Here is a 57,219-nt window from a genome sequence, read left to right as displayed (position 1 = left end):
GGCGACGGAGCCATGGGCACCATGTTGCAGGCCGCGGATCTCACCCTCGACGACTTCCTCGGGCTCGAAGGCTGCAACGAGATCCTCAACGACACCCGCCCTGACGTGCTGAAAGACATCCATCGCGCGTACTTCGAGGCCGGGGCCGACGCCGTCGAGACCAACACGTTCGGCTGCAACCTCCCCAACCTCGCCGATTACGACATTTCGGACCGTATCCGGGAACTGGCCGAGAAGGGAACGCGGCTGGCGCGTGAGGTGGCCGACGAGATGGGTCCGGGGCGCGACGGCATGGGCCGTTTCGTCCTCGGCTCGATGGGGCCCGGAACCAAGCTCCCGACGCTCGGCCACGCACCGTTCGCGACTCTTCGCGACGCCTACGCCGAGGCCGCGATGGGCATGATCGACGGGGGCGCCGACGCGATCCTCGTCGAGACCTGCCAGGACCTGCTCCAGGTGAAGGCCGCCATCCTGGGCAGCCAACGGGCGATGGAGACGCTGGGGTCGCGGCTGCCGATCATCACCCACGTCACGGTGGAGACCACCGGCACGATGCTCCTCGGCAGCGAGATCGGTGCCGCGCTGACCGCGCTGGAGCCGCTCGGCATCGACATGATCGGCCTCAACTGCGCGACCGGCCCCGCCGAGATGAGCGAGCACCTCCGGCACCTGTCGAAGTACAGCTCGCTCCCGGTGTCGGTGATGCCCAACGCCGGACTGCCGCAGCTCGGACCGAACGGCGCCGAGTACCCGCTCACCGCGGAGGAGCTCGCGGAGGCGCTCAGCGGCTTCGTCACCGAGTTCGGTCTCGGTCTGGTCGGCGGCTGCTGCGGCACCACCCCGGAGCACATCCGGCAGGTGGCCGAGGCGGTCCGCCTCGTGGAGAAGGCCGAGCGCACCCCGGTGCACGAGTCGGGGACGTCCTCGCTCTACACGGCGGTGCCGTTCGAGCAGGACGCCAGCATCCTGATGATCGGTGAACGCACGAACTCGAACGGCTCCAAGGCTTTTCGTGAGGCGATGATCGCCGAGGACTACCAGAAGTGCCTCGACATCGCGAAGGACCAGACCCGCGACGGCGCGCACATGCTCGACCTCAACGTCGACTACGTCGGCCGTGACGGCGCCGCCGACATGGCCGCGCTCGCGAGCCGGTTCGCGACGGCCTCGACGTTGCCGGTCATGCTCGACTCCACCGAGCCCGCGGTCCTGCAGGCCGGCCTCGAACACCTCGGCGGCCGGTGCGCCGTCAACTCGGTGAACTACGAGGACGGCGACGGTCCGGATTCGCGGTTCCAGAAGATCATGCGGCTCGTCAAGGAGCACGGCGCTGCCGTCGTCGCGCTGACCATCGACGAGGAGGGGCAGGCGCGTACGGCGGAGCACAAGGTCCGCATCGCCGAGCGCCTGCTCGAGGACATCACGGTGAACTGGGGCCTCGACGAGTCCGACGTCATCATCGACGCCCTGACGTTCCCGATCTCCACCGGTCAGGAAGAGGTCCGCCGCGACGGCATCGAGACGATCGAGGCGATCCGCGAGCTGAAGAAGCGGCATCCGCGGGTGCACTTCACCCTCGGTGTGTCCAACATCTCGTTCGGCCTGAACCCGGCGGCCCGGCAGGTCCTGAACTCGGTGTTCCTGCACGAGTGCACCGAAGCCGGGCTGGACACGGCCATCGTGCACGCGTCGAAGATCCTGCCGATGGCCCGGATCCCCGACGAACAGCGGGAAACGGCCCTCGACCTGGTCTACGACCGTCGCCGGGAGGGCTACGACCCCCTGCAGAAGCTCATGGAACTGTTCGAGGGCGTCTCCGCGGCGTCGGCGCGCGAATCCCGCGCCCAGGAGCTGGCGGCGCTCCCACTGTTCGAGCGGCTGGAACGTCGCATCGTCGACGGCGAACGCAACGGCCTCGACGAGGACCTCACCGCCGCGATGGAGGAGAAGCCGCCGCTCGCGATCATCAACGAGACCCTGCTGTCCGGCATGAAGACCGTCGGCGAGCTCTTCGGGTCCGGGCAGATGCAGCTGCCGTTCGTGCTGCAGTCGGCCGAGGTGATGAAGGCGGCCGTCGCGTACCTCGAACCGCACATGGAGGTCACCGACGAGGACGGCAAGGGCCGCATCGTCATCGCCACCGTCAAGGGCGACGTCCACGACATCGGGAAGAACCTCGTCGACATCATCCTCAGCAACAACGGCTACGACGTCGTCAACCTGGGCATCAAGCAGCCGATCGCCACGATCCTCGACGCCGCGATCGAGCAGAAGGCCGACGTCATCGGCATGTCCGGGCTGCTCGTGAAGTCGACCGTGGTGATGAAGGACAACCTGCAGGAACTCAACGCCAAGGGTGTCGCGGAGAAGTTCCCCGTCCTCCTCGGTGGTGCCGCCCTGACCCGTTCGTACGTGGAGAACGACCTGGCCGAGGTGTACGAGGGCGACGTCAGCTATGCGCGCGACGCGTTCGAGGGCCTGCACCGGATGGACGAGATCATGGCCGTCAAGCGGGGCGGCGCACCCGACCCGGACAGCCCGGAAGCGATTGCGGCCCGCGAGAAGGCGGCCGAACGCAAGGCCCGCCACGAGCGGTCCAAGCGGATCGCGGAGAAGCGCAAGGCCGCCGAGGTCCCCGTCGAGCTGCCGGAGCGGTCCGACGTGGCCACCGACATCGTGGTCCCGAGCCCGCCGTTCTGGGGCAACCGGATCGTGAAGGGCGTGTCGCTGTCGGACTACTCGGGTCTGCTCGACGAGCGTGCCCTGTTCCTCGGCCAGTGGGGTCTGCGCGGGCAGCGTTCCGGCGACGGTCCCACGTACGAGGAACTGGTGGAGACCGAGGGCCGGCCCAGGCTGCGGTACTGGCTCGACCGGCTCAGCACCGAGGGGATCCTGGCGCACGCCGCGGTGGTGTACGGGTATTTCCCCGCCGTCTCCGAGGGCGACGACGTGGTCGTGCTCGCCGACCCGACGCCCGACGCGGAGGAACGGTTCCGGTTCACGTTCCCACGCCAGCACCGGGACCGTTTCCTGTGCGTCGCCGACTTCGTCCGGTCCCGCACGGAGGCGAAGGAGGCCGGTCAGGTCGACGTGTTCCCGATGCAGCTGGTCACGATGGGGCAGCCGATCGCCGACTTCGCGAACGAGTTGTTCGCCGCCAACGCATACCGCGACTACCTCGAGGTGCACGGCATCGGTGTGCAGCTGACGGAATCGCTGGCCGAGTACTGGCATCAACGGGTCCGTGAGGAACTCGTGCTGCCCGGCGGTCACAACGTGGCCGAGCAGGACCCGTCCGAGGTGTCCGGATTCTTCGACCTCGCGTACCGCGGCGCCCGCTACTCCTTCGGGTACGGCGCCTGCCCCAACCTGGAGGACCGCGCGAAGATGGTAGCGCTGCTCGAACCCGAACGGATCGGCGTGAAACTGTCGGAGGAATTGCAGTTGCATCCCGAGCAGTCCACCGACGCCTTCGTGCTGCACCACCCGGAAGCGAAGTACTTCAATGTCTGACGCGCAGACGGGTCTCGCAGGCGTTCTGTGGGACATGGACGGAACGCTGCTCGATTCCGAGAAGATGTGGGACGTCGCGGTCCGGGAGTTGTCGGTGCACCTCGGCGGTCCCATGACCGAGGAGACACGGCTGAAGACGATCGGCGCGTCCAGCGCGAACGCGCTCGGCGTCATCTTCGACGCTCTCGGGCTCGACCGGGACCCGGCGGCGCTCGCCGAGGCCAAGGAGTGGATGTTCATCCGCGTCGAGGAATTGTTCGGCGACGGGATCCCTTGGCGGCCGGGCGCCCACGACGCCCTGCGGACCGCGCGGGCGCACGGCCTGCGGTCGGCGCTGGTGACCAACACCGAACGCCGGCTCACCGAGCGCGCCCTCGAGACGCTCGGCCGGCATCACTTCGACCACTCGGTGTGCGGCGACGAGGTTCCGGCGGGCAAACCGCACCCGGACCCGTATCTGCGGGGCGCGGAACTGCTCGGGCTCGATCCGTCGCAGTGCCTCGCCATCGAGGATTCGCCCACCGGCGCCGCGTCCGCGCAGGCCGCGGGTTGCGTCGTGCTCGTCGTCCCGTGCGAGATCACGGTGGACGACGGCCCGGGGCGGGTGTTCCGGGACAGCCTCGAGGGGCTCACCGGTTCCGACCTGGTCGACGCGTGGGCGCAGCGGAGCGGTGTGCGTCTCTAGGTATCCTGGTTTCCCGTGGCTGTCCCGAAAATCGTGCTGTTCTACGTGTTCACTCCGCTCGCCGACCCGGAGGCGATACGTTTGTGGCAGTACACGCTCGCCGCGGCACACAACCTCACCGGGCGGATCCTCGTCTCCGAGCACGGCATCAACGCGACCGTCGGCGGCGACATCCACGACGTCAAGCGATACGTGAAGGGGACGCGCAGCTACACGCCGTTCAAGAACGCCGACATCAAGTGGTCCGACGGGCTCGGTGACGACTTCCCGCGCCTGAGCGTGAAGGTCCGGTCGGAGATCGTGACGTTCGGTGCGCCGGGCGAGCTGAAGGTGGACGCCGGCGGCGTCGTCGGCGGTGGCACCCACCTGGCGCCGGACGAGGTGCACCGACTGGTCGAGGGCCGCGGCGACGACGTCGTCTTCTTCGACGGCCGCAACAGTTTCGAAGCGGAGATCGGTCGGTTCCGGGACGCCGTCGTGCCCGACGTGTCGACCACCCGCGAGTTCGTGACCGAACTCGACAGCGGCAAGTACGACCACCTCAAGGACAAGGCGGTGGTCACCTACTGCACCGGCGGAGTCCGCTGCGAGGTCCTGTCGTCGCTGATGCGTGCGCGCGGGTTCGGGGAGGTCTACCAGATGGACGGCGGCATCGTCCGCTACGGGGAGACGTTCGGCGACACCGGTCTGTGGGAGGGCTCGCTCTACGTCTTCGACAAGCGGATGTCCGTCGAGTTCAGCGATCGGGCGAAGACCCTGGGACGCTGCACGGAATGCGGCGGACCGACGTCGCGGTACGAGAATCTGCCCGACGACCGGGGCCGCGAACTCGTCCTCGTCTGCGATGGCTGCGCCGAGAACCGGACCGCCTGAGATGGCCGGGGCGCCCCTGCCGGTCCGCAACGGGCTGGGTCCCGATCGCCTGCGGATGCCGGCCGGACGCGACACGAAGACGGTCGCCGACTTCCTGATCCAGACGTACCCGCACGAGCGCGCGCACTGGCTGTCCCTGATCGACGGCGGCGGAGTCGTCGACGAACACGGACGGGTGGTCGACCGCGGCACCCGGTATTCCCCGACCCGGTTCGTGTACTTCTACCGCGACCCGGCGCCGGAGATCCCCGTTCCGTTCGAGATCGACATTCTCCACCGCGACGACCACCTCGTGGTGATCGACAAGCCCCATTTCCTCGCCACGATTCCGCGCGGCGTGCACATCACCGAGACGGCGGTCGTGCGGCTGCGGAGGGCGCTCGACCTGCCCGACCTCACGCCGGCGCACCGCCTCGACCGGATGACGGCCGGGGTGCTGGTGTTCCTGGTGCGACGAGAGGATCGCAGGCCGTATCAGGAACTGTTCGTGTCCCAGCAGGTCACCAAGGAATACGAGGCCGTCGCCGCACACGACCCGGAGATCGCGTTCCCGCGGACCGTCCGAAGCCGCATCATGAAGGAACACGGGATCATGACGGCGACGGAGGAACCGGGTGAACCGAACAGTGAAACCGTCGTCGACCTGATCGAGACCCGTGACGGACGCGGACGGTACCGGCTGCTGCCGAAGACCGGCCGGACGCACCAACTGCGCCTACACATGTCCTCGCTGGGGCTGCCGATCGAGGGCGACAACTACTACCCGGATTTCCGCCGATCCGAGCCCGGCGACTTCTCGACTCCGCTGCGCCTGCTGGCGCGGGCCATCGAGTTCACCGATCCCCGTTCCGGCGACGTCCGCCGCTTCGAGAGTCGCCGCACACTCGGGTGGTGACCGGTTCGGAGAGGTCCGCGGCGGCGTGAAACAATGGGTCCTCGTGAAGACCTTCGAATCCCTGTTCGCCGAGCTGACCGAGCGTGCCGCTACCCGCCCCGAGGGGTCCGGCACCGTTGCCGCCTTGGACGCCGGCGTCCATTCGCAGGGAAAGAAGATCCTCGAAGAGGCGGGTGAGGTGTGGATCGCCGCCGAGCACGAGAGCGATGAGGCGCTCGCCGAGGAGATCTCCCAACTGCTGTATTGGACGCAGGTGCTGATGGTGGGTAAGGGCCTGAAACTCGAGGACGTCTACCGACATCTGTGATCGGTGATCGAGACTCCTCCACCCGCTCCCGAAAGGAACCCTCCGCCATGCTGCGCGTCGCAGTCCCGAACAAGGGCTCGCTGTCCGAGTCCGCCGCCGAAATCCTCTCCGAGGCCGGTTACCGCCGTCGCACCGATTCCCGCGACCTGACCGTCCTGGATCAGTCCAACCAGGTCGAGTTCTTCTTCCTGCGCCCCAAGGACATCGCGATCTACGTCGGATCCGGTGAACTCGATCTCGGTATCACCGGCCGCGACCTCGCCCGTGATTCGGGCGCCCCGGTCGCCGAGCGGCTGTCGCTCGGCTTCGGCCGCTCCACGTTCCGGTACGCAGCCCCCGCGGGCAAGGACTGGAAGGTCGAGGACCTCGCCGGACTCCGCATCGCCACGTCCTACCCGAACCTGGTGCGCGACGACCTGTCCGCCCGTGGGATCGAGGCCTCGGTCATCCGCCTCGACGGCGCCGTGGAGATCTCGATCCAGCTCGGCGTCGCCGATGCGATCGCCGACGTCGTCGGATCCGGTCGCACGCTGCGTCAGCACAACCTGGTCGCGTTCGGCGACACCCTGTGCGACTCCGAGGGTGTGCTCATCGAGCGGGCCGGTTCGCCCGCCGACGATTCCGCGCGCAACCAGCTCGTCGAGCGCGTGCGCGGCATCGTGTTCGCGCAGCAGAACCTGATGCTGGACTACGACTGCCCCAAGACGATCCTCGACGCCGCGTTGAAGATCACCCCCGGCCTGGAATCGCCGACGTTGTCGCCGCTCGCCGACGAGAACTGGGTCGCGGTCCGCGCGATGGTGCCGATCAAGGGCCACAACGGGGTCATGGACGAACTCGCGGACCTCGGCGCCAAGGCGATCCTCGCGTCGAACATCCGGTCCTGCCGCGCGCTCTGAACCCGTTCCGCCGCACGATGATCCGCGCCCGTTCCGGTCAGGAGCGGGCGCGGACCTGTACGGTCTGGGCGATCCGGCCGACGGCTCCGGTCTCGTCGTAGAGGATCCCCGCGCACATCCCCACTCCGTCGGGGCCGATGGAGGTTTCGGAGCTGACTCCGACCCAGTCGCCCTCGGGTACCCGGAAGATGTGGACGGTGAGGTCGGTGTTGAGGAACGTCCAGTGCGCCGGGTCGAGCTTCGATCCGACTCCGTTGGCGATGTCCGCGATGGCGAACAGCCGCTCGAGTGGAGTCATGGTCTCACCGAGAACCAGTGCGGGCCGCGGCTTCGCCCACAGCTTGCCGGGGCCCTCGCATCCCATCTCGGCGATCCACCGCCAGTCGAGGGTGGTCAGGTAGCCGGCGTTCCAGCTGCCGCCGAACGCACCGTCCCGGCCCGCGGATCGCGGTTCGAGGGGCGGGTCGACGACATGGACGGCGTCGCTCGTGTCGACGGTCTCCATGCGCCAGGCCGAGCCTCGCGCCACGGCACGGGGACGGTCGCCGACGGTCCACAGTTCCGCAACCACCAGCTCCACCCGGCGTCCCGGACGCTGCACCCAGGATCGGACTTCGAGTTCGGCGATCGGGATGGGGCCCAGGATCTCGACCACCACCCGGGTGAGGCGTGCGTCGTCGCGCGCGGCGCACCGTTCGAGCGCCCGCACGAGCAGTGCGGACGGGGGAGCGCCGTGCTGCATCGTGTCTGCCCAGACGCTGATCGTCAGGTCTGTGCTGCCGAACCGCTCCACGGTGACCTTCTGGTCCGAGCCCGGTGTCGGCGCACCCACTGCTTCCGAACCGACTGGTACGTAGTAGGACTCGGAACTCATTCGACAATCTCCTCGAAACCCGGTGCGTCTTCGGCGGGCCCCTCCGGCCACCCGGGGTAGGGAGGCGGCGTTCCACCGAACGAGGGGCACCGGGACTTATGATCACACCAGTCGCAGAGGCGACTCGGCTTGGGTCGGAAATCGCCGGTGACGCCGGCGGCGAGAATGGCCTTCCAGATCGCCGACAGCGTGCGCTCGAACCGCAGCAGTTCGTCCTCGTCGGGTGCGTACGTGAGGACCGTCCCGGACGCGAGGTAGAGCAGACGCAGTTGCGCCGGGACGATGCCCCGGGTGCGCAGCAGGACCAGCGCATAGAACTTCATCTGGAACAGCGCCTTGGACTCGGACATCTCGCGGGGCGCACGACCCGTCTTGTAGTCGACCACCCGGACTTCGCCGGTGGGGGCGACGTCGATGCGGTCGACGAACCCGCGGAGCACCACTCCGTCGTCGAGTTCGGTCTCGACGTGCTGTTCGCACGACTCGGCCTCGAACCGAGTGGGGTCTTCCAGTTCGTAATAGGCGGTGACGAGGGACCGGGCCTCGTCGAGGAACGACTCGCGTTCGTCGCCCGGAACCAGATCGATCAGGTCGGGTGCCTCCGCGAGGAGGCGCTCCCACGACGGGAGGACGAGGTCGACGGCGCGCGCGGGCACCCGTTCGGCCGCGGGGAGCCCGAACAGTGTCTCCAGTGCGGCGTGTACCACCGTGCCCTTCACCTGCGCCCGGGACGGAGCCTCGGGGAGCCGGTCGACGGCGCGAAAGCGGTAGAGGAGCGGGCACTGTTTGAAGTCGCCGGCGCGGGACGGGGACAGGGCGGGCCGCCTGCGGGTCGCCGAGGTGTCGTCGCGCTGTGACGGGGAACCCGTTACGACGGGGGCTGGCGACTCTGAGATGCTCACACCTGGCAGGGTAGGCCCCCGCTCCGACAGTCCTGTCGGGGCTGCGGTGTGGGTGCCGGACGGTGCCCGGACGAACAGGCTGAGGAGTCGGTGACGATGGTGGGACGCGAAACGCGACCGAGCGGACCGTTTCGGGTGGGCGATCGCGTCCAGTTGACGGACGCGAAGGGCCGGCACTACACGGTCAACCTGGAGGCGGGCAAGGAGTTCCACACCCACCGCGGCGGCATCCTGCACGAGGACCTGATCGGCACCGACGAGGGCAGCGTGGTCAAGTCGACCAACGGCACCCCGTACCTGGCGTTGCGACCGCTACTCACCGACTACGTGCTGTCGATGCCGCGCGGCGCGCAGGTCATCTACCCGAAGGATGCGGCGCAGATCGTCCACGAGGGTGACGTCTTTCCCGGGGCCCGGGTGCTCGAGGCCGGCGCCGGGTCCGGAGCGTTGACGTGCTCGCTGCTCCGTGCGGTCGGGCCCGAAGGCCGGGTCATCTCGTACGAGGTGCGCGACGACCACGCCGAGCACGCCGTCCGGAACGTCGAGACGTTCTTCGGGGAACGCCCGGAGAACTGGGACCTGACGATCGCCGACGTCGCCGAATTCGACGCCGAGGCGGCGGGTGGCCGGGTCGACCGGGTGGTCCTCGACATGCTGGCCCCGTGGGACGCGCTGCCCGCGGTGTCCGAGGCGCTGGTGCCCGGCGGGGTCCTTATCGTCTACGTCGCGACCGTGACGCAGCTGTCGAAGGTGGTCGAGGCGATGCGCGAACAGGAATGCTGGACGGAGCCGCGGTCCTGGGAATCGATCGTCCGCGGATGGCACGTCGTCGGGCTGGCGGTGCGCCCGGAACACCGGATGCAGGGCCACACCGCGTTCCTGGTGAGCGCCCGGCGGCTCGCCGAGGGAACGGTCACTCCCAAGCCGCAGCGCCGGTCCGGCAAGGGCTGAGACGTGACTTCGGCGGCGCCCCGGGGACGCCGCCGAAGGTCGGGACGCTAGCTGCAGCCGGCGCGCGCCATGCCGAGCAGGGTGCAGGTGCTCGCGTCGGACACCTTCCATGTGCCGTCGACGTTCTCCCATGTCCACGCCGTCGGGGCGGCCGTGCCGTGCGGGCTGACGATCGCGACGTTCGCCGTCGCCGTATCGCCCTCCACCTGCACATCCGTGACCGTGAAGGACACCGGGTAGTTGGCCATCGCCGCGGTCATCGCCTCGAGATTCGGGCGGCGTTGTTCACCGTCGACCACCACGGCGGTCTTGTCGTCGACCGGGCGGGCGGGGTCCGCGAGGACCTGGAGCGTACCGAGCAGTTCGTCGGAAGTGGGGGCCGCGACAGCCTCGCCGGATGCGGGGGAGGCGGAGGACGCGGCAGCGGACGTCGTCCCCGTGGTGCCGGACGAGTCGTCCGACGAGCAGGCCGACATCCCGAGCGCGAGGACGACCGCGCCCACGGCGACCACGGACCTACCGATGGCGGATGTGCCGTTCAGGGGCTTGCGGATTATCACGACGAACCCTTTCGTTACACAGAACAGAGAGGAAACTGCTCGACAGGTAGGTAAGGCTAACATGAGGATTTCGGTGGTCCGGGGCGTCGTGTATGCCGATTCGCAATCGGCAGAATCCGTGTCACGGCGCAGAATTCGGGCAGTGCCGGTAGCGTTGATAGATCTCATTGGGAGGAGACGCACATGAGCTCGACAGAGAACCCCGATTCGGTTGCGGCCGCACGAGAGCTCGAGGCGTTGCGCGCAGAGGCGTCGGCACTGCGTAGGCAGCTCGCGGAGTCGCCGGAACAGCTTCGTGAGATGGAGTCGCGAGTGGACTCGCTGTCCATCCGGAACACCAAGCTGATGGACACCCTCAAGGAAGCCCGCCAGCAGCTCATTGCGCTTCGAGAAGAAGTCGACCGCCTCGGCCAGCCGCCGAGCGGCTACGGCGTGCTGCTCGGAGTGCACGACGATCAGACGGTGGACGTGTTCACCTCCGGTCGCAAGATGCGGTTGACCTGCTCCCCGAACGTCGACGCCGAGACCCTCAAGCTCGGCCAGACCGTGCGCCTCAACGAGGCTCTCACGATTGTGGAGGCGGGCAACTTCGAGCGCGTGGGTGAGATCAGCACGCTCCGTGAGGTCCTCGACGACGGTCAGCGCGCCCTCGTGGTGGGTCACGCCGACGAGGAACGAATCGTCTGGCTCGCCGAACCCCTCGCCACCGTGTTCGCGGAGAGCGAGAAGGAGACGATCGCGTACGACGCGGACTCGCCCACCCGGAAGCTGCGCCCCGGCGACTCCCTCCTCGTCGACACCAAGGCCGGCTACGCGTTCGAGCGGATCCCCAAGGCCGAGGTCGAGGATCTGGTCCTCGAAGAGGTTCCCGACGTCCACTACGACGACATCGGTGGCCTCGGCAGGCAGATCGAGCAGATCCGCGACGCGGTCGAGTTGCCGTTCCTCCACAAGGACCTGTTCCACGAATACGAGCTCCGCCCGCCCAAGGGTGTGCTCCTCTACGGCCCGCCCGGGTGCGGCAAGACGCTGATCGCCAAGGCGGTCGCCAACTCGCTCGCGAAGAAGATCGCGGAGGCCCGGGGGCAGGACAGCAAGGAAGCCAAGTCCTACTTCCTCAACATCAAGGGCCCCGAGCTGCTGAATAAGTTCGTCGGCGAGACCGAGCGGCACATCCGGCTCATCTTCCAGCGGGCCCGGGAGAAGGCCTCCGAGGGCACCCCGGTGATCGTGTTCTTCGACGAGATGGACTCGATCTTCCGTACCCGCGGGTCGGGTGTCTCCTCCGACGTCGAGACGACCGTCGTGCCGCAGCTGCTCAGTGAGATCGACGGTGTCGAGGGACTCGAGAACGTCATCGTGATCGGCGCATCCAACCGCGAGGACATGATCGACCCCGCGATCCTGCGTCCGGGTCGCCTCGACGTGAAGATCAAGATCGAACGCCCCGACGCGGAGTCGGCGCAGGACATCTTCTCGAAGTACCTCGTCGAGACGCTGCCGGTGCACAGCGACGACATCGCGGAGTTCGGCGGCGATCGCACCGCCTGCATCCGGGTGATGATCGAACGGGTCGTCGACCGCATGTACGCCGAGAGCGAGGAGAACCGCTTCCTCGAGGTCACGTACGCCAACGGCGACAAGGAGGTCCTCTACTTCAAGGACTTCAACTCGGGGGCGATGATCCAGAACATCGTCGACCGCGCCAAGAAGTACGCGATCAAGTCGGTGCTCGACACCGGTGCCCCGGGCCTGCGGGTCCAGCACCTGTTCGACTCGATCGTCGACGAGTTCTCCGAGAACGAGGACCTGCCGAACACCACCAATCCCGACGACTGGGCCCGGATCTCGGGCAAGAAGGGTGAGCGGATCGTCTACATCCGCACGTTGGTCACCGGTAAGAACGCGAGCGCGAGCCGCGCCATCGACACCGAGTCCAACACGGGCCAGTACCTGTAGGCCGCTCGGCACCACCTGCGCGGCGGGACTCGAATCGTGTTCCCGCCGTGCAGGTCAGCTGTCGTGCCGGTGGTCCAGTGCGACGAGGTAGTCCTCCAGGAGAGCCCGGGTGTCCGGGACGAACGGCCACTGCGGGTCGCGCAGGTGTGCGACCAGTTCGTGGGGCGTCCACCACCAGCCGGCCGCGATCTCGCTGGCCTGGTGGACCACCGGGCCGTCCCAGCGCGTCTCGTAGGCGTACAGGTGGCAGCGGAGCCGCAGTCCGTGCCAGTGCCCGTCCCACGCCACCTGTGCGACGGGGGTGAGCGCGACTCCTGCGATGCCGAGTTCCTCCGCCAGTTCGCGGGTCGCGGCGTCCTCCGCGCTCTCCCCGGGATCGACCACCCCGCCCGCGAGGCAGTCGTGCTGTCCGGCGAACACGGTCTTCGTGTCCGAGCGTCTGTGCACGTACAGCCGCCGGCCGTCACCGGATCGGACCAGGACCCCGGCGCTGGCGTGCCACAAACCCTCGGCGTAGACCCGGGAACGCTCGGCGGTACCGGCCGGTCGGCCCGCACTGTCGAACACCGCCACCACTTCGTCCGTGCCGGGCGGGGTGTTCGGGACGGAATCCATGCGTCGATCCTGCCAGTACCCCGTCGGGTGCCGGTACCGTCGTGGGTGGTTGCTCGTTCCGGTGCCGAAGGGGTGCGAGGTCATGGCGTTGCCGCGTTCGATCGCCCGGTTCAACCGGGTCGTCACCAATCAGGTGAGCCGACACGTCGCGACGATCCTGCCGGGCTTCGCCGTGGTCGAGCACCGGGGCCGGAAGTCGGGCACGGCGTATCGCACACCCGTCAACGTGTTCGTCGTGGACGGCCGCTACCGGTTCGCGCTCACGTACGGCGCCCGGAGCGACTGGGTGCGCAACGTGGTGGCGGCGGGCGGGTGCACCATCGAGACGCGCCGACGCACCGTCACCCTGACCGACCCGAGAATCGTCACCGACAGCACCCACGCCTGGGCTCCCGTCGGGGTGCGAACGGTGCTCGGGGCGATCGCCGCGAACCAGTACCTGGAGTGTTCGCCGGCCTGACCGTGCGACGCGGACGGCTCGCACGGCAGGAGTGTGCCGTCGGGCGGGGGGAGTGATCGCATAGGCTCGGCAGCATGCAGCGGATCATCGGTGTCGAAGTCGAGTACGGAATCTCCTCACCCAGCGAGCCTTCGGCCAATCCGATCTTGACGTCCACCCAGGCGGTGCTGGCCTACGCGGCCGCCGCGGGGGTGCCGCGTGCCAAGCGCACCCGATGGGACTACGAGGTGGAATCCCCGCTGCGCGATGCCCGTGGTTTCGATCTCGGCCGGCTGAGCGGCCCGGCGCCGGTGATCGACGCCGACGAGGTCGGCGCGGCCAACATGATCCTCACCAACGGCGCCCGTCTGTACGTCGACCACGCGCACCCCGAATACTCGGCCCCCGAGGTCACCGACCCCCTGGACGCCGTCATCTGGGACAAGGCCGGCGAACGCGTGATGGAGGCCGCCGCGCGGCACGCGTCCAGCGTTCCCGGTGCCCCGCGACTGCAGCTGTACAAGAACAACGTGGACGGCAAGGGCGCGTCGTACGGCACCCACGAGAACTACCTGATGTCGCGGGCGACGCCGTTCTCCGCGGTGATCAACGGCCTGACGCCGTTCTTCGCGTCCCGTCAGGTGATCTGCGGGTCCGGTCGCGTCGGAATCGGGCAGTCCGGCGACGAGGCCGGCTTCCAGCTGTCCCAGCGCGCCGACTACATCGAGGTCGAGGTCGGGCTCGAGACCACGCTCAAGCGCGGCATCATCAACACCCGCGACGAACCGCACGCCGACGCCGACAAGTACCGGCGCCTCCACGTCATCATCGGCGACGCGAACCTCGCCGAGATGTCGACGTATCTGAAGGTCGGGACCACGGCGCTGGTCCTCGATCTGATCGAGGCCGGTGTCGACCTCACCGACCTGCAACTGGCCCGTCCGGTGACGGCCGTGCACCACATCAGCCACGATCCGACGCTGCGCGCCACGGTCGCGCTGGCCGACGGCCGGGAGCTGACCGGGCTTGCGTTGCAGCGGATCTACCTCGATCGCGTCGACAAGTTCATGTCGGCCGAGGGCAACGACGACCCCCGCGTGGCCGACTTGCTGGAGAAGTGGGCGATGGTGCTCGACCTCCTCGAGCGCGATCCGATGGAATGCGCCCACCTGCTGGACTGGCCGGCCAAGCTGCGCCTGCTCGAGGGGTTCCGGAACCGGGAGGGGCTCAACTGGTCCGCGCCGCGACTGCATCTCGTCGACCTGCAGTACTCGGACGTCCGCCTCGACAAGGGGCTCTACAACCGGCTCGTCGCGCGCGGGTCGATGGAGCGCCTCGTCTCGGAGCAGCAGGTGCTCGACGCGGTCGACACCCCGCCCACCGACACCCGCGCCTACTTCCGCGGCGAGTGCCTGCGCAAGTTCGGCGCAGACATCGCGGCGGCGAGCTGGGATTCGGTGATCTTCGATCTCGGGGGCGACTCCCTGGTGCGCATTCCCACGCTCGAGCCGCTGCGCGGCAGCAAGGCGCACGTGGGGGAGCTGCTGGAGTCGGTGGAGACGGCGAAAGAACTCGTCGACGAGCTCACGAACTGACCGAGCGACCGCTTCCGGACGGATCTGTGCCGGAACTCGCCGTCGCGTCGGCACACGTGCGACGGCGACGCTCGGTAGGGTGAAGGTCCGAGCGGATGATGTAGTCAGACTGCTTGGCACGACAGGACGCTCGGAAGAAGAGCTCCCTTCACACAAGGAGGTCGGCGGCGATGGCGCAAGAGCAGACCAAACGAACTGGTGGCGGCGACGAGGACGACACCCCCGGTGGTGACGGTGCCGCTGGTCAGGAACGTCGCGAAAAGCTGGCCGAGGACACCGACGACCTGCTCGACGAGATCGACGACGTGCTCGAGGAGAACGCCGAGGACTTCGTCCGGGCCTATGTCCAGAAGGGCGGCCAGTGACGGCGGATCGACCGGCATTGCGGACGGGCGACGGTGACACGAGGCTCAGTTTCGGTTCGAATCTGAGCTCGTTCACCGAGTATCTGCGCGGTCACGCACCAGAATTGCTGCCGGAGAATCGGATCGGCCATCGTTCGCACTCGACACGGGGTGGTGACGGGATGGACAGCGGTGATCTCGCACCGCACGGAACGACGATCGTGGCGCTCACCTACAAGGGGGGCGTTCTGCTCGCCGGCGACCGGCGTGCGACCCAGGGCAACCTGATCGCGAGCCGGGACGTCGAGAAGGTGTACGTCACCGACGAGTATTCGGCGGCCGGCATCGCCGGCACCGCGGGCATCGCGATCGAACTGGTTCGCCTGTTCGCCGTCGAACTCGAGCACTACGAGAAGATCGAGGGCGTCCCCCTGACCTTCGACGGCAAGGCCAACCGGCTGGCGTCGATGGTGCGGGGCAACCTCGGCGCGGCGATGCAGGGTCTCGCGGTGGTTCCGTTGCTCGTCGGCTACGACCTCGACGCGGACGACGAGGCCCGCGCGGGGCGCATCGTCTCGTACGACGTCGTGGGCGGCCGATACGAGGAACGCGCCGGATACCACGCGGTCGGTTCGGGATCGCTGTTCGCGAAGTCGGCACTGAAGAAGATCTACTCGCCGGACAGCGACGAGGAGACCGCCCTGCGGGCGGCCATCGAATCGCTGTACGACGCGGCCGACGACGATTCGGCCACCGGTGGACCCGACCTCACCCGGGGCATCTACCCGACCGCGGTCACCATCACCCAGGCCGGCGCCGTAGTCGTGCCCGACGACACGACGTCCGAGTTGGCTCGGCGGATCGTCACCGAGCGCACCGAAGAAGGGGGGTCCGCGCGATGACCATGCCGTATTACGCCTCCGCCGAGCAGATCATGCGGGATCGCTCGGAGTTGGCGCGCAAGGGAATTGCCCGGGGACGCAGTGTCGTGGTGCTCACGTTCCGCGACGGCGTCCTGTTCGTCGCCGAGAATCCGTCCACCGCGCTGCACAAGGTGAGCGAACTGTACGACCGGCTCGGCTTCGCGGCCGTCGGTAAGTACAACGAGTTCGAGAACCTGCGCCGCGCCGGGATCGTCCACGCCGACATGCGCGGCTACTCCTACGATCGCCGGGACGTCACGGGCCGTTCCCTGGCCAACGCGTACGCGCAGACCCTCGGCACGATCTTCACCGAACAACCCAAGCCGTACGAGGTGGAGATCTGTGTCGCCGAGGTCGGGCGGGTGGGCAGCCCGAAGCCGCCCCAGCTGTACCGCATCACCTACGACGGGTCCATCGTCGACGAGCAGCATTTCGTCGTGATGGGCGGGACGACCGAGCCGATCGCGACCGCCATGCGCGAGTCGTACCGGGCCGACCTCGATCTCGAGTCGGCGGTCGGTGTCGCCGTCAACGCCCTGCATCAGGGGGGTGCCGGAGAAGGCGAGAAGCGGAACGTCGACGTGGCCAGCCTCGAGGTGGCCGTGCTCGATCAGTCCCGGCCTCGCCGGGCGTTCCGGCGAATCGCCGGCGCCGCGCTCGAGCAGTTGGTTCCCGCGGCCCCGGCGGCCGCCTCCGAGCCCGGTGCGGATTCGAAGACGGCGCCCGAGGCGAAGCCGGCCGACGGTACCGACGCTAAGCCGGCCACCGGTACCGAGGCGAAGCCGGCCGACCCTCAGGACTGAGGCCGGTACACCGCGATCGCCTCGGGAACCGTCCGGAAGTCGAAGCGGCGGGCGTCGGCCACGACTTCGCCGTCGGTGGCGAGGGCGACCGGGTCACCGTCCACCCGGACGGTGACCCGGGGGACCAGTGCGTGCACGTACACCCGGCTGCTGCCGAGTGTCCCGGTCGCGGCGGCGAACAGGAGTCGCGGCCGCGACGCCCTGCGGTCCGCCCGCACGTACCGGACGTCGAGCAGCCCGCCGGTGATGGCCGGACGCGACATCGGAACCTGATCGGACGGCGAATACCGACCGTTCCCCACGAACAACATCCAGACCTGCACGGGCCGCCCGTCGATGGTGACGGCGAGCGGGGTTGCCGCGGCGAGAATCCGGATCATCGCCGCGCTCGCTGCGGGCCACTTCCCGTACCGGGGTTGCCACTTCTCCCGCAGTCGCACCGCGTCGGGGTATCCGCCGAGACTCGCGGTGTTGAGGAACGGCGCGGATTCCGACACATCGGTGTGGACCACCGCCTGGTCGACGAGAACCGCGCGTCCGGTCTCGACAGCGGTTGCCGTGCCGGGGATGTCGGTGACGCCGACGTCCCGGGCGAAGTGGTTGAGCGTTCCGCCCGGGAACACTGCCAGCGGCAACCGGTGACGCGCGGCCGCCGCGGCGACGGCGACGACGGTCCCGTCTCCACCACACACCCCGAGGGCTCGCGGCTGCGTGTCGGCCACCCAGGCGTCGAGTTGCTCGGCGAAATCGCGATCCGTGTCCAGGGCACGCGTGTCGGCCTTGGGGAGAGCAGTCGCGATCTCCTCCCGGGGATCGGTGCCGTCCGGTCCCGATTCCGGGTTGACCACGACGAGCAGGTCCTCACCGCCCGGCAGTGCGGGCGCGTCGACTGACGGTCCCAGCTCCGCCGGATCCTCCGGGCGCACCGCCCACCACCTGCGAGTACCCGCCGCGACAGCCCCACCGAGCGCCAGTCCGGCGAGCACGTCCGACGGCCAGTGCACACCGTTGTGCACCCGGGAGTACGCGACCGCGGCGGCGAGGGGCGCCACGACGGCGGCGGTCACGGGCGACTCCAGGGCGACGCCGGTGGTGAACGCGGCCGCCGACGCCGAGTGCCCCGACGGGAAGGACGAGGACCGGGGGATCTCCACCCCGCGCAGCACGTTCGCCCAGACCCGCGGGGGTGGTCGCCGCCGCGGAAACACGGGTTTGAGGATGCCGTTGGCGAGACCGCTCGCCAGTCCCAGTGACAGCAGGCCCCGCACACCACCCCGTCGGGCGCGCCCGCCGACCAGTCCCAGCACGGCCGCCACACACCACCACAGGACGCCCTTGTCGGCGGCCCGGCTGAGGAAGCGCATGAACCGGTCGACGTGGGACGGGTTCAGATTCGCGCTGCGGTCGAACAGGATCTCGTCTGCCCGATGGATGCGGCGTAGATGTGGGTTCACCACCTCAGCGTATGCGCGGTGTGTTGCCGAACCGTTTTAACGCTCCGTCGGGTGATCCGCGTTGTACTCTCGAGGTGTGCAGCGACGAATCATGGGAATTGAGACAGAGTTCGGTGTGACTTGCACCTTCCATGGTCACAGGCGACTGAGCCCGGACGAGGTTGCGCGCTACCTGTTCCGGCGGGTGGTGTCGTGGGGCCGCAGCTCCAACGTCTTCCTCCGGAACGGTGCCCGCCTGTATCTGGACGTCGGCTCGCACCCCGAATACGCGACGGCCGAGTGCGACAACCTCATCCAGTTGGTCAACCACGACCGGGCGGGTGAGCGAGTTCTCGAGGAGCTGTTGATCGACGCCGAACAGCGGCTCGCCGAAGAAGGCATCGGCGGCGACATCTACCTGTTCAAGAACAACACGGACTCGGCAGGCAACTCGTACGGCTGCCACGAGAACTTCCTCGTGGCCCGGGCCGGCGAGTTCTCCCGGATCTCGGACGTGCTGCTCCCGTTCCTGGTCACGCGGCAGCTGATTTGTGGCGCCGGCAAGGTCCTGCAGACGCCGAAGGCCGCCACGTTCTGTCTGTCGCAGCGCGCCGAGCACATCTGGGAGGGTGTGTCCTCGGCGACCACGCGGTCGCGGCCCATCATCAACACCCGCGACGAACCGCACGCGGACGCGGAGAAGTACCGTCGCCTGCACGTCATCGTCGGCGATTCGAACATGTCCGAATCCACCACGATGCTGAAGGTGGGCACCGCTGCTCTCGTCCTCGAGATGATCGAGGCCGGGGTGTCGTTCCGCGATTTCGCGCTCGACAACCCGATCCGCGCCATCCGTGAGGTCAGCCACGACGTGACCGGACGTCGTCCGGTGCGGCTGGCCGGTGGCCGGCAGGCCAGCGCCCTCGACATCCAGCGTGAGTACCACGCCCGTGCGGTCGAACACCTGCAGAACCGTGACCCCGATCCGCAGGTCACGCAGGTGGTGGATCTGTGGGGCCGGATGCTCGACGCCGTCGAGACGCAGGACTTCGCGAAGGTCGACACCGAGATCGACTGGGTGATCAAGCGCAAGCTGTTCCAGCGCTATCAGGACCGGCACGGCTTCGAGCTGGCCGACCCGAAGATCGCGCAGCTGGATCTGGCCTATCACGACATCAAACGCGGTCGCGGTGTGTTCGACGTGCTGCAGCGCAAGGGTCTCGTGAAGCGGATCACCGAGGACGAGACGATCGAGGCGGCGGTCGACACCCCGCCGCAGACCACGCGGGCGAAGCTGCGCGGCGAGTTCATCACTGCCGCGCAGGAGGCCGGTCGCGACTTCACGGTCGACTGGGTGCATCTCAAGCTCAACGACCAGGCCCAGCGGACCGTCCTGTGCAAGGACCCGTTCCGGTCGGTCGACGAGCGGGTGGAGCGGCTGATTGCCTCGATGTAGCCGCGCTGAGGGAGTCCGGAACGGGCTCACCCACTAGGCTTCCGGGCGTGCCGACTTCCAAGATCGAGCGCTTGATGAACCTGGTGATCTGCTTGTTGTCCACCAGACAGTTCCTCACCGCCGAGAAGATTCGCGAGAGCGTTGCCGGGTACGCCGACTCCGCCAGCGACGAGGCGTTCAGCCGCATGTTCGAACGCGACAAGAACGAGCTACGGGATCTCGGTGTTCCGCTCGAGACGGGGCAGGCGTCGCGTTTCTCGACGGTGGAGGGCTACCGCATCAACCGCAATGCGTACGAGCTGCCCGACATCGACCTCAGCCAGGAGGAGTCGGCGGCGGTCGCGGTCGCGGTCCAGTTGTGGGAGTCGCCGGAGTTGACGTCCGCCGCCCAGGGGGCGCTGCTCAAGCTGAGGGCGGCCGGTGTGCAGGTGGATCCGGACTCGGCGGCCACTCCGATCACCGCCGTCCCCGCCCGCACCCGCGGCTCCGAACCGGCGCTCGGGAAGTTGCTGGCGGCCGTCGACGCCGGTCGCGCCGTGCACTTCCCGCACCGCGGTGCCCTCAACGAGCCGTACACCGAGCGCACCGTGGAACCGTGGGGTGTCGTCACCGCGCACGGCCGGTGGTATCTCGTCGGTCACGACGTCGACCGGGGCGCGGTCCGGACGTTCCGGCTGTCGCGGATCGGCGACGACGTGCGGGAGTTCGGACCGTCGGGGGCCGTGCACAAACCGGCCGGTGTGAACCTGCGGGAGATCGTCGACCGTGTCACCGGTTCGGGGGAGGTCACCGGGACCGCCACGGTGTGGGTGGCCGAGGGGCGCGCCCAGGAACTGCGCCGTCTGGGGACGGCGACGGGGGCGAAGCAGGTGAACGAGCGCAGCGGCACCGTGCTCGAGATCCCGGTGCACTCACGGGACTGGATCGCGCGGCTGGTCGCCGGTCACGGGGCGGACGCCCTGGTCCTCGATCCGCCCGAACTACGCCACGATGTGCTGACCAAACTGAAGGATGCCGCAGGGGACCGGGGGACGTCGTGAGCAACAGGCTGTCGTCGAGACTGTCGCGGCTCCTCAATCTGGTGCCCTACTTCATCGCGAACCCTGGGATGAGTGCGGCCGAGGCCGCCGCGGAACTGGGCGTCACCACCACACAGCTGATGTCCGATCTCAATCAGCTCTGGGTGTGTGGGCTGCCCGGATACGGTCCGGGCGACCTCATCGACCTCTCGTTCTCCGAGGAGAGCATCGAGGTGACGTTCTCGGCGGGCATCGACCGACCGCTGCGGTTGACGTCCACGGAGGCGACGGCCCTGCTGATTGCCCTGCGTTCGCTGGTGGAGTTACCGGGGATGGTCGATCCGTCGGCGGCGCACAGTGCGATCGCCAAGATCGAGGATGCCGCGGGCACCGCGGCGGCCCGCGCGACGGTGACTCCGACGTCGGAGCGGGATGCAGTGGACGACGTGGCGGAAGACCCGATCGCCGCCGCGGTGCGCTCCGCGCTCCACCGCCGCCGCGCGCTGCACCTCACGTACTACTCCGCGTCCCGGGACCGGGTCACCGAGCGGACCGTGGATCCGGTGCGGATCGTGCTCGTCGACAATCACAGTTATCTGCAGGCGTGGTGCAGGCAGGCCGAGGGGGTCCGGTTGTTCCGGCTCGACCGGATCGACGCGGCCACCGAACTGGACGAGCCGTCGACCCCGCCCGCCCAGGCCCTCGTGCGGGATTCCAATCTCGAACTGTTCAGCGGCGACGCGTCGCTGCCGCGGGCCCGGCTGCGCATCGGCGCCGACTGCGTGTGGGTGCTCGACTACTACCCGATGGATGTCCGCACGGTCGCCACCGACGGCTCGGTCGAGGCGAGCATGAGCTACGGGGCGCTCGAGTGGATGGCGCGACTGGTGCTCGGGTTCGGTTCCGGAATCGCGGTGCTCGGACCACCAGAACTGGTCGACGAGGTGCGGCGCCGGGCGGTGGAGGCGCTGTCGGCGTACGACGCCGTCGAGGCGTGAACGACGCCGTGCGGGCGCCGCGGGTCAGCGTGTTCGGCGCGGGCAGCATCGGATGCTATCTCGGGGGCCGGCTCGCGGCGGCCGGCGCCGAGGTCACGCTGATCGGCCGCGAGCGCATCGGGTCGGAGATCCGCGCTCACGGCTTGCGCCTAACGGACCTGCACGGCGCGGACATCCGGGTCCCCGCCTCCGACCTCGCCTTCGCCACCGGCCCCGAGTCGGCGGCCACCGCCGATCTCGTCCTCGTCGCGGTGAAATCGGCGGGCACACCGACGGCGGGTGCCGCTCTGGCGCCGGTGCTCGGTCCCGGCACGGTCGTGGTGAGCACGCAGAACGGGCTGGGCAACGCGGACACCCTCCGTGCGGCGTTGCCGGGGCACGTCGTTCTGGCGGCAACGGTGCTGTTCAACGTGGTGCATCGCGGCGACGGACATTTCCACCAGGGCTCCGAGGGCGACCTCGAGATCGAACAGCATCCGGCGGTCAGCGCGGTCGCGGCGATGTTCGGCGACGCCGGGCTTCCGCTGCACGCCCACGAGGACTTCCGTTCCGTGCAGTGGGCGAAATTGCTGCTCAACCTGAACAACGCGGTCAACGCCCTGTCCGGTCTGCCGCTCCGCGAGGAGTTGGCGCGGCGGCCGTTCCGGCGCGCTCTCGCGCTGGCGCAGCGAGAAGCGCTCGCGCTCCTGACTGCCCGCGGCATCGCTGTCGCCAAGCTCACACCGCTGCCGCCGCGATGGATTCCCCGGTTGCTGACCGTCCCGGACGGGGTGTTCCGGGTGGCGGGCCGCCGGATGCTGGCCATCGACCCGCACGCGCGGTCGTCGATGTGGGACGACCTCGAGGCCGGCAGGCGCACCGAGGTGGACTGGATCAGCGGGGAGGTCGTGCGGCTGGCGGCGGCGTCGGGCACGGTCGCCCCGGTGAATGCGCGGTTGGTCGAACTGATCCGCGAGGCGGAGGCGGGCGGGAATCGGCACTGGGCCGGGGACGCCCTTCTCGCGGACCTCCGCTCCCAGCGGGCGCCGAGGAAACCGACAGGCAAACGGCAGCGCAACTAGCCAGTTTCGACCGGGCTGGTGCCGTGTATGTCCGGTAGCATCGGGGTCACCTGATCTTTTGGAGGTTTCATCATGGGAGCCATGAGCCCCTGGCACTGGGCCATCGTTGCGCTGGTCGTCGTCATCCTGTTCGGTTCCAAGAAGCTGCCCGATGCGGCTCGTGGACTCGGCCGCTCGCTCCGCATCTTCAAGAGCGAAGTCAAGGAAATGCAGAACGACAACAGCAGCACCCCGGCGCCCACCGCGCAGCCGAGCGCGCCCGCCGAACTGCCCGTGGCAGATACCACGACCGCCCCGGTGACCCCGCCGGCGCCCGTGCAGCCGCAGCCGCAGCACACCGAGCCGAAGTCGGCGTAGCCCGAGCCGCCTGACAACCGGGGTGACACGTCACCCCGGTTGACTGCTGACCAAGACTAGGGCGAACAACAGTGCGAATTCCGTTCGATCCGCGCACCAGCAAGCGGAGGACCAATCCCGACGGCACGATGTCGTTGGTCGACCACCTCTACGAGTTGCGGACGCGATTGCTGCTGTCGGTGCTGGCCATCCTGGTCACCACCGCGGTCGGCTTCTACTGGTACTCCCACCAGATCTTCGGGGTCGAGAGTCTCGGTGCGCTCCTGCAGGGACCGTACTGCTCGCTGCCGTCGTCGAGTCGCGCCGACCTGACCAGCGACGGGTCGTGCCGCCTCCTCGCGACCGGACCGTTCGAGCAGTTCATGCTCCGGTTCAAGGTTGCGCTGACGGCGGGCATCGTCCTGGCGTGCCCCTTCTGGCTGTACCAGTTGTGGGCGTTCATCACGCCCGGTCTGTACGCGAAGGAGCGGCGTTACGCGATCGGTTTCGTCGTGTCCGGCGCGCTGCTGTTCATGACCGGCGCCGTCCTCGCCTACGTGGTGGTCGCGAAGGCCCTGCACTTCCTGCTGACGATCGGCGACAACGTCCAGATCACCGCGCTCGGCGGCGCCGAATACTTCGGGTTCATCATCAATCTGCTGATCATCTTCGGCGTCAGCTTCGAGATTCCGCTGCTCATCGTCGCCCTGAACTTCGTGGGTATCCTGCCCTACACGAGACTCAAGGCGTGGCGCCGCGGCCTGATCTTCGCTCTGTTCGTGTTCGCCGCGATTGCCACCCCCGGGCAGGACCCGTTCTCGATGCTCGCGCTCGCGTTCGCGTTGACCGTGCTGTTCGAGGTTGCCGTGCAGATCGCCCGTCTCAACGACCGGCGCAAGGCGCGTCGCACGGAGCAGGAGTGGGGTGCCCTCGACGACGACGAGGCGTCCACCATCGCGGCGCCGTCGGATCTGAACGAGGCGTTCGACGTGGCTGCCACTCCGGTCCCCGAGCCTGCCGGCCGGTTCCGGAGGTCCCGCAAGTCGGGTAGGACCGGTGGGTCGGGCAAGAACGACGACGCGAGCACGACCGGCAGCAACACACCGGGTCAGGACTTCTCCGACACCCTGTGACAATCTGACGGGGTGGCAGTGACAACAGGTGACACGACCGGCGGCGCCGAACTCGATGTGTTCTCGGCGCAGCTCGGTTTCGTGCTCGACCCCTTCCAGATCGACGCCTGCCGCGCGCTCGAGGGCGGCCACGGCGTCCTCGTCTGCGCCCCGACCGGTGCGGGCAAGACCGTCGTCGGCGAATTCGCCGTGCACCTGGCGCTCGCCGCCGGGCGAAAGTGCTTCTACACCACACCCATCAAGGCCCTGAGCAATCAGAAATACGCCGAGTTGGTGCGCCGGTACGGCAAGGACGCCGTCGGCCTGCTGACGGGCGATTCGAGCATCAACTCGGACGCCCCGGTGGTCGTGATGACCACCGAGGTGCTGCGGAACATGCTGTATGCCGATTCCCCGGCGCTGCGCGGTCTGTCCCACGTCGTCATGGACGAGGTGCACTTCCTCGCCGACCGGTTCCGTGGGGCGGTGTGGGAGGAGGTGATCCTGCACCTCTCCGAGGACGTCCGCCTCGTCAGTCTGTCGGCGACCGTGAGCAACGCCGAGGAGTTCGGCGCGTGGATGGAAACGGTGCGCGGCGACACCACGGTGGTGGTCGACGAGAACCGCCCGATCCCGCTGTGGCAGCACATCATGGTCGGGAAGCGGCTGTTCGATCTCTTCGATACGAGGGCGGTCACCGGGGACGCCCGCAGGGACCTGGTGGTCGACCAGGATCTGGTGCGCCACGTCAAACAACGTCAGGCGCTGGAGCGGGCCGACTCGTGGGAGTCGCGGGGCCGGGGCCGCGGGGGCGGCCGCGGGTATTCGAGCGATTTCCGGCCGTTGCCCCGACCCGAGGTGATCTCCCGCCTCGACGACGAGGGACTGCTCCCGGCGATCACGTTCATCTTCAGCCGGGCCGGGTGCGACGCCGCGCTCGCGCAGTGCCTGCGGTCCCGCCTCGATCTGACGACGCCGGAGCAGGTCGCCGAGATCCGGACCATCATCGACGCGCACACCGCGGAACTGCCGAAGGCCGACCTGGAGGTCCTCGGGTACTGGGAATGGCGCAAGGCGCTCGAACGGGGCCTCGCCGCGCACCACGCGGGGATGCTGCCCGCGTTCCGGCAGACGGTCGAGGAACTGTTCGTCAAGGGTCTGGTCCGGGCCGTGTTCGCCACGGAGACGTTGGCGCTCGGGATCAACATGCCCGCGCGCACCGTCGTTCTCGAACGCCTCGTGAAGTACAACGGTGAGGCCCACGCCGAACTCACGCCGGGGGAGTACACGCAGCTCACCGGTCGGGCCGGGCGTCGCGGCATCGACATCGAGGGCCATGCGGTGGTCCTGTGGCAGCCAGGGGTGGAGCCGGTGGATGTCGCCGGACTGGCCTCCACCCGCACGTTCCCGCTGCGCAGCTCGTTCCGTCCCGGCTACAACATGACCATCAACCTGGTCGATCGGATGGGTGCGGCCGAATCACGGGCCCTGCTCGAGCGGTCCTTCGCCCAGTTCCAGGCCGACCGGTCCGTGGTCGGACTGACCCGCGGCATCGAACGCAACGAGGCCGCGCTGACCACGCTCAGCGAACGACTCGGGGGCGAGGACGGGGAGTACTTCGAGTACGCGCGGCTGCGGGAGGAACTGAGCAGCCGGGAACGGTCGCTGGAGAGGGCCGGCCGCACCGAACGGCGGGACGCCGCCGTGGCCTCGCTCGTCGCGTTGCGGCGCGGCGACGTGATCGCGATCCCCGTGGGACGGCACTCCGGTCTGGCCGTGGTGCTGGAACCGGACCGGGATCCGACGGACCCGAAGCCGTTGATCCTCACGGAGGCGAAGTGGGCGGGCCGCGTGTCGGCCGGCGACTTCCCTGAGCCCGCACGATCTTTGGGATCGATGCGGTTGCCGCGTCGCTTCGATCACCACACCGCCCGGGTGCGCCGCGATCTGGCATCGGCGTTGCGCAGCACCGGAATCGTCGCGCCGGGGCGCCGCAAGCGGAAGAAGGCGGGCGGGGCAGGCGACGATGCCGAGATCGCACGGTTGCGGCGCGCCATCCGGCAGCATCCCTGCCACAGTTGGCCCGACCGTGAGCAACTGAGCCGGATCGGGGAGCGGTACAACCGGTTGGCCCGGGAGACCGAGACGATGCGGCAGAAGGTGGCGGCCACGACGAATTCGCTGGCGCGCACGTTCGACCGCATCCTGTCGCTGCTCGCGGAGCGCGACTACATCTCGGCGGGCGAGCATCCCGACGCCACCGAACACGGCACGCGGTTGAGCCGAATCTATTGCGAGAGCGACCTCTTGGTGGCCGAGTGCCTCCGGCAGGGGGTGTGGAAGGGGCTCGGGCCCGCTGAACTCGCCGCCGTCGTCTCCTCGGTCATCTTCGAATCGCGTCGCGAGGGGGACGCTGTCGAGAGCGGCGGCCCGGGAGCGCTGCGGCATGCTCTCGACGAGACCATTCGCGTGTGGCGGGAATTGCGGGCGGACGAGATCCGGCACAAGTTGCCGCCCACACGCGAGCCGGATCTCGGATTCGCCGCGGCGATCTACCACTGGGCGAGCGACAATTCGCTGGTCGAAGCGCTGATCGCGGCGGGGGATCAGGGGCGGGCCCTGTCCGCCGGCGACTTCGTCCGGTGGTGCAGGCAGGTGATCGACCTGCTCGAACAGGTCCGGTCGACGTCGCCCGATCCAGAGGTGGGCAAGGCCGCGGGTCGTGCCGTGGCGGCGATCCGGCGCGGTGTCGTCGCCGTGGATGCTGCGTGAGCCGACGCCGTGTGGTTGGATTCGCACGCCGTCCGAAGGCCCGAATCCGGTGGTCGGGCGTTACGGTAGGTACAAAACTTGACACGTGAGCGGGAGGCGACGATGAGCGGCCCTTACGGACCGAACGACCCGAACGGGCAATGGGCCCAGGGACAGCAACCGGGCCAGGGTAATCCTGACCAGACGGGCGGCCAGTACGGGGCGCCGCAGTACGGTCAGCAGCCGCCCGCCCAGCCGTGGGGGCAGGGTCAGCCTCAGCAACCGGGTCAGCCGCCGCACCCCGGTCAGCAACAGTGGGGTCAGCACCCCCAGCAGCCCGGACAACCTCAGTGGGGTCAGCAGCCGCAACCCGGTCAGCTCGGACAGCCGGGTCCCGGACAGTGGGGTCAGCAGCCCGGGCAGCCGCAGTGGGGCCAGCAGCCGGGTCAGCCGCAGCAGTGGGGGCCGACTCCCGGGCAGCAGCAGTGGGGGCAGCCGCCGTCGTCGGGGAAGTCGAAGCTGCCGTTGATCATCGGCGGTGTGGTGGCGTTGCTGGTGGTCGTGGGCATCGCTCTCGTCCTCGCGTTCACCGTGTTCGGCACGGACACGCTCGATCAGAAGGCCGCCGAGGACGGTGTCGAACGCATCGTCACCGATTCGTACGGCGCCGAGAACGTCTCCGGTGTGACGTGCCCGGCTGACCAGGAAGTGAAGAAGGGCAACAGCTTCACGTGCAGCCTCACCGTCGACGGTGAGAAGAAGCAGGTCACTCTCACCTTCACCGACGACAAGGGCACGTACGAAGTGAGCCGCCCGTCCTAGGCGGCGGCTCACCCGGCCGTCACGGAACCCGTGCGGCGGCCACCTTTTTCATCGCCGCCGTGAGACGGCCCACGGAATTCTCGACCCCGAGTTCCTCCGCCAGCCTGCCGAGCCGGTCCGCGTCGACCGGTTCGGCGGGCAGCGTGTCCGCGCGGGACAATTCGACGTCCGCGTCGCGGACCACCCGCACGACCGGAAGCGCTGCGTCGAGATAATCGGCGGCCGCGGCGAATTTCGCACGCGCACCCTTCGCCATGTCGGATTCGGGATCGACCGCGGCGGCCCGCAGAGCCGTCAGCGACCCGTACTGCATGATCAGGCTGGACGCGGTCTTTTCGCCGATTCCCTTCACACCCGGCAGCCCGTCGGACGAGTCGCCGCGCAGCAGCGCGAGTTCCGCGTAGGCGTCACCGGCCCGGTCGGCGGGCACCCCGTATTTGGCCGCCACCTCGTCGGGCCCGAGCAGTTCGGCCTTCGCGAGGCCGCGCACCACGTACAGCACCCGCACCGGCACCGGGTGGTCGGTGACGACCTGCAGGAGGTCGCGGTCACCGGTGACGACGATGGTGGGGTCCCGGGTCTCGGTGGCGGCGAGGGTGCCGAGAACGTCGTCGGCTTCGAGGCCCTCGGCGCCCGCGGTCGCGATTCCGGTGGCGGCCAGGACATCCAGGATCATCGGGACCTGCGGCGACAGCGTGTCGGGGACCTCTTCCTCCGCCCCGCCGGTGTCCTCGGCGACGCGGTGCGCCTTGTACGTGGGCACCGCCTCGACGCGGAACGCGGGTCGCCAGTCGAGGTCGAGGCACACCGCGAGCCGGGACGGCTGGTGCTTGGTGATCAGTGCGGCCACCATGTCAGTGAATCCGCGCACCGCGTTGACGGATCGACCGTCGGGTGAGGTGATCGAGTCGGGCAGCGCGTAGTACGCGCGAAACCACAGGCTGGCACCGTCGAGGAGAAGCAGAGGCCCTGTCATGACCCTCATCCTGCCAAACCGGTTTAGCCTGAAGCCATGAGTTCCCTCGGCGCATCGACTTCACGCTTCCCCACCGCCATCTATGCCGACCGGATTGCTCGCGCAGGCGCACTGGCCCGCGACGCCGGACTCGACGGCCTCCTCATCACTCCCGGACCGGACCTGCGGTATCTGCTGGGCTCGCGTGCGGAGTCGTTCGAGCGGCTCACCTGCCTGGTGATCCCCGCGAACGGCGACACCGCGTCCGTCGTGGTGCCGCGGCTCGAACTGGCCTCGCTCACCGAATCGGCGGCGGCCGAACTCGGGTTGACGATCCGCGACTGGGTGGACGGGGTCGACCCGTATGCGTTGGTGTCGGAGTTGCTGCCGTCGCCGGCCCGGACCGCCGTGACCGATGCAATGCCTGCGCTGCACCTGATCCCGCTGTCGGAGGCGCTCGGTGCGCTGCCGGTGCTGGCCACGGGGGTGCTTCGGGAGTTGCGGATGGTCAAGGACGACGCGGAGATCGACGCGCTGCGCCGGGCCGGTCAGGCCATCGACCGGGTGCACGCCCGGATGGCGGAGTTCCTGAAGGTCGGTCGCACCGAGGCCGAGGTGGCGGCCGACATCACCGCCGCGATCCTCGCGGAGGGTCACACCGAGGCGGCGTTCGTCATCGTCGGGTCGGGCCCGCACGGCGCCGACCCGCACCACGAGGTGTCGGAGCGGGTCGTCGAGTCCGGGGACGTGGTGGTCATCGACATCGGCGGACCCGTCGAACCCGGTTACAACTCCGACTCCACCCGCACGTACAGCATGGGCGAACCCGACCCGGGGGTGGCAGCCAAGTTCGCGGTCCTCGAGGAGGCGCAGGCGGCGGCCGTCGATCTGGTGCGTCCCGGCGTCACCGCCGAGGCGGTCGACGCGGCGGCCCGGGACGTGCTGGCCGCGCAGGGCCTGGCCGAGGTGTTCGTGCACCGGACCGGGCACGGAATCGGGCTGTCGGTGCACGAGGAGCCCTACATCGTGGCGGGAAACGGCATCGCACTGGCCGAGGGGATGGCGTTCAGTGTGGAGCCGGGGATCTACTTCCGCGGTGAGTGGGGCGCCCGGATCGAGGACATCGTGATCGTGACCGCCGACGGCTGTGAGCCGGTCAACACCCGGCCCCACGGATTGACCGTCCTTCCGGGCTGAGCACCGGGAGCGTGCGGGGGCGGTGGGGCGCGGGTAGTAACATCTCCCATTTGTTCACGACCGCACTCGCCGCTGCCCGTCCACGGCACGGCGGGGCCACAGATCACGCGAAGGTGTCATGGAGAGCGTCGCCCCGAAGGTAACCGTCGTTGTACCCACCTACAACGAACGCGACAACCTGCCCAAGATCGTCGAGCTTCTCGCGGCGTTGCAGATCCCGAACCTGCACGTGCTGGTCGTCGACGACAACTCGCCGGACGGTACCGGCGATGTCGCCGACACGCTCGCGCAGAGCGGCCCGATTCCGGTCGGAGTGCTGCACCGCACGGTGAAGGACGGCCTCGGGCGCGCCTACGTCGCCGGGATGACCCGGGCGCTGGCGGAGGGAGCCGACATCGTGATCCAGATGGACGCCGACCTGTCGCACCCCACCGAGGCCATCCCGCGGATGGTGGAGACGCTGGCGACGACCGACGCGGCCGTCGTGCTCGGTTCCCGTTACGTGGCGGGCGGGGCGGTCGCCAGCGACTGGCCCTGGCATCGCAAGGCGCTGTCTGCGTGGGCGAACTTCTACGTCAACGCCATCCTGCGGTTGCGGGTCAAGGACGCCACCGCCGGGTTCAAGGCATGGCATGCGGACACGCTGCGGGCCATCGACGTCGACGGCGTGCAGAGCAACGGGTACGCGTTCCAGGTGGAGATGAACTACCGGACGGTGCAGCGCGGCATGACCATCGCCGAGGTTCCGATCCGGTTCGAGGAGCGCACCGACGGCGTGTCCAAGATGAGCCTGGCCGTGCAGCTCGAGTCGGCGCTGGTTCCGTGGAAGCTGCGGTTCAGTCGTGACGCAGCGCAGCCGAGCCGAGTACGCGGCTGACAGCGATCTCCACGACCACTCGCGTCGGGTTCACCCGGGGCTGGCGATACCTGGCTGCGTAGCGGGCCACGGCGTCGGCGACCGACTCGGGGTCGGTCAGCACCCGGGCCGGGCCCTCGAGGGTCATCCAGCGTGGTCCGTCCACCTGGCTGACGGCGCCGTACCCGCCGCGTGCGGCGTTGAGGGCCTTCTGCGAGGAGCCGTTGGTGATGACCCGCGCGAGCCCGCGCTCCTGATCCCACGTGAAGCCGACGGCGACGACGTGCGGGGTGCCGTTCTTGCGGAGCGTGGTGAGCGTCCCGAGGTGGTATTCGCCGAGGAACGTGAGCGCCGCATCGGTCAGGTGGATCGGGGTGGAGGGGGTGCGGTCCATGCTCCGACGGTAATCCAGGACACTGGACGGGTGAGCGTGGGATCGAAGAAGCACAGCGGGAAGCCCGGCGACGACGGGGTGGTCCTCCTCCTCGGCGGACGCAGCGAGATCGGCCTCGAGATCGCCTCGCGGCTCGCGCCCGGGCGGACGATCGTTCTCGCGGCCCGCCGCAGCAGCGAACTCGCCGCCGAACGGCAGGCGCTGCTCGACGCGGGTGCGTCCGCGGTGGACTGCGTCGAATTCGACGCCGACGACCTCGAGAGCCACGAGAAGCTGCTGCGTTCCGTCGTCGACACCCACGGCCCGTTGGGGGTCGCCGTGCTGGCGTTCGGCATTCTCGGCGACCAGGCGCGCGCCGAGCGGGACGCACGGCACGCCGTCGCCGTGGTGCACACCGACTACGTGGCGCAGGTCGGTGTTCTCACGCATCTCGCCACCCTGCTCCGCGAACAGGGTTCAGGGCGGATCGTCGTGTTCTCCTCCGTCGCGGGTGTGCGCGTGCGCCGCGCCAACTACGTCTACGGGTCCGCGAAGGCCGGCCTGGACGGGTTCGCCTCGGGTCTCGGTGACGCCCTCCACGGCAGCGGTGTCTCGCTCCTGCTCGTCCGGTCGGGGTTCGTGATCGGCCGGATGACCGAAGGCATGTCCCCGGCACCGATGTCGAGCACACCGGCTCAGGTCGCGGACGCGGTCGTGCGCAGCCTGCACCGCGGTGCGAGCCGAGTCTGGGTGCCGGGACGGCTGCGCCCCGTGTTCTTCGTCATGCGGCTGCTGCCGCAGGCGGTCTGGCGCCGGATGCCGCGATGACCGACCCGATCGTCGTCGTCGGGATCGGCGCGGACGGGTGGGACGGTCTGGCGCCGTCTGCGCGACGCGAGATCGTGGGAGCCGACGTCGTGATGGGTTCCGCGCGGCAACTCGCCCTGCTTCCCGACCTGGCCGCGCAGTGGGTGACCTGGCCGTCGCCGCTGGTCCCCGCGCTGCCCGGCCTGTTCGAGCAGCACCACGGCCGGCGGGTGTGCGTCCTGGCCAGCGGCGATCCGATGTTCCACGGCATCGGCGTCACCCTCGTCGACCTGCTCGGCGCGGAACGGGTGCGGGTGATCCCTCATCCGTCCTCGGCCACCCTGGCCTGCGCCCGCCTGGGCTGGGCGGCGCACGACACGCCGGTGGTCAGTCTCGTGAACAGGCCCGTCGACACACTCCTGCCCGCACTCGGTGATCAGACGCGACTGCTGGTGCTGAGCCGGGACGAGCACACGCCCGCCGCCGTGGCCGATCTGCTGACCGAGCGCGGGTTCGGACCCTCGCGGCTCAGCGTGCTCGGCGAAGTGGGCGGACCGGGTGAGTCGAGGCTCGACGGCACCGCGTCGGGATGGTCGCACGATCCGGGGCCCCGGCTGAATGTGATCGCGATCGAGTGCCGGGCCGACGCCGAGGCCTCTCGGCTGACCAGGATGCCGGGACTGCCCGACGCCGCGTTCACGGGCGACGGGCAGATGACCAAACACGAGATCCGCGCCCTCACACTGTGCGCGCTCGCCCCCGCGGCAGGGGAGTTGCTGTGGGATGTGGGAGGCGGGTCCGGCACCGTCGCGATCGAATGGATGCGCACCCACCCGCGTTGCCGGGCAGTGACTTTCGAACGCAACGCAGCACGGGTCGATCAGATCGAGACGAACGCGACAGCGCTCGGGGTGCCGTCCCTCGCCGTGTTCGGCGACGCGCCGGCCGCGTTCGGCGACGTTCCATCCGCATCGTCCACGCCGGACGCGATCTTCGTCGGCGGCGGTGTCACGCAGGACGGTCTACTCGACGAGTGCTGGTCCCGGCTCCGCGTCGGCGGCCGGCTGGTGGTCAATGCGGTGACGGCGGAGTCGGAAGCGCTTCTGCTGCGGTGGTTCTCCCGGTGCGGTGGGCAGCTCCGCAAATTTCAGGTGTACCGCGGCGAGCCACTCGGCGGGTTCACCGCGTGGCGCCCGCAACTGCCGGTGGCGCAGTGGTCGGTGACGAAGCAGTCGAAAGGTGATGCGACATGACGGTGTACTTCATCGGAGCAGGCCCCGGCGCGGCCGACCTGGTCACGGTCCGCGCGCAGCGGATCATCGCGGCGAGCCCCGTCTGCCTGTACGCGGGCAGCCTCGTACCGCAGGAACTCCTTCAGGAATGCCCCGACGGGGCGCGGGTGATCGACACGGCGCGGCTGAGCCTCGACGAGATCGTCGCCCTGCTGATCGAGGCCGACGCGGCCGGTCAGGATGTCGCCCGACTGCATTCGGGTGACCCGTCGATCTTCAGTGCCGTCGCCGAGCAGGTCCGCCGGCTCGAGGCCGCCGGGGTCCCGTACACGGTGGTGCCCGGGGTGCCCGCGTTCACCGCCGCCGCGGCGTCGCTGGGCCGGGAACTGACCGTTCCCGGTGTCTCGCAGTCGATCGTGCTGACCCGGGTGTCCACGCTGTCCACCGCGATGCCGGCGGGTGAGGACCTGCGGTCGCTCGGCCGCAGCGGCGCCACGATGGTGGTGCACCTGGGTGCGCACCGGATCGATCAGATCGCCGGGGAACTCACCGAGAACTACGGCCGCGACTGTCCCGCCGCTGTCGTCGCGTTCGCATCGCGTCCCGACGAGATCGTGCTGCGCGGCACCCTGGCCACCATCGTCGATCAGGTGAAGGCGGCGGGCGTCACGAAGACCGCCGTCGTGATCGTCGGGAAAGTACTTGCCGCCGAAGGATTTCCGGACAGCTACCTGTACTCCGCTGCCCGCGAGCGCACCACCCACTGAGCGTGGCACGGATTCTGATCCTCGGCGGCACCGGAGAGGCCCGAGCGCTCGCTGGGGCACTCGCCGACATGCCGGGTGTCGAGGCCGTGTCCTCCCTCGCCGGCCGGGTCCGTGCTCCGCGCCTGCCCGTCGGTGACGTGCGGGTCGGCGGGTTCGGGGGAGCGGACGGCCTCGCGGAGTGGTTGCGCGGGCATCGCGTCGACGCGATCGTGGACGCGACGCACCCGTTCGCGGCACGGATCACGACCAACGCCGCCGACGCCGCCGACCGCTGCGGGATACCGCTCGTCGTGCTGCGGCGTCCCGCATGGTCCTCCCGGCCCGGCGACAACTGGGTCGACGCCGCGAACCTCGCCGCCGCGGCCGGGCAGCTGCCCGACCTGGGGACGCGAGTGTTCCTCACCATCGGCAGGCAGGAAGTGGACGCATTCGCCGGCCTGTACGCACAGTGGTTTCTCGTGCGCGCGATCGACCCGCCCGACGTGGCGATGCCGCCGCAGTCGACGCTGCTCCTCGCCCGCGGACCGTTCGCTGTGGCCGACGAAATCGCGCTGATGCGCGAGCACCGCATCGACGTTCTGGTCACCAAGAACAGTGGCGGAACGCAGACCGACGCGAAACTCGACGCCGCACGCGAACTCGGCGTCCCGGTGCTGATGGTCCGCCGTCCTCCGTTGCCGTCGGCGGCGGCAACGGTCGAGGACATCGCCGGAGCGGTCGAGTGGATCGGCGCGGTGACCCGATGAGGAACCCGCCCCGTGACGATCAGCAGGCCGGTGCGGGCGCGTCCTCGGACAGCGGCTTGCCCTCCGGCTCGGTGTAGAACGCGAGCAGGACCAGTGGTTCCGACCCCAGATTCGAGCCCTCGTGGACGTGATCGCTGCCGTGGTCCTCGGTGATCGCCTGGCCGGCGGTCGTCACCGCTGTCGTGCAGTCCTGCAAGGTGCGCGACAGCACGCCGGATTCCACGAACGCGTACACCGGCCCGTCGTGGTAATGCCATCCCGTGGTGCCGCCGGGGGCGATTTCGATGCGTCGCAGCGTGAGATGCGTGGCCCCGGAGCTGCCGGCGACCGCCGGAACCGTGGTCTCGAACAGAATCTGCGCGGTCACGCCCGAAGACGGCGTGGCCTGGGCCGGGGACGCGGACAGCACCGCGGCTACGGCACAGGACAAGACGACCACACTCGATCTGAGGAGCATCGTGACGACCTCTCGGCGCGCTGGCCCTACGCACCGCACGCAGGTATCCAGGGGGAGTGCATTTCGGCGTGTTCAGGGTAGGGCTTCGCGGGGAGGGGCCGCGGGGATATCCGCGAAACCCGATCGTCGTGCGGACTACTCCAGCGTCGGTGACACTGGAGGTTGTGCACGGGGTCGGAGCCGGCGGCGGAGCGGGGTGAGAAGGAAGAGCATGACGATCGAGCAGTTGCTGACCACACACTTTCCGGACGATCCCGTGTCGGACGCCGCTCTTGCGACGGCGCTTCTCCGTCGCACCGCGCGAGAGCCGAATACCCCTGCACTGGTCCGCATCTACAGTCCCGCACCGACGTTGTCGTTCGGCCGGCTCGACGCTGTCCGTCCGCAGTTTCCGGTCGCTGCCGAGGCGGCACGGCAACACGGATTCACCCCCGTCGTCCGAGGCGCAGGCGGTCGCGCGGCGGCGTACCACGAACAGACCCTCGTCGTGGAGCTCTTCTCCCGGGACACGGAGGGCATGCTCGGTGCCCGCCCGCGTTTTCAACGCATCACCCCGCGGCTCGTCGCCGTGCTGCGGAAACTCGGGGTCGACGCCCGGATCGGACCGGTCCCCGGTGAGTATTGCCCCGGTGAGTGGACGGTGAACGGCGCCGGTCGCGTCAAGCTGGCGGGAACCGCGCAGCGAATAGTTGCCGGGGCGTGGCTCTTCGGCTTCGAACTCGTCGTCTCCGACTCGGCTCCGGTGCGCGCGGTGCTCACCGATGTCAACACCGCCCTCGACCTGGAATTCGACCCCGGCACGGCGGCGTCCCTCACGGACCTGAACCCGGCCGTCACACTCGAACAGGTCCGGTCCGCGATCCTTACCGAGATCGGCGCAGTCCACGAGCGGACGGCAGACCGCGACCTGCTCGAGGAGGCCGCGACCCTGCGCGATACGCACGTGTCGTGACCGGTTCCGCAGCGCGGCTACTCGCCCGCGGAATGTCGCCAGAAGACCTCGACGAGGCGGTCGACGATCTTCTGCATCTCGTGGAGACCGTCGGGAATTCGTTCGCGGCCGAACCGGTATCGGGGCCCGTTGAGGGACACGATCGCCACCAGGTTCCCGGCCGGATCGCGAACGGGGCAGGAGAGGGAGACCAGTTCTTCTTCGAGTTCGTTGTCGATGAGCCCGAAGCCGTTCTCCCGAACCCGGTCGAGTTCGGCGAGGAGGACTGTGCGGTCGGTGATCGTCTGGGCGGTGTACCCGTCGAGGTGTTCGGGTAGCCGGTCGACGACCTTCGACGTCGGCCAGTCGGCAAGGAGGACTTTGCCGCTGGAGCTGGCGTGAAGCGGATACTGGGTGCCGATCATGTGACCCGACATCCGGGAGTTGATGCCCACGACGTGGGAACCGGCGGCCTCGGCGATGAGGTCGAGCCCGTCCTGGAGATTCGGCACCGCCAGGGAGACGGTCTCGTTGAATGTGTCGGCCAGCTCTTGAAGCAAGGGCTGCGCACGGGCCACCAGGCCTGCGTAGGGGTCGGCGTGGCGACCGAGTCGGGCCATCTCCCAGCCGAGGGTGTAGTTGTTGTCGACCCGGTCCACGAGACCGGTCCGTTCGAGGCTGTACAGCAAGCGGAATGCGGTGGGGCGTGAAATTCCGACCGCTTTGGCGAGGGTGCTCACCGTCGTGCCCGACTTGGGCCGCGCTGCGAGCTCGCGCAGCAGGCGAACAGCTTTGGTCACCGACTTGTTGGCGATCTCGGCCGGCTCGCCCGCCTCTGCCGTCATCGGTTCGACCACCGTGGGCTCGCTCATGGCACCCTCTTCCTTCTTCGGCGCGGCCACCGTCGGCGGTGTGAATGCGCCTCGACTCACTTCGTGATCTCCGTGGAACAACCACGCGCCGAGCCGCTTTCGACGTGGAGTCGTGACTGTGAGTTTCAGGCGGCGGTGAGTTCCCGGATGCTGCGGAGTCGGCCCTTGTGGAAGACGAGGGGTTCGCCGTGGCCGGTGTCCATCTGCAGGACCCGGGCGATGACGATGACGTGGTCGCCGCCGTCGAGTTCGTGGGTGATGTCGCAGTCGATGAACGCGTGCGCCCCGGTGATCCGGGGGGAGCCGGCCTCGGACAGGGACCAGTCGAGGTCGGCGAACTTGTTGGGCTGCTTGCCGGAGAGGGTGCGGCACACCGGTTCCTGGCCGGCGGCGAGCACGCTCGCGCACAACCGGCCGGCGGCGCGGACCTTCGGCCAGGAGGTGGAGGTGTGCGCAACACTGAAGCTGACCAGCGGCGGGTCCAGGGACAGGGATTGGAAGGTGCCGACCACCAGCCCGCACGGATACTCCGCCCCGGCGGTGATGCCGGACAGGGCGACCACCCCGGTCGGCAGATGGCCCATCACGCTGCGGTAGTGCGCCTGATCGATGGTGGAAGTGAGCATGGGAGGGCTCCTTGTCGGATCGTGTGCCGGACGCGGCAGCGTGCCCGGACTAGGAGTGTTGAGATGTTCAAAAAATGAACGCGTCGTTCAGAACTATTTCAGTATTGCGGCCTGGGTCACACTCTGTCAAGGCGGAAATGATCGGTGCTGGCGCAATATCCAGGCTTTCAGCGACCGGATCGACGGGGCTGTGACTCCGATCGCCCTTGACGAGGATTGAGGGCTCTGCCACAATTTCAATCGCAACGTTCAAAAAGTGAACGTTCAAACGATATGACAGCCTTCCGTCCCGTGGCGACGGTCGACCGAAGCTCCTCCTCGACGACCGGTCCCACCCGCGACAACCCCTCGTGCGAGCGCCGACACATGACTGGTCGACGCCGCGCCCGCCGTCTGTGCCTTCCCGCACCTCGGCGGATCCACCTGCCAAAAGGAGTCACCTGGTGACGATTACCAACAACGACAACGAATCGGTCGGAAAGCATGAGAGCGATCGTCTCGTCACGCTGACCGAGCGCGGTCCGGTCGACAAGCGACGTTTCGTCGTCAAACTGACCGGAGTGATCGCCGGCGGCATGTTCATCGACGGTTACATTCTCGGCATCGTCGGGACGGTCATCGGCGCCATCACGGTGGATCTGAACATGTCGCTGTTCTGGGAGGGGCTGATCGGTGCATCGGCGCTCATCGGCATCTTCGTCGGCGGCCCGCTGGGAGGGTGGCTCGCAGACAGGCTCGGTCGCAAACCGTTGTTCGCGATCGACCTGGCGATCTTCATCGCCGGATCGGTCTTGCAGTTCTTCGTCGACTCGGCCTGGCAACTGTTTGCCGTACGACTGTTGATGGGCATCGCGATCGGCGCCGACTATTCCGTCGGCTGGCCGCTGCTCGCAGAATTCTCACCACGGCGGCTGCGCGGGAAGTTGCTGGCCTTCTGCGAGGTTGCCTGGTACGTCGGCTTCATGTTCGCGTTCGTGATCGGTTACGTGATGACCACGGCGTTCTCCTTGGATTGGCGCATCGTTCTCGGCACCAGCACCATCCCGGCGGTGGTCCTGTTCCTGGCCCGGCTTGGCATGCCCGAATCCCCGCGCTGGCTGATGAACAAGGGACGCACGCAGGAGGCGCGGGAGATTGCGCACGCATACCTGGAAGACCCGTCGGACGTCGTCGACATCACCAATGAGCAGCACCGTTCGGGCACCTTCGGGATGTTGTTCTCGCCCGCCTACCGCCGCGCCACGATCTTCATCTCGGTATTCTGGTTCTGCGCTGTGGCACCGTATTTCGCGATCGCCACGTTCGCTGCGAGTGTGCTGTCGGGGTACGGTCTCGGTGACGGCCTGGTCGGTGCCATCGGCGTCAACGGACTCGCGCTCGTCGGTGTCGTGGTGTCGGTGCTGCTCATCGAGCGGATCGGCCGCCGAAAGTTGACCATCCCGCAGCAGTGGGTGTGCGCGGTGGTGCTGCTGATCATTGGGTTGTGGTCGTCGGCGCCGGCTGCGGTGGTGTTGATCTGCTTCCTGGTCTTCGCGTTCGCCAATGCCATGTCGACCGCCCTGACGGGTGTGTACCCGGGAGAGATCTTCCCGACCGAGATCCGCGGCCTGGGTACCGGTTTCGCGACCGCGTTCAGTCGCATCGGGGCGGCGTCGGGGACGTTCCTGCTGCCGTGGTCGATGCACAACCTCGGCGGCGGGGTGACGATGGTGATCGCCGCGGGTATCTGCGTGGTCGGTGCGGTGGTCTCTCAGATCCTCGCCCCCGAGACCATGGGGCGCAACCTCAGCGAAACCTCGGCTCCGCGAGCGTAGCTGTATCCAGCCACCACGGTGGTCGAGGTCGCCGACTGCAGGTCCGTTGGCTCGAGGACACCGGCATGGGAAATCTGCCTTTCCACGGTTGCGTAGAACCGGATCTGGCTCGAAATCGTTTCCCCCGCTTGGCGAGGAGAGGGCCGGTGTCTTCGGATGACCGCCGTTCTGTACGGTCCGCGTGCTCAGGTGGTGGATTCTGCGCGGTCGTTCGTCTTCGCGGATGCGCGGCGTCCGTTGATCCAGGTCCTGCGGATGTGGATCGTGTGGATGTCGTGTGCAGGAACAGTGAGCGGGTTCGCGTCGAGGACGACGAAATCGGCGAACTTGCCCGGTTCGATCGAACCGATTTCGTGATCCGAGTGCAATTGCCATGTGGGGTAGATGGTTTGCGCTCGGATGGCCTCGCGCACTCCGATTGCGACGTCAGGACCGAGCACCGCCCCGGCAGGAGTCCAATTCTCGGCGTGCGTGCCGATGAAGTCGCGGAGAACTTCGCCGTAGTAGTAGAGGTGCGCGACGAAGAACGAGATGGTGACCCCGAGTTCGTGCGCGCGGCGTACCTGGTCGGCGGTGATGCTGCCGCAGTGTTCCATTCGGAGCCGGAGGTCCGTGCGACCGGTTTCCTGCTGGACGCCGTCGAAGGTGTCGAGCACGGTGTCGACGGCGATGTCGCCGGGAACGTGACAGGCAATCTGCCAGCCCTGGGACACATACTTGCGACACAGCTCCAGCAACTGCTCCGGGGTGTAGTTGCTGCATCCCCGGTGGCCTGGGTGAACGCCGATGGCGCGAGTGTGCGGGCTGTCCTGGTACCCGAAGCTGGTCTCGATGTTGCCGATCCACGGTGATCCGTCACTCCAGATCTTCACGCCGACGGGGCGGAGGGTCGGATCGGCGTCGAGCGGACGGGGGATGTGGTCGCGGGCGCCGGAGATCTCGTAGGTAAGCAGTCGGACCGGGTTGTCATGGGTACGGAACTACTCCGCTACCGGCTCGTAGGAGTGTGGGTCGAACGCCAGGTCTCCGGTGGCGGTGACACCGGCCGCGGCGAAACGGTGCAGTGCGTGGTCGAGGTTTTGCAAGCGCATCCGCCCGCGGTGAATCGGACACGGTCATGGTCTTCGCACTTTCCGGCAAGAGTGTGCAGCGCCACTCACGGCGAGGGCGGTGATCCGGAACGTTAATTCACGGCGTGGAATAAGTAATCCCGGTGCGGCCGGAAGTGGTGGGGCGATGTCAGGGCAGCACAGCCGCCGGATGGGAGATCACGGTGTCGCGCCCGGCGAGGAGCATGCCGGCCAGGTTCGTCGTGTCGTCGTAGTTGGAGAATTCCACCTGCGCCGACGACAAGGAGGGCAGCGCCGATGCGGCGTCGAGGTAGCGTCGGAACTCCGGCTCGATGTAGGGAATCAGCTGTCCCAGGTATCCGTCGACGAAGGTCGCCGTCGGATTCACGATCGACGCGACTGCATCGACAGTGATGCCCGGCCAGTGGCCGGCCCGGGCAGTGCAGAGTGGGCGCGTTCGTCGCCGGTCGAAGCCAGGTCGCGGATAGCGGTCAAGAGGTCTGCCGAGTCGGTGAACAATTGGTCGAACGGCGGCTCGGGGTGCCCGGTCGCGGCGGCGTAGAGGGCAAGCAGCCCGATCCTCGTCTCGACGCATCCACGCCGCCCGCACCAGCACGGACGCCCTCCGGGATCGATGATCATGTGTCCGATTTCGCCGGCGAGGCCGAGCGCTCCGTGGTTGATCAGATGGTGGTCGTAGATACCCCCGCTGATCGCTTGCGTTCCGCCGATGTACACCACCGGAAGGTCCGCCGCCGCATCCGTGGCTGCCACTCGCGCCAGGAGCGCGAAGTTCGTCTCTCGATCGACGCCGATGGCATCGTGCCGCAATCCGGCGGCAGTCAGGACCGAATGCGCTTCACTGCGGAGGTCGACGGACCCCCACTCGTTGAGCACGGATCGAATCACTCGACCCGCATGATGGTCGACGGCACCTGGCACGCTGAACTGTGCGGACACCGGCCGGCGAGCGAGGGCATGTGCGGCCTCGACGGTGGTCGCGGCCGCGGCCGCGGCGGCGAATTGCAGGCGATAGTTCTCCCACCCCGCGGGGCCTCGACGAGGTGGCGGCGACGGTGCAGAATTTCGCCGCTCGAGCTACCGATTGCCGCGTCGATATGCGTTCGGCTGCAGTCGAAGGCGAGGACGCACAGGGACCACGAGGGCAGCGCGACGGGATACGTGGGACGGCCCCGCGACGCCGGGATCGCCTTTCGGAAGCTCCGCTACCAGGTCGCGGTTGCGGAGGTCGGTGATCAGGTTCGTCAGGGCGGTGACCTGCAGTCCGCACTGTGCTGCCACGTCTGCCCGGGACATCGGTCCGAATCGGGCGAGGACGCGAAGGATCTGCGACAGGGTGTGTTCTCGAAGGTTGGTGATGGAGCCGCCGCGATCGGACAGGGTACGGGCCCGGGCGGAGCTGTTGATGGTTGCATTCTGGCAGGGACAAGAGGCTGGTCGCACCTCGCACCCTCGCTGAGGTGATGCAACAAGCCCCGGGAAGTTTGTGCGAGACGGTTCGAAGATTTCCTGCTCCGTGGGCATCATCCGTCAACTCGAATCCGACGCACTGCCGTGGGTTATCGCGGTGGGATGTCGAACTGTTTCCATTCGTATGCCAAGTGCCGCGAACGGTTTCGGTGGATCAGTGTGCGGGCGAGTGCGGTGGGGAGGAGGACGGCACCGGCGGCGAGGGCCCAGATACCGATGGCGGCGGCCGCGGCCACGACCGTGTTCTCCCCGCTGCTGGGAAGCGGGCCGACGGGGTTGCCGTCGGCGCCGATGCTGATGGTGACCGTGTGACCGGCCTTCGCGGGGGTCTCGGTGGGCACTACTTCGGTGCGCTGCCCCTGGGGTGTCGACCACTGCGCTCGGGCGGTGTTCTGGTTGCCGGCGGCGCGGAGTTCGCCCCCGCTGGTGTCGGGTGTGGGGTGGGTGTCCTCGAGGAGTACGGCCGGGACCTGCTGCACGCTCGCGCGCAGCACCTGGGTCTGCTGTTCGAGTCGGGTGTGGGTTGCGGTTCCGATTGCGGCGGCGAGGGGGATCAGCAGCAGCACCAGGGTCGCGGCGGCCAGTACGAGGAGCGCTTCGTAGCGGTCGGTTCGCCGCATCAGGTGGTTGCGGTTCCACGGTCTCAGTCGCCACCACCGCATGGGTGTGGGTGTGGGTACCGGTGCCGAGTAGTCCGGTCGCATGGGTGCACCCCCTGAAGGTCTTCGCGTCTTTCCCTTCGATTGTGCGTCGGAATCCTGAGTGGTGTCGCCGCGCGCCCTCCCCCCTGTTCGGGTCGACGGGGTGAATCGCCTCTAGGGCGAGGCGTCCTCGAATTGATCGCCCCAAGTCACGACAGGCCGGTGTGAAACATTGCGTTGCCCCTCGTCATCGAGGGGCTGTCGTGCTTGGCTGGAGACAGGGGACCCCAATGAGGAGCCGACATCATGGCCACACCGTTCAGAGGCGTCGTCAATCTCGATATTCGTGACTCGATCCCGGACTGGGGACCGTACGAACAGCCCAAGGCGCCGCCCGGCTCGCCGAATGTGCTGTACATCGTGCTCGACGACGTGGGCTTCGGAGCCCTGGGCTGCTACGGCGGCCCGATCGACACACCCAACATTGACAAGATCGCCGCAAACGGCCTGCGTTACGGCCAGTGGCATACGACCGCGCTGTGCTCACCGACCCGGTCCTGCCTGCTCACCGGCCGCAACCACACGACCAACGGCATGGCCTGCATCAGCGAGGCCGCGATTGGCTTCCCCGGCGCAAACGGGCACATCCCACCCGAATGCGCCACCCTCGCCGAGATACTGGTCGACCACGGCTTCAGCACTGCCATGGTCGGCAAGTGGCACCTGTGCGCCGAGGACGAGATGAACATGGCGTCCAGCAAACGGAACTGGCCGGTCGGCCGAGGTTTCGAACGCTTCTACGGCTTCCTCGGGGCGGAAACCAACCAGTGGTACCCGAACCTGGTGCACGACAACCACCCCGTCGAACAACCGGCCACGCCCGAGCAGGGCTATCACTTCAGCGTCGACATCACCGACAAGGCCCTCGAATACATCGACGACGTCAAGGCCATCGCCCCCGACCGGCCGGTGTTCCTGTACTACGCGCCGGGCTGCGCGCACGCCCCGCACCAGGTGCCCAGGGAATGGGTCGAGCGGTATCGCGGAAAGTTCGACGCCGGGTACGAGGCGATGCGCGAACAGACCCTGGCCCGGCAGAAGGACATGGGTCTGGTCCCGGAGAACACCGAGTTGCCGACGCTCAACCCGATCGGCACCCCCGAGTCACGGACGGGGCCCGACGGGCAGCCGTTCCCGCCGCTCGACTACACCCGCCCCTGGGGCAGCCTCTCCGCCGACGAGCAGCGGCTCTTCGCCCACATGGCGGAGGTCTACGCCGGGTTCCTCTCACACTGCGACGATCAGATCGGCCGCCTGCTCACCTACCTCGAGGACACCGAGCAGCTCGACAACACCATCATCGTGCTGGTCTCCGACAACGGGGCCAGCGGCGAGGGCGGCCCGAACGGCTCGGTCAACGAGAACAAGATCGGCAACGGCGTGGCGGACGACCTGGCCGAGAACCTGGCGAGGCTCGACGATCTCGGCGGGACGAGAACCTACAACCACTACCCGAACGGGTGGGCGATGGCATTCAACACCCCGTTCAAGATGTGGAAACGGTACTCGTTCAACGGCGGCACCTGCGATCCGTGCATCATCTCGTGGCCCGCGACCATCGCCGCCCGCGGCGAGACCCGCGACCAGTACCACCATGCCATCGACCTGGTCCCGACCGTGCTCGACTGCCTCGGCATCACACTGCCCGACACGGTCAAGGGCTACACCCAGCACCCGCTGCAGGGGGTGAGCATGCGCTACAGCTTCGACGCCGCCACGATCCCCACCGCCAAGCACACCCAGTTCTTCTCGATGCTCGGCACGAGGGGCATCTGGCACGACGGCTGGAAGGCCGTCACCACCCACCCCGCGATCAGCGGGTGGAGCCACTTCGCCGACGACACCTGGGAGCTGTACCACACCCAGGTGGACCGCGCCGAACTGCGCGATCTGAGCGCCGAGGAGCCCGGCCGGCTCGCCGAACTCGTCGGTCTCTGGTTCCACGAGGCCGGCGCCAACCAGGCGTACCCGCTCGACGACCGCTCCGCCGTCGAGATCCTCACCACCCCACGCCCCCAGCTCGCGCCGCCACGAAACCGGTACGTGTACCGCGCCGGCGGCGCCGAGGTGCCCGAGTCGGTGGCGGTCAACATCCGCAACCGCTCCTACTCGATCGGCGCACTGGTCGACATCCCCACCGACGGCACGACCGCGGCTGGGGTGTTGTTCTCGCACGGTAGCCGGTTCGGCGGGCACGCCCTCTACGTCAAGGACGACCGGCTGCACTATGTGTACAACTTCCTCGGCAGCGAGCAGCAAGTGATCAGCGCGACCGAGGACCTGCCGACAGGTCAGAACCTGATCCTGGCGGCCTCGTTCGACAAGGACGGGGAGGACCCACCCGGCACCGCCCACGGGGTGCTGCGCCTGTACTACGGGGACCGTCAGGTCGGTGAGGGCCGGATCCGGACCCAGCCCGGAAAGTTCGGCATCGCCGGCGAGGGCCTTACGGTAGGCCGAAGCACCGGGGAAACCGTCACCGACGACTACCCTGGCAGCGCGCCGTGGGCGTTCACCGGCGGGACGCTGAACCGGGTCGCCGTCGACGTCAGCGGCGAACCGTTCGTCGACCTCGAACGCGAAGCGGCCGCGATGCTTTCCCGCGAATGACAGCAACGGCGCCATGACGGGCCACGACACAAGCCATCCTCGGCTTCGTCCGATCCGTGACGACCGGGGGTGGACCCGCCGCCGGGCACGGACATAGACCCGGAGCACCTGTTTCCCAACCGCTCCTGAGATCTGATATCGCGGGTGTTCCGTTTCGTCCGCCCCAGCACGGCGACGGCACGATCCGCCGTCGTGATGTCGGCTGAAGAAATGCCGGGATCTGAGTCATGACCCGATCTGTACCGGAACTCCCGCACGAAATGTGATGCAGCGAAACATATTCAGTGTCAGCTCGAGGGCAGTAGCAGTGCCCAACCCACGCCGAAGGCCGTCACCAGCGACATCAGCGTGAGTGGGATACCGAACCGGAGGAAGGTTGCCGTTGAGTATCCGCCTGGACGCATCACCATCAGGTTCGACTGATGGCTGTACGGGTTGAGGAACGTGAACGAGATACACGTGCCGATCAACGTGAGCAGCAGCACCGGGTTCAGCGCGGTGGTCGCGGCGATCTCCAGCGCGACCGGGGTCAGGATGGCCGCGGCCGCGGCGTTGGTGACCACGTTGGTGAGCACGGTGGTACCGAGGGCGATCACCAATACCACCAGGGCGGTGTTGTCGCTCGACAGTGTGAGGATGGCGTCGGAGATGTAACCTCCGAGACCACTGTGCACGACGATGGTCCCGAGACCTATCGACCCGGCGATGATCGCCAGAATATTCCAATTGAGGGCGCGCACCGCGGACCTCGGCGTCAGCACGCCGGTGAGCACCATCAGTGCTGCACCAGCCACGGCGCTGAGTTCGACCGGGGCAAGGCCGAAGGAGCCGGCGACGATGACGGCAGCGAGGATCGTCAGGGCGATCCACGTCTTCCTCGTCCGGGGTGAGGTGCCGGGCAGTTCCTGCCACAGGGCGACGAGCGGGTGGTCGGCGAGCGCATCCGCCGAGCTGGCCGTGACCAGGCACAATTCACCCGGTTCGGCGGGGGCGTCCCTGAGCAACCGGGTGGTCTGGGCGGCGACCACCGCGATGTCCTCGTCCTCCTCCAGATCGCGCACCGTCCTCTGCTCGTTCGTGGCGATCGCGACGAGGTAGAGATGTTGCGGGGCCAGCCCGAACCGGGGGCTGGCCCACAGCATCCGAACGCCGGCCTCGGTGGCTCGGTAGACCAGGACGTCGCCGATCTCCAGGGCCGTGTCCGGGTCGACGCGTGTGCCCCAGCGCCGGATTTCCCGTAGCTCGAACTCCACCGTCGTGTGGATGCCGAGTTCGGAAGCGGTACGGCCGACGGCATTGGTCTGCGCCGAGATCGGAATCTCCGCCTGCCAGGACAGGTCGCGTGCGGCGACTTCGGGCCGGCCGCGCAGCATGAGGGGCGCGGTGACGAGCAGTACCACCCAGCCCACAATGGCCACCGGAACGGCGATCGGGACGAACGAGAACATCGTGACCCGCACACCGGCAGGCTCCGCGAGACCGGCGATGAGCAGGTTGGAGCTCGTGCCGATCAGCGTTGCCGACCCCGCCAGCGTGGTGGCATGGGCGATCGGCAGCAGAACGCCACGCGCCGGAATTCCGGACTGTTGCTGTAGCTCTTTGGCGGCAGGTATCAGCATCGCCACGACCGGCGTGGTGTTGATCAGCGCGGACATGAGGCCCACCGGGGGAATGAGGCGGCCCAGCGCGCGGCCCGGAGTCCGGGCCCCGGACAGCAGTCGATGGGTCACCCGGGAAACGACGCCGGTGCGGAGCACCCCCTTGGCGATCACCAGCATCGCTGCGACAGTGATGACTCCGCCATTGCTGAGCCCTGCGAAAAGCTCGGTCGGGGTTGCGATCCCGACCAGTCCCGCTACCACCAGCGCACAGGTCAGAGCCAGGACGGCCGGCAGCCTTCCGGTGGTCATCACAGCCAGAGTGACAATGACGATCACTGCCGCGGTAAGTGCCATGAAAGAGATGGTGTCAGCAAATCAACGGTATGCGGCCGAACAACCCCAAAGTCGCCATGGGTCTGCTGAACGGGCCGAGGACAACTGAGATGACTCGCCCGCTGGGCGGCTGGACGATGTCTGACCGTCGGCGCGAAGCTTGCCGGTCCTAGAGTGGGGTCGACGAGACCCTGTCGTGGGAGGACGATCGTGTTCTCGCGCTCGCCGACGTCGCTCCGCGGGCGAAGTTGCGCCGAGTCAGTACTTTCCGACATCAGCCGACCACCCCTGCACCCTGAAGATTCGGCTCTCGGTTGTCCACGCTGCAATCACTGTCGGCGTGGCCGCTTCCCCCGGACGGGTGACGCGAGATCCCGGGGCGGCGCCGTCCGCCGCAGCGAGCACGTGGAGTGGGTGTGTGGCGCCGTCAGCGTGCACGGTGCCCGCGGTGGGGTCGGTGATGACGGTGCGGTGGTCGCCCTCGTCGGGCCGCAAAGACCGTGCTCTTCCACCTCTGAGCCCGCAGCGCGGACTCCGTGTTCACGTGCCTAGCCGAGCGGATCGGGCTGCGAGCCGTCGACGTCGGTGAAGCCGTATTCGCGACCGAGCAGGGCTGCGACGACGATCTGACCGTTCCAGCGCGCGATATTTGGATCGCTGCCGAGCGCGGCCACGGCGCGCCCGACGAACTCGGGGCTCTCGGAATTGGAGAGATCGAAGACGCCGGCGGCGAGCACACCTTCGGTTCGTACGAGGCCCGGGTATAGCGACACGGCGGTGACGCCGTGGGGGCCGAGCTCATGTCCCATATCCGCCGCGAGCCTGTCGGTCGCCGACTTCGCGACGCCGTAGATCGTGTTGCCGGAATAGGACCGTCCGGCGAAGGACGAGATGTGCACGATGAGACCATGTCCCGCGGCGATCATCATCTGTGCGGCGTGCTGGCTCGTGACGAAGGCCGCGCGTACGCCTGCGGTCATCATCGCGTCCCATCGCCACATCGGCTGTAGCCAGAACGGGTCGGCCCACGTGAAGCGATCGCCTTCGACCATGCGTTCGTAGCCACCCCACGCGACATTCACGCAGATGTCGAGCTGTCCGGTCTCGTCCGCGATGCGCCCGAACACGTCGGCGACGGCATCGTCATCGCGGTGGTCGCACCTGATTGTGGTGACGCCATCGACGGCGTCGGCTTCGGCTTCGGTCACGCTCCGTCCAGTTGCATACACGTGCGCACCCGCAAGTGCGAGGCCGAGTGCGACGCCGCGCCCCACGCCTCGGCTCGCGCCGGTGACCAAGGCAACCTGCCCGTCAAGGTCCGCCATCACGCCGACCTTACAGGGGCGATGGCTGATGCGACGTTGCCTTGCGGTGCGCCTCGGTGAGCGACGTGGAATTTCGGACACCGGGCCAGTCGGACATCTGGCGCCACGAACGCCACGAACTTCCCGGCGCTAGGGCATCTCAGCGTAGGAACAGGGTGTCGACCAGGACATACGTGGCGACGGCAAATACGAGGTAGGCGAACCAGCGTTGGAGTCGGTGGGTGTCGACTCGGGTGCCGACGTGGCCGGCCAGCAGGGACGCGGCGATGGCGGCGCCGGCGAAGGCGGCGGTGATCGTCCAGTCGATGCTCGCGCCGCCCAGGTGTGAGAGCAGTCCGGCCGCAGAGTTCGCGACGATGATGACCAACGAGGTGCCCACAGCGGTCTGCATCTCCACGCCGAGCATCAGCACCAGGGCGGGGATGATGAGGAACCCGCCGCCGACCCCGAACAGTCCGGTGAGGAAGCCGACGGTGATGCCGGCGGGGATGGAGCGGGTCGCGCAACGTCGCCAGTTGATTCCCGAGTCCCCGGTCTTGCAGGCGGTGCCGGTGTCGTCGGGGTCGAGGAGCATGCGGGCGGCGGCGGCGATCATGACGGCAGCGAAACCTATCAGGACCACGGATTGGGGGAGCAGGCGGCCGACGGCGCTGCCGGCGAAGGTTGCGGGGATGCCGGCGGCGGCGAAGATTCCGGCCAGTCGCCATTCGATCTGGTGCGCGCGGACCTTGGGGAGTGCGCCGACGATGGAGGCGACGCCGATCACCAACAGAGAGATCGGGATGGCCTGCTCGATGTCGAGCCCGAGACCATAGACGAGGGCGGGGACCGCGAGGATCGATCCGCCGCCGCCGAGCAGTCCGAGCAGAATGCCGATGACCGCGCCGAGGCCGAGGGACACCGCCAGTGTCATGATCCTCCTGTCCTGCTACGTTGTTCGAGCTGTCTGACGTGTCAGGCTGTCGATGTGGTGAGTGAGTTGTTCGCGGCCTGGAGTGCGGCGGTGGCCTCGTCGGCGACGTCCTGGAGTCCGGGTGCGGCCGTCATCTCCAGCATCAGGGCGGGGTTCATTGCGTCGACAATGACGATGCCCGCCGCGGACGGGTCGGTGCGCACGACGCCGGGCGCACCGTGCTGGGGAGCCGGGGTGGTCGGCGCCGAGCACGGTGAGCGACGGCCGCTACGACGTGAAGGTGGCGGTCGGCGCGACGCCGGCGAGCCGGACCGGGTGGCCTCGTTGGTCGACGCGGTAGGCGTAATCAGGCGAGGGCGAGGAACAGTTTTTCCAGCTCCGCCTCGGTCATCGGCTCGGTGCCCTCGGAGTTCTCTCCGGTGAGGCATTCACGTAGGCCGGTGGCGACGATCTTGAACCCCGCTCGATCCAGGGCTCGCGAGACCGCGGCGAGTTGGGTGACGACATCCTTGCAGTCGCGACCTTGCTCGATCATGGCGATCACACCGGCGAGCTGTCCTTGGGCGCGGCGCAACCTGTTGAGTACCAATGCGATGCTGTCGTCGTCGCCGACCATGACGTTTCCTTCCGTTGGATGCTCTCATGATACCCCAGGGGGTATATGGGCGGAACAATTGTGGGATGACCCACCGACAAGTCTCCGTCAGTGCGAAAATTTGATGCTCGGCAGGATCCGGCGCAACCAGGCCGGGCACCACCAGGCGGCGTGCCCGGTCAGTCGCAGCAGCACCGGAAGCAGCACCAGCCGGATCAGGACCGCGTCGAGGAGCACGGCGACTCCGAGGATGATGCCCATCTCTTTCGGGGGTAGCGGGTCGGCGAGGGCGAAGGTGAAGAACACCGCGACCATCACCGCGGCGGCGGCGAAGATCACCCGCCCCGAATGGGCGAGACCGTCGACGTGCGCGACCTGGGGATCCCCCGAGCGTTCGTAGTGTTCCTTCGCGGTGGCGAGCAGGAAGACGGTGTAGTCCATGGCGATCGCGAAGATCATGGCAAAGAAGAACACCGGCCCCCACCCATCGAGGAACCCCTGCGGAGTGAAGCCGAGCACACCGGCGCCGTGCCCGTCCTGGAAGATCAGCTTCGCGACCCCGAACGCGGCGGCGGTCGAGAGCAGGCTGACCACGGTGCCGAGGATCGCGATCACCGGCGCCTGCAGGGCGATCAGCAGCAGCGCGAACCCGAGTACGAGGATGATGCCGACGATCAGCGGGAGATAGTCGTTCAGCGCCTGCTGCAGGTCCAGGTTCTCCGCCGGTGCACCGCCGACCAGCGCGCCGTCGGGTACGTCCGACCGCAAGGTGTTCAGGATTGAGCTCATCTGTGGGTCGGACGGATCCACGGCCGGGATGGCTTGCAACATCACGTAATCGCTGCCGTCGGGTGCGGGTTGCGGCGGGGTGACCATCGCGACACCATCGACGGCTGCTGCTGCTGCAGCAGCGGTATCAGCACCATCGGCGGTAGGAGAGATGATCTGCAGCATCCCCGGTACGCCCTCGCCCATCTGGGCCTGGACGAGTTCGTAGCCTTGCCGGACGGGCGCATCGGTGGGCACGACCTCGATCGACGGCATCGCCACCTTCAGCCCCAGAACAGGGATGGACAGTGCTATCAGCACCAGCAATGAGGCGACCGCGAACGGCCACGGATGCTTGTGCAGCAGATGCCCCCAGGCGGCGAAACGCGGCGAGCGGTGCTCCTGCCGCTTGGCGTAGGGCAGTGACCCGGCGTTCACCTTCGTGCCCAACTTTCCGAGTGCGGCGGGCAGCAGCGTGAGGGTGGCCAGCAGTACGAAGAACACCGCGAGCATGATCCCGACCGCCATGGTGCGCACGGCAGGCGCGGGAACGAGCAGAACCGCGGACAGGCTGACCAGCACCGTCAGTCCGGACAGCATGACGGCCTTGCCGGCGGTGTCCATGGTTTCGGCGACCGCGGTGCGGGCATCGCCACGGGCCCGGACGGCGTCGCGGAACCGGGAGACGAGGAACAGTGCGTAGTCGATACCGAGGGCGAGGGCGAACATCATCGCGAAGTTCATTGCCCACACCGAGATCGGGGTGATCTCGTTGAGCAGCACCAGCCCACCGGCCGAGGCGACGAGGCCGGCCAGGGTGAGCAGCAGCGGCAACCCGGCGGCGACCAGGGACCCGAACGCGAGCACCATGATCGCCAAGGTCACCGGCCACGAGAACAGTTCGGCCTGGATCATCGCGTCGTGGTTGGCCTTGTTGAAATCACTCCACAGGGCCGACGCCCCGGTCGGGTACACCTCGATTCCGTCCCCGGACAGGGCGGTCAGCTGGTCTTTGTGGTCGTCGACGGCCTTGACCATCTCGTCGGCGCTTGCGTTCGCGCCGGCGATGAGGATGCCCGTGTGCCCGTCCTCGCTGATGGACATCCCCTGCTGCGGCGCAACGATCTCCCCGAAACGGGAGTCTCGGGCGAAGACATCTGCGATCTCGCCTAAGACCTGCTGGACCTGAGGGCTGTCGACGGTGCGATCGCCGGAGTGAACCACGACCTGCACCGCGGCAGACGAGTTACCGCCGAAGTGTTGCTGGGCCAGTTCGCGGACCTGCACCGATTCGGACCCGTTGGCCTGCCAGCCGGCGCCGGCGAGGGAGCTGAACACCGACGGTGCGGCGGTGCCGAGGCCGACCAGCACGATCAACCAGATGCCGAATACCCATCGGGCATGGACGGCCATCGCGGCGCCCATGCGGCCGAGTACGCCGGCGTCCGTGATCGGCGTGGTCGGCGGCGCGTGGTCGCCGACAGTGTCATTGCGGATCATTCAGGTTCCCCTCGAGGTTTGATGACTTGGAATCGCTGGATGTGGGACTAAAGTGCGCAGGGCGCAGGAGAGTCACCCGAGGCCGACGGCACAGCCTGCAGGTCAGGTCGCGCATGTTGCGGCTCTGGTCGCTGTTCAGTGAGGACACCCGAAACATGATTCCCACCAGTGCAATTCGAATCAGTTCGCGCGGCGTCCGGGTTGACGGCGTGTGTGCCACCGTGTTCAATTTCGCTGATAGCCTGCGCGGTGTCGTGGGGGTGGACCGGCTGTCGAAGGCCGATTCCCGCGCGTAAGACCAGGCCAGTGGTGGCGGACGATCCGGCTCCGGACGCGTGCAAACGGGCCCGTGATTGTGGGCGGGGTGCGGTGGGTGTGTCGATCGGGTGAGCGCACTGCACGAATACGCAAACGGGGACGGCTCGTCGCCCGAAGGAGTCCTGCTGTGTGAAGCGGTCCCTGCGCGTTGTCGCCTCGCGCGCTTCCTGTGCTGGCGTTCGGGTCTCTCCCGTGGAAGCAGAACCCGGCTATCGGCGGGACCTCACCTGGGGCTCCGCACTCAGCGCCGAAACAGGGTGCGGAAGATCCCAGCTCTTGGCTGCGGGACGGAATCCTCCGCGCAGGTACACCGGTCGGAGGCGGGAACGGACCGCATCACAGTGTCGGCGTGCTGACCGCAGCCGCCCCAGGTGGTCTTTGCGCAGCTCGTGCACTTCGTGGGATAGCACATGTCCACTCTTTCTTCATCGGGATAGGTTGTTACGTTGCGTTTCAGCGCTATTCGGCACCGGCAGTTGCCAGGTGGTCGGGCGGGCAGTGCTGCGCCGCCCATGCGGTGTAACCGCCAACCAGGTCGCTGACCTGCTCGACACCGTGGGCGCGCAGCAGTGAGGCGGCGACACTCGAGCGCCAGCCGCCCGCGCAGTGCACCACGATCGGGAGAGCGGACGGGATCTCGCCGAGGCGGGAACGCAGTTGCGCCAGTGGAATCGGTACCGCCTCCGGGATGACACCCATCTCCCGTTCACCGGGATTGCGAATGTCGATCACCGTAATGGCCCCGGCGGTGCGCAGCCGATCGAGCTCCAGGACGGTCGTCCGCGGCGCCGTCCGGACGAGGTCGGTCAAGTCGGCCGGGAAGGCGCCGTCCCCGTCGACGTTGAGGAACCCGGCAGCCCCGTCGGAGCCGATGCGCGCCAACCGCATAGCGGCATCCTGTTCCTGACCGGGGTAGGTGATCAGCAGGATTCTCTCGCCGAGGTCGGCGACCATGCCGCCGGTCTCGGCGAAACGGCCCTCGAACCCGACGTTGACCGAACCCGCCAGATGCCCCGCCGCGAAGTCGTCGGGGGAGCGGGCATCGAGCACGTGTGTTCCGGCGCCGAGTTCGTTCCGCAGTTGGGTGGCCGTGACCTCGGGGATACGGCGCTGGCGGTCCAGCAGTGGGCGGTTGGTCTTGTTCAACGCGACGTCGGCGGCGAAGTACGACGGCACCGCCGGTTGCCCAGCGGTGATGAGGGCCACGAACGCGTCCTCGGTCATCGGCTGCACGGTCGGGTTGGTGCGGCGTTGTTCCCCGATCGTCGAAGTCAGCTCCGCCGACAGGTTCTTGCCGCAGGACGAACCGGCGCCGTGCGCGGGCAGCACCGTCACCGGATCGGGCAGGGGCAGCAGTGTCTCGTGAATAGTGCGGTACATCGCCCGGGCCAGGTCGGCGGTGGTGCCCGCGCCGAGGTTGGCCAGGTCCGGGCGGCCGACATCGCCGATGAACAGCGCGTCACCGGTCAGTACAGCGGTCGGGGTGTCCAGCGGGCGCTCGCGCACCAGCAGGCTGATCGACTCCCATGTGTGCCCGGGTGTGGACAGCACCTCCAGGTCCACTTCACCGAGGCTGACGTGTTCGCCGTGTCGAAGTCGCCGGATCGGGTAGTCGGTGTCGGCGGCCTCCCCGAAGCCGATCCATGCCCCTGCCGCGTCCGCCAATTCCAGATGTCCGGAGACGAAATCGGCATGGAAATGTGTGTTGATCACGCCTTCGAGAGTCAATCCCAAGCGACGGGCGTCGGCCAGGTACTCGGTGACGTCCCGGCGTGGATCGACTACCACCGCGCGACCCGTACTTTCGTCGCCAATCAGGTATGACGCATGTGACAGGCACTCGATGTAGTACTGCTCGAGGATCATCAGGTCTACCTCCGAGGGGCTGGATTCGATGTCCAACCCACAATGACATATACCCCCGGGGGTAATCAAGTACCCCTAGGGGTATGTGATCGATGACGCGTTCAGACCGATTGACGGGCCGCGAACTGTCGAGCTGAGACTCTTCGGGGCTCACGGCCTCGGAGGAGTGCTGTCCTCGTCCGGCGCGCATCCCGGTGTCGGACGTCGAAGGGTGGGAAACGTCGAATTCGAGCTTTCCGGCGGCCCGTGGGTTGCAATGTTCCCCGGCCGCCGATGCCTTCCCCGCCCGGCCGGATGGCGGTGGCTTCGTTGAGCCCCGCGGTCGCCACAATGATTCCGTTGGGGTGATTCGATGTCGATGTCGTGCCTTCGGTTGGACATTGTCAATCGTCAATGCCACCGGATAGTGTCCGGGGGCAATCCGCCATCGCGTGCGTTCGTTCTCGATCCGATCCGCCAGACGCGGCAGCGACAGCGTGGTGGCGACCCGGGCCCGTCCTCCAATCGACGCGTCGCGGCCGGGATATCGCCGCGAAGGGTTTGATTCGGGAGCCGGTTCCGTATGTGACAAGCATGAAATCGACGCCCCCGCCCTCGGATCCGAGTTCCGAGCACTGGTCGAGAAGACGCACGGCTTCGGCATGGCGACCTTGCTGGTATAGCAACTCGCTGTGCATCGCCCCAGCGATACCGTCCTCATCTGCGATCGTGCGATCCAGGCGAAACCTCGGCAATCGACGAGTTCGGCCGCTCGGTCCGGATCTCCAGCAGCGAGCGACTCACGGAGGGCTGCATCGCCGCCCTGCAAGTGGCCACTCTGTCTCTGCGCGGACGCGACGATCCGGCAGAACTCATTGCCCATCTCTCCGGCCGTCACCGATCACGATGACGGATTCCCGTTCGATGCGCGGTTTCGAGTACTCCTGCCAGCTCGACCCCGATTCGAACACGCGAGGATCTTCGTATATCCGTCCATCCTGCGCCGCCACGATCCCGCTGCCCGCTCATCACACGCTGCGGTAGGCGACGGACTCCGAGCTGGTCGGGTTCCGACTCTCCTGTCGATGAGCCTGCGCGGCGGATGGACCAGGTGGAACGAAGTTCGAACCGTAGGACCGTGGAAACAGATCGGTTCACGTGAAGGCCGTACTCGCGCGATCGCCGCTGCGGTCCCGGATGGAATTCGGCAGTCGGATATGGTCCGGACGGTGCGTGTTTGGAGTGCGGGTGCCTGACACCGACACAGTGGAGGTCAGGCACCCGCGTCGTTCGCCCAGTAGTGCAGAGGCGCTCTGTTTCCTGAGCGAACGAGGATCGGGTCCGCGGAGTCTGGCAACTCGGCGGAATGGTGATGCCCGGAGGGGCTGGTCGGATCAGTTCGTCTGGTGCGAAACGTCGAATTCGATACTGCCCCAGCCTTCGAATTCTCCGACCCACTGACCGGCCTGGTTCATGGGGACGGCCTGCAGGCAGCTGCCGGGGAGGATGACCTGACCGGGCAGGAACTCGACGTCGTAGGCGGCGAGGCGGTTGACCAGCCAAGCGACTGCGGCGAGCGGGTTGCCGAGGATGTTGCGGGTGTTCCCGGTGATGACCTCGCGACCGTTGAAGCGGAGGGTGCCGCGCATGTCCCGCAGGGTCAGGTCGGTGATGCGGCGGGGGGTGCCGCCGAGGAGGACCGCACCGGTGGATCCGTTGTCGGCGAGGGTGTCGGGAAGGTCGATGGCCCAGTTCTGGACGCGGGAGTCGATGATCTCGATGGCGGGCAGTGCGTAGTCGATCGCGTTGATGACGTCGGCGACAGTGACATTGGGTCCGCGCAGGCTGCTCTTCAGCACGAATGCGGGTTCGAGTTCGACGAACGGCTCGATGTAGTCGTTGCGTTCGAGGGTGGTGCCCTCGTAGGCGAAGATGCTCGCGAGCAGGAACCCGTAGTCGGGTTGTCCGAGTCCGAAGGCCTCCTGCATGACCTTCGCGATGTTGCCCAGCTTGTACCCGACCAAGCGGTCACCGTTGTCGACGGCGTGTTCGACGTTGATCCGCTGAACGGCGAAGGCGGAGTCCGCGTCGAGGGCGGGCCAGGTCTTGGTCGGAGGGGTGACCGGCACACCGTTCACGCGTGCGGTGCGCAGTGTGGTGGCGACGTCGTGGAGTTCGGTGGTCTGCATGAAGTTCCTCTTCGGGGTCGCTCCCACCGTCTGTTTCCGCCGGGATGGGCTAGGAGGCAGTGGAAGTCAGGTATGAGTGGTGTGTGTGATCAGACGGCGGCGCGGCTGCCGAATCGGAGTCCGGGGTGGTCGTCGCGGAGTCGGACGGCGCCGGGGCCGTAGAGTTTTTCGCGGAGGGTGGAGCCGTCGTATTCGGTCCACA

At 68.0% G+C, this 57,219-nt stretch carries 52 protein-coding genes (1 of these 52 only partly in view); 30 read left to right on the top strand and 22 right to left on the bottom strand.

What is annotated here, in order from left to right:
* The 6 genes in view from metH to hisG are tightly spaced (at most 47 nt apart) and all read left to right on the top strand, a layout consistent with a single transcriptional unit that may run on beyond the window.
* Positions 1-3,513, top strand: the 3' portion of a protein-coding gene (metH, locus tag ACFTWF_RS37580) for a methionine synthase (protein WP_378466153.1). The gene continues 57 nt to the left of window position 1, outside the view; 3,513 of the gene's 3,570 nt are visible here — the last part of the coding sequence; the start codon falls outside the window, past its left edge; it ends in the stop codon at positions 3,511-3,513.
* Positions 3,506-4,198, top strand: coding sequence for an HAD family hydrolase (locus tag ACFTWF_RS37575; protein ID WP_378466152.1), 693 nt, complete (start codon positions 3,506-3,508; stop codon positions 4,196-4,198). The genes metH and ACFTWF_RS37575 overlap by 8 nt, the downstream gene beginning before the upstream one ends.
* Before the next feature lie 15 nt (positions 4,199-4,213).
* Positions 4,214-5,071, top strand: a complete 858-nt coding sequence (locus ACFTWF_RS37570) for a rhodanese-related sulfurtransferase (RefSeq protein ID WP_378466151.1) — start codon at positions 4,214-4,216, stop codon at positions 5,069-5,071.
* A 1-nt stretch (position 5,072) separates the two neighbouring features.
* Positions 5,073-5,966, top strand: a complete 894-nt coding sequence (locus ACFTWF_RS37565; RefSeq protein WP_378466150.1) for a pseudouridine synthase — start codon at positions 5,073-5,075, stop codon at positions 5,964-5,966.
* 25 nt (positions 5,967-5,991) lie between these two features.
* Complete coding sequence (locus tag ACFTWF_RS37560; protein WP_009473527.1) at positions 5,992-6,273, top strand: phosphoribosyl-ATP diphosphatase; 282 nt, start codon at positions 5,992-5,994, stop codon at positions 6,271-6,273.
* A 47-nt stretch (positions 6,274-6,320) separates the two neighbouring features.
* A complete protein-coding gene (gene hisG, locus ACFTWF_RS37555; RefSeq protein ID WP_378466149.1) occupies positions 6,321-7,172 on the top strand; it encodes an ATP phosphoribosyltransferase in 852 nt (283 codons plus the stop codon).
* A 37-nt stretch (positions 7,173-7,209) separates the two neighbouring features.
* Here hisG and ACFTWF_RS37550 read toward each other — a convergent pair whose 3' ends face one another.
* Positions 7,210-8,046 carry a thioesterase family protein gene (locus ACFTWF_RS37550; protein ID WP_378466148.1) on the bottom strand — a complete coding sequence of 279 codons (837 nt, stop codon included), beginning with the start codon at positions 8,044-8,046 and terminating at the stop codon, positions 7,210-7,212.
* Entirely contained in the window at positions 8,043-8,948 is a 906-nt protein-coding gene (locus ACFTWF_RS37545; protein WP_378466147.1) for a RecB family exonuclease, read from the bottom strand. The genes ACFTWF_RS37550 and ACFTWF_RS37545 overlap by 4 nt, the downstream gene beginning before the upstream one ends.
* Before the next feature lie 96 nt (positions 8,949-9,044).
* On the opposite strand from ACFTWF_RS37545, the gene ACFTWF_RS37540 reads away from it, so the two are divergent.
* The gene (locus ACFTWF_RS37540) at positions 9,045-9,899 is read left to right on the top strand and encodes a tRNA (adenine-N1)-methyltransferase (RefSeq protein WP_378466146.1); all 855 of its coding nucleotides are present in this window, start codon (positions 9,045-9,047) and stop codon (positions 9,897-9,899) included.
* Positions 9,900-9,946: 47 nt separating this feature from the next.
* Here the strand turns inward: ACFTWF_RS37540 and ACFTWF_RS37535 are convergent, their stop codons facing one another.
* Positions 9,947-10,459, bottom strand: coding sequence for a hypothetical protein (locus ACFTWF_RS37535; RefSeq protein WP_378466145.1), 513 nt, complete (start codon positions 10,457-10,459; stop codon positions 9,947-9,949).
* 183 nt (positions 10,460-10,642) lie between these two features.
* Between ACFTWF_RS37535 and arc the strand changes: the two genes are divergently transcribed.
* Complete coding sequence (gene arc / locus ACFTWF_RS37530; RefSeq protein ID WP_378466144.1) at positions 10,643-12,418, top strand: proteasome ATPase; 1,776 nt, start codon at positions 10,643-10,645, stop codon at positions 12,416-12,418.
* A gap of 54 nt (positions 12,419-12,472) precedes the next feature.
* On the opposite strand, the gene ACFTWF_RS37525 is transcribed toward arc, so the two are convergent.
* Positions 12,473-13,033 (bottom strand): NUDIX domain-containing protein, encoded by a 561-nt coding sequence (locus ACFTWF_RS37525; protein ID WP_378466143.1) that lies wholly within the window; start codon positions 13,031-13,033, stop codon positions 12,473-12,475.
* 82 nt (positions 13,034-13,115) lie between these two features.
* Between ACFTWF_RS37525 and ACFTWF_RS37520 the strand changes: the two genes are divergently transcribed.
* From ACFTWF_RS37520 to prcA, 5 genes are all read left to right on the top strand, one after another.
* Positions 13,116-13,493, top strand: coding sequence for a nitroreductase family deazaflavin-dependent oxidoreductase (locus ACFTWF_RS37520; protein ID WP_378466142.1), 378 nt, complete (start codon positions 13,116-13,118; stop codon positions 13,491-13,493).
* Between the two features lie 74 nt (positions 13,494-13,567).
* A complete protein-coding gene (gene dop / locus ACFTWF_RS37515; RefSeq protein ID WP_073363240.1) occupies positions 13,568-15,067 on the top strand; it encodes a depupylase/deamidase Dop in 1,500 nt (499 codons plus the stop codon).
* A gap of 170 nt (positions 15,068-15,237) precedes the next feature.
* Positions 15,238-15,432 (top strand): ubiquitin-like protein Pup, encoded by a 195-nt coding sequence (locus tag ACFTWF_RS37510; RefSeq protein ID WP_005242990.1) that lies wholly within the window; start codon positions 15,238-15,240, stop codon positions 15,430-15,432.
* A complete protein-coding gene (prcB, locus tag ACFTWF_RS37505) occupies positions 15,429-16,313 on the top strand; it encodes a proteasome subunit beta (RefSeq protein ID WP_378466141.1) in 885 nt (294 codons plus the stop codon). Before ACFTWF_RS37510 ends, prcB begins: the two co-directional genes overlap by 4 nt.
* Positions 16,310-17,137, top strand: a complete 828-nt coding sequence (prcA, locus tag ACFTWF_RS37500) for a proteasome subunit alpha (RefSeq protein ID WP_378466140.1) — start codon at positions 16,310-16,312, stop codon at positions 17,135-17,137. The genes prcB and prcA overlap by 4 nt, the downstream gene beginning before the upstream one ends.
* Here the strand turns inward: prcA and ACFTWF_RS37495 are convergent.
* Positions 17,128-18,594, bottom strand: a complete 1,467-nt coding sequence (locus ACFTWF_RS37495; RefSeq protein ID WP_378466139.1) for a bifunctional phosphatase PAP2/diacylglycerol kinase family protein — start codon at positions 18,592-18,594, stop codon at positions 17,128-17,130. The genes prcA and ACFTWF_RS37495 overlap by 10 nt on opposite strands.
* Positions 18,595-18,667: 73 nt before the next feature.
* On the opposite strand from ACFTWF_RS37495, the gene pafA reads away from it, so the two are divergent.
* The 8 genes from pafA to ACFTWF_RS37455 all read left to right on the top strand — a co-directional run bounded on the left by pafA (position 18,668) and on the right by ACFTWF_RS37455 (position 28,125).
* Complete coding sequence (gene pafA / locus ACFTWF_RS37490; protein WP_012687833.1) at positions 18,668-20,026, top strand: Pup--protein ligase; 1,359 nt, start codon at positions 18,668-18,670, stop codon at positions 20,024-20,026.
* 47 nt (positions 20,027-20,073) lie between these two features.
* The gene (locus ACFTWF_RS37485) at positions 20,074-21,066 is read left to right on the top strand and encodes a helix-turn-helix transcriptional regulator (protein WP_378466138.1); all 993 of its coding nucleotides are present in this window, start codon (positions 20,074-20,076) and stop codon (positions 21,064-21,066) included.
* A complete protein-coding gene (locus ACFTWF_RS37480; RefSeq protein WP_378466137.1) occupies positions 21,063-22,043 on the top strand; it encodes a helix-turn-helix transcriptional regulator in 981 nt (326 codons plus the stop codon). Before ACFTWF_RS37485 ends, ACFTWF_RS37480 begins: the two co-directional genes overlap by 4 nt.
* Positions 22,040-23,104 carry a 2-dehydropantoate 2-reductase gene (locus ACFTWF_RS37475; protein WP_378466136.1) on the top strand — a complete coding sequence of 355 codons (1,065 nt, stop codon included), beginning with the start codon at positions 22,040-22,042 and terminating at the stop codon, positions 23,102-23,104. Before ACFTWF_RS37480 ends, ACFTWF_RS37475 begins: the two co-directional genes overlap by 4 nt.
* Positions 23,105-23,176: 72 nt before the next feature.
* Positions 23,177-23,461 (top strand): Sec-independent protein translocase subunit TatA, encoded by a 285-nt coding sequence (gene tatA / locus ACFTWF_RS37470; protein WP_378466135.1) that lies wholly within the window; start codon positions 23,177-23,179, stop codon positions 23,459-23,461.
* A 71-nt stretch (positions 23,462-23,532) separates the two neighbouring features.
* Positions 23,533-24,573, top strand: coding sequence for a twin-arginine translocase subunit TatC (gene tatC / locus ACFTWF_RS37465; protein WP_378466134.1), 1,041 nt, complete (start codon positions 23,533-23,535; stop codon positions 24,571-24,573).
* Positions 24,574-24,591: 18 nt separating this feature from the next.
* Positions 24,592-27,324 carry a DEAD/DEAH box helicase gene (locus ACFTWF_RS37460; protein WP_378466133.1) on the top strand — a complete coding sequence of 911 codons (2,733 nt, stop codon included), beginning with the start codon at positions 24,592-24,594 and terminating at the stop codon, positions 27,322-27,324.
* A gap of 102 nt (positions 27,325-27,426) precedes the next feature.
* Entirely contained in the window at positions 27,427-28,125 is a 699-nt protein-coding gene (locus tag ACFTWF_RS37455) for a DUF4333 domain-containing protein (RefSeq protein ID WP_378466132.1), read from the top strand.
* Between the two features lie 19 nt (positions 28,126-28,144).
* Here ACFTWF_RS37455 and ACFTWF_RS37450 read toward each other — a convergent pair whose 3' ends face one another.
* A complete protein-coding gene (locus tag ACFTWF_RS37450) occupies positions 28,145-29,101 on the bottom strand; it encodes a 5'-3' exonuclease H3TH domain-containing protein (RefSeq protein ID WP_378466131.1) in 957 nt (318 codons plus the stop codon).
* Between the two features lie 36 nt (positions 29,102-29,137).
* Between ACFTWF_RS37450 and ACFTWF_RS37445 the strand changes: the two genes are divergently transcribed.
* Both ACFTWF_RS37445 and ACFTWF_RS37440 read left to right on the top strand, forming a co-directional pair.
* On the top strand, positions 29,138-30,277 hold the full coding sequence (locus tag ACFTWF_RS37445; protein WP_378466130.1) for a M24 family metallopeptidase: 1,140 nt from the start codon (positions 29,138-29,140) through the stop codon (positions 30,275-30,277).
* Positions 30,278-30,395: 118 nt separating this feature from the next.
* A complete protein-coding gene (locus ACFTWF_RS37440) occupies positions 30,396-31,154 on the top strand; it encodes a polyprenol monophosphomannose synthase (protein ID WP_378466129.1) in 759 nt (252 codons plus the stop codon).
* Here the strand turns inward: ACFTWF_RS37440 and ACFTWF_RS37435 are convergent.
* On the bottom strand, positions 31,114-31,527 hold the full coding sequence (locus tag ACFTWF_RS37435; RefSeq protein ID WP_378466128.1) for a TIGR03618 family F420-dependent PPOX class oxidoreductase: 414 nt from the start codon (positions 31,525-31,527) through the stop codon (positions 31,114-31,116). The two genes, ACFTWF_RS37440 and ACFTWF_RS37435, sit on opposite strands and share 41 nt — an antisense overlap.
* Before the next feature lie 30 nt (positions 31,528-31,557).
* On the opposite strand from ACFTWF_RS37435, the gene ACFTWF_RS37430 reads away from it, so the two are divergent.
* The 4 genes from ACFTWF_RS37430 to ACFTWF_RS37415 are packed head-to-tail and all read left to right on the top strand — an operon-like array spanning position 31,558 to position 35,058.
* Positions 31,558-32,334 (top strand): SDR family NAD(P)-dependent oxidoreductase, encoded by a 777-nt coding sequence (locus ACFTWF_RS37430; RefSeq protein ID WP_378466127.1) that lies wholly within the window; start codon positions 31,558-31,560, stop codon positions 32,332-32,334.
* Positions 32,331-33,566 carry a precorrin-6y C5,15-methyltransferase (decarboxylating) subunit CbiE gene (cbiE, locus tag ACFTWF_RS37425; protein ID WP_378466126.1) on the top strand — a complete coding sequence of 412 codons (1,236 nt, stop codon included), beginning with the start codon at positions 32,331-32,333 and terminating at the stop codon, positions 33,564-33,566. The genes ACFTWF_RS37430 and cbiE overlap by 4 nt, the downstream gene beginning before the upstream one ends.
* Positions 33,563-34,312, top strand: a complete 750-nt coding sequence (gene cobM, locus ACFTWF_RS37420; RefSeq protein WP_378466125.1) for a precorrin-4 C(11)-methyltransferase — start codon at positions 33,563-33,565, stop codon at positions 34,310-34,312. The genes cbiE and cobM overlap by 4 nt, the downstream gene beginning before the upstream one ends.
* A gap of 2 nt (positions 34,313-34,314) precedes the next feature.
* On the top strand, positions 34,315-35,058 hold the full coding sequence (locus tag ACFTWF_RS37415) for a cobalt-precorrin-6A reductase (RefSeq protein ID WP_378466124.1): 744 nt from the start codon (positions 34,315-34,317) through the stop codon (positions 35,056-35,058).
* 19 nt (positions 35,059-35,077) lie between these two features.
* Here the strand turns inward: ACFTWF_RS37415 and ACFTWF_RS37410 are convergent, their stop codons facing one another.
* Complete coding sequence (locus ACFTWF_RS37410) at positions 35,078-35,515, bottom strand: cupin domain-containing protein (RefSeq protein ID WP_378466123.1); 438 nt, start codon at positions 35,513-35,515, stop codon at positions 35,078-35,080.
* Positions 35,516-35,726: 211 nt separating this feature from the next.
* On the opposite strand from ACFTWF_RS37410, the gene ACFTWF_RS37405 reads away from it, so the two are divergent.
* Positions 35,727-36,467: a biotin/lipoate A/B protein ligase family protein gene (locus ACFTWF_RS37405; RefSeq protein ID WP_378466122.1), complete on the top strand. Its 741-nt coding sequence runs from the start codon at positions 35,727-35,729 to the stop codon at positions 36,465-36,467.
* A gap of 17 nt (positions 36,468-36,484) precedes the next feature.
* On the opposite strand, the gene ACFTWF_RS37400 is transcribed toward ACFTWF_RS37405, so the two are convergent.
* On the bottom strand, positions 36,485-37,318 hold the full coding sequence (locus tag ACFTWF_RS37400) for an IclR family transcriptional regulator (protein ID WP_378466121.1): 834 nt from the start codon (positions 37,316-37,318) through the stop codon (positions 36,485-36,487).
* A 125-nt stretch (positions 37,319-37,443) separates the two neighbouring features.
* Positions 37,444-37,944, bottom strand: coding sequence for a flavin reductase family protein (locus ACFTWF_RS37395; protein ID WP_378466120.1), 501 nt, complete (start codon positions 37,942-37,944; stop codon positions 37,444-37,446).
* A gap of 443 nt (positions 37,945-38,387) precedes the next feature.
* On the opposite strand from ACFTWF_RS37395, the gene ACFTWF_RS37390 reads away from it, so the two are divergent.
* Positions 38,388-39,758, top strand: coding sequence for an MFS transporter (locus ACFTWF_RS37390; protein ID WP_378466119.1), 1,371 nt, complete (start codon positions 38,388-38,390; stop codon positions 39,756-39,758).
* Between the two features lie 185 nt (positions 39,759-39,943).
* On the opposite strand, the gene ACFTWF_RS37385 is transcribed toward ACFTWF_RS37390, so the two are convergent.
* From ACFTWF_RS37385 to ACFTWF_RS37370, 4 genes are all read right to left on the bottom strand, one after another.
* A complete protein-coding gene (locus ACFTWF_RS37385) occupies positions 39,944-40,675 on the bottom strand; it encodes an amidohydrolase family protein (RefSeq protein ID WP_378466188.1) in 732 nt (243 codons plus the stop codon).
* Positions 40,676-40,997: 322 nt separating this feature from the next.
* On the bottom strand, positions 40,998-41,216 hold the full coding sequence (locus ACFTWF_RS37380) for a hypothetical protein (protein ID WP_378466118.1): 219 nt from the start codon (positions 41,214-41,216) through the stop codon (positions 40,998-41,000).
* Positions 41,213-41,857 (bottom strand): ROK family protein, encoded by a 645-nt coding sequence (locus tag ACFTWF_RS37375; RefSeq protein WP_378466187.1) that lies wholly within the window; start codon positions 41,855-41,857, stop codon positions 41,213-41,215. Before ACFTWF_RS37375 ends, ACFTWF_RS37380 begins: the two co-directional genes overlap by 4 nt.
* Positions 41,858-42,408: 551 nt before the next feature.
* Positions 42,409-43,023, bottom strand: a complete 615-nt coding sequence (locus tag ACFTWF_RS37370; protein ID WP_378466117.1) for a hypothetical protein — start codon at positions 43,021-43,023, stop codon at positions 42,409-42,411.
* Between the two features lie 243 nt (positions 43,024-43,266).
* Between ACFTWF_RS37370 and ACFTWF_RS37365 the strand changes: the two genes are divergently transcribed.
* A complete protein-coding gene (locus tag ACFTWF_RS37365; protein ID WP_378466116.1) occupies positions 43,267-45,630 on the top strand; it encodes an arylsulfatase in 2,364 nt (787 codons plus the stop codon).
* A gap of 287 nt (positions 45,631-45,917) precedes the next feature.
* On the opposite strand, the gene ACFTWF_RS37360 is transcribed toward ACFTWF_RS37365, so the two are convergent.
* The 8 genes from ACFTWF_RS37360 to ACFTWF_RS37325 all read right to left on the bottom strand — a co-directional run bounded on the left by ACFTWF_RS37360 (position 45,918) and on the right by ACFTWF_RS37325 (position 57,017).
* Positions 45,918-47,585, bottom strand: a complete 1,668-nt coding sequence (locus ACFTWF_RS37360) for an SLC13 family permease (RefSeq protein ID WP_378466115.1) — start codon at positions 47,583-47,585, stop codon at positions 45,918-45,920.
* Between the two features lie 527 nt (positions 47,586-48,112).
* Positions 48,113-48,889: an SDR family NAD(P)-dependent oxidoreductase gene (locus ACFTWF_RS37355; protein WP_378466114.1), complete on the bottom strand. Its 777-nt coding sequence runs from the start codon at positions 48,887-48,889 to the stop codon at positions 48,113-48,115.
* Between the two features lie 139 nt (positions 48,890-49,028).
* On the bottom strand, positions 49,029-49,802 hold the full coding sequence (locus ACFTWF_RS37350; protein WP_378466113.1) for a sulfite exporter TauE/SafE family protein: 774 nt from the start codon (positions 49,800-49,802) through the stop codon (positions 49,029-49,031).
* A gap of 41 nt (positions 49,803-49,843) precedes the next feature.
* The gene (locus ACFTWF_RS37345) at positions 49,844-50,005 is read right to left on the bottom strand and encodes a hypothetical protein (protein ID WP_378466112.1); all 162 of its coding nucleotides are present in this window, start codon (positions 50,003-50,005) and stop codon (positions 49,844-49,846) included.
* Positions 50,006-50,148: 143 nt separating this feature from the next.
* On the bottom strand, positions 50,149-50,418 hold the full coding sequence (locus ACFTWF_RS37340; protein ID WP_378466111.1) for a metal-sensitive transcriptional regulator: 270 nt from the start codon (positions 50,416-50,418) through the stop codon (positions 50,149-50,151).
* Positions 50,419-50,505: 87 nt separating this feature from the next.
* The gene (locus ACFTWF_RS37335) at positions 50,506-52,665 is read right to left on the bottom strand and encodes an MMPL family transporter (RefSeq protein ID WP_378466110.1); all 2,160 of its coding nucleotides are present in this window, start codon (positions 52,663-52,665) and stop codon (positions 50,506-50,508) included.
* A gap of 777 nt (positions 52,666-53,442) precedes the next feature.
* A complete protein-coding gene (locus ACFTWF_RS37330) occupies positions 53,443-54,849 on the bottom strand; it encodes a rhodanese-like domain-containing protein (protein ID WP_378466109.1) in 1,407 nt (468 codons plus the stop codon).
* 1,373 nt (positions 54,850-56,222) lie between these two features.
* The gene (locus tag ACFTWF_RS37325) at positions 56,223-57,017 is read right to left on the bottom strand and encodes a 2-keto-4-pentenoate hydratase (protein WP_378466108.1); all 795 of its coding nucleotides are present in this window, start codon (positions 57,015-57,017) and stop codon (positions 56,223-56,225) included.
* Positions 57,018-57,219 lie beyond the last annotated feature (202 nt).

This window comes from Rhodococcus sp. NPDC056960, assembly GCF_042674125.1.
Lineage (GTDB): Bacteria > Actinomycetota > Actinomycetes > Mycobacteriales > Mycobacteriaceae > Rhodococcus_F.
The sequence above is the reverse complement of the archived record's forward strand: the minus strand, read 5'-3'. Positions and strand labels throughout refer to the sequence as shown.

Bases quoted from the DNA above. Each gene is read 5' to 3' on its own strand.
- ACFTWF_RS37575 (WP_378466152.1), top strand. From the start codon at position 3,506: ATGTCTGACGCGCAGACGGGTCTCGCAGGCGTTCTGTGGGACATGGAC.
- ACFTWF_RS37565 (WP_378466150.1), top strand. From the start codon at position 5,073: ATGGCCGGGGCGCCCCTGCCGGTCCGCAACGGGCTGGGTCCCGATCGC.
- hisG (WP_378466149.1), top strand. From the start codon at position 6,321: ATGCTGCGCGTCGCAGTCCCGAACAAGGGCTCGCTGTCCGAGTCCGCC.
- ACFTWF_RS37550 (WP_378466148.1), bottom strand. From the start codon at position 8,046: ATGAGTTCCGAGTCCTACTACGTACCAGTCGGTTCGGAAGCAGTGGGT.
- ACFTWF_RS37540 (WP_378466146.1), top strand. From the start codon at position 9,045: ATGGTGGGACGCGAAACGCGACCGAGCGGACCGTTTCGGGTGGGCGAT.
- arc (WP_378466144.1), top strand. From the start codon at position 10,643: ATGAGCTCGACAGAGAACCCCGATTCGGTTGCGGCCGCACGAGAGCTC.
- ACFTWF_RS37525 (WP_378466143.1), bottom strand. From the start codon at position 13,033: ATGGATTCCGTCCCGAACACCCCGCCCGGCACGGACGAAGTGGTGGCG.
- ACFTWF_RS37520 (WP_378466142.1), top strand. From the start codon at position 13,116: ATGGCGTTGCCGCGTTCGATCGCCCGGTTCAACCGGGTCGTCACCAAT.
- dop (WP_073363240.1), top strand. From the start codon at position 13,568: ATGCAGCGGATCATCGGTGTCGAAGTCGAGTACGGAATCTCCTCACCC.
- ACFTWF_RS37510 (WP_005242990.1), top strand. From the start codon at position 15,238: ATGGCGCAAGAGCAGACCAAACGAACTGGTGGCGGCGACGAGGACGAC.
- prcA (WP_378466140.1), top strand. From the start codon at position 16,310: ATGACCATGCCGTATTACGCCTCCGCCGAGCAGATCATGCGGGATCGC.
- tatA (WP_378466135.1), top strand. From the start codon at position 23,177: ATGGGAGCCATGAGCCCCTGGCACTGGGCCATCGTTGCGCTGGTCGTC.
- ACFTWF_RS37455 (WP_378466132.1), top strand. From the start codon at position 27,427: ATGAGCGGCCCTTACGGACCGAACGACCCGAACGGGCAATGGGCCCAG.
- ACFTWF_RS37450 (WP_378466131.1), bottom strand. From the start codon at position 29,101: ATGACAGGGCCTCTGCTTCTCCTCGACGGTGCCAGCCTGTGGTTTCGC.
- ACFTWF_RS37445 (WP_378466130.1), top strand. From the start codon at position 29,138: ATGAGTTCCCTCGGCGCATCGACTTCACGCTTCCCCACCGCCATCTAT.
- ACFTWF_RS37440 (WP_378466129.1), top strand. From the start codon at position 30,396: ATGGAGAGCGTCGCCCCGAAGGTAACCGTCGTTGTACCCACCTACAAC.
- ACFTWF_RS37435 (WP_378466128.1), bottom strand. From the start codon at position 31,527: ATGGACCGCACCCCCTCCACCCCGATCCACCTGACCGATGCGGCGCTC.
- cbiE (WP_378466126.1), top strand. From the start codon at position 32,331: ATGACCGACCCGATCGTCGTCGTCGGGATCGGCGCGGACGGGTGGGAC.
- cobM (WP_378466125.1), top strand. From the start codon at position 33,563: ATGACGGTGTACTTCATCGGAGCAGGCCCCGGCGCGGCCGACCTGGTC.
- ACFTWF_RS37410 (WP_378466123.1), bottom strand. From the start codon at position 35,515: ATGCTCCTCAGATCGAGTGTGGTCGTCTTGTCCTGTGCCGTAGCCGCG.
- ACFTWF_RS37405 (WP_378466122.1), top strand. From the start codon at position 35,727: ATGACGATCGAGCAGTTGCTGACCACACACTTTCCGGACGATCCCGTG.
- ACFTWF_RS37400 (WP_378466121.1), bottom strand. From the start codon at position 37,318: ATGAGCGAGCCCACGGTGGTCGAACCGATGACGGCAGAGGCGGGCGAG.
- ACFTWF_RS37395 (WP_378466120.1), bottom strand. From the start codon at position 37,944: ATGCTCACTTCCACCATCGATCAGGCGCACTACCGCAGCGTGATGGGC.
- ACFTWF_RS37370 (WP_378466117.1), bottom strand. From the start codon at position 43,023: ATGCGACCGGACTACTCGGCACCGGTACCCACACCCACACCCATGCGG.
- ACFTWF_RS37365 (WP_378466116.1), top strand. From the start codon at position 43,267: ATGGCCACACCGTTCAGAGGCGTCGTCAATCTCGATATTCGTGACTCG.
- ACFTWF_RS37360 (WP_378466115.1), bottom strand. From the start codon at position 47,585: ATGGCACTTACCGCGGCAGTGATCGTCATTGTCACTCTGGCTGTGATG.
- ACFTWF_RS37355 (WP_378466114.1), bottom strand. From the start codon at position 48,889: ATGGCGGACCTTGACGGGCAGGTTGCCTTGGTCACCGGCGCGAGCCGA.
- ACFTWF_RS37350 (WP_378466113.1), bottom strand. From the start codon at position 49,802: ATGACACTGGCGGTGTCCCTCGGCCTCGGCGCGGTCATCGGCATTCTG.
- ACFTWF_RS37340 (WP_378466111.1), bottom strand. From the start codon at position 50,418: ATGGTCGGCGACGACGACAGCATCGCATTGGTACTCAACAGGTTGCGC.
- ACFTWF_RS37335 (WP_378466110.1), bottom strand. From the start codon at position 52,665: ATGATCCGCAATGACACTGTCGGCGACCACGCGCCGCCGACCACGCCG.
- ACFTWF_RS37330 (WP_378466109.1), bottom strand. From the start codon at position 54,849: ATGATCCTCGAGCAGTACTACATCGAGTGCCTGTCACATGCGTCATAC.
- ACFTWF_RS37325 (WP_378466108.1), bottom strand. From the start codon at position 57,017: ATGCAGACCACCGAACTCCACGACGTCGCCACCACACTGCGCACCGCA.